51 protein-coding genes and 2 riboswitches (2 of these 53 cut by a window edge) are annotated in these 57671 nt (G+C 66.0%); of the genes, 38 read left to right on the top strand and 13 right to left on the bottom strand.

Features of this window, described 5'->3' with window-relative positions:
• The 5 genes in view from cobN to cobJ are tightly spaced (at most 2 nt apart) and all read left to right on the top strand, a layout consistent with a single transcriptional unit that may run on beyond the window.
• On the top strand, nt 1-799 hold the 3' portion of the coding sequence (gene cobN, locus AB7531_RS30625; RefSeq protein ID WP_063984435.1) for a cobaltochelatase subunit CobN. 2450 nt of this gene lie to the left of the window's left edge; the window shows 799 of its 3249 coding nt (coding positions 2451-3249); its start codon lies off the left edge, out of view; the stop codon is at nt 797-799.
• Complete coding sequence (gene cobG, locus AB7531_RS30620; RefSeq protein ID WP_063984434.1) at nt 796-1959, top strand: precorrin-3B synthase; 1164 nt, start codon at nt 796-798, stop codon at nt 1957-1959. Before cobN ends, cobG begins: the two co-directional genes overlap by 4 nt.
• Nucleotides 1959-2588 carry a precorrin-8X methylmutase gene (locus tag AB7531_RS30615; protein ID WP_441280216.1) on the top strand — a complete coding sequence of 210 codons (630 nt, stop codon included), beginning with the start codon at nt 1959-1961 and terminating at the stop codon, nt 2586-2588. Before cobG ends, AB7531_RS30615 begins: the two co-directional genes overlap by 1 nt.
• 2 nt (nt 2589-2590) lie before the next feature.
• The gene (locus tag AB7531_RS30610; protein WP_063984432.1) at nt 2591-3322 is read left to right on the top strand and encodes a precorrin-2 C(20)-methyltransferase; all 732 of its coding nucleotides are present in this window, start codon (nt 2591-2593) and stop codon (nt 3320-3322) included.
• On the top strand, nt 3319-4053 hold the full coding sequence (cobJ, locus tag AB7531_RS30605; protein ID WP_063984431.1) for a precorrin-3B C(17)-methyltransferase: 735 nt from the start codon (nt 3319-3321) through the stop codon (nt 4051-4053). The genes AB7531_RS30610 and cobJ overlap by 4 nt, the downstream gene beginning before the upstream one ends.
• On the opposite strand, the gene AB7531_RS30600 is transcribed toward cobJ, so the two are convergent.
• The gene (locus AB7531_RS30600; protein ID WP_063984430.1) at nt 4029-4775 is read right to left on the bottom strand and encodes a cobalt-precorrin-6A reductase; all 747 of its coding nucleotides are present in this window, start codon (nt 4773-4775) and stop codon (nt 4029-4031) included. The genes cobJ and AB7531_RS30600 overlap by 25 nt on opposite strands.
• On the opposite strand from AB7531_RS30600, the gene AB7531_RS30595 reads away from it, so the two are divergent.
• The 8 genes from AB7531_RS30595 (at nt 4774) to cobT (ending at nt 11976) form a co-directional block, all read left to right on the top strand.
• Nucleotides 4774-5955, top strand: a complete 1182-nt coding sequence (locus AB7531_RS30595) for a bifunctional cobalt-precorrin-7 (C(5))-methyltransferase/cobalt-precorrin-6B (C(15))-methyltransferase (protein ID WP_063984429.1) — start codon at nt 4774-4776, stop codon at nt 5953-5955. The two genes, AB7531_RS30600 and AB7531_RS30595, sit on opposite strands and share 2 nt — an antisense overlap.
• On the top strand, nt 5952-6320 hold the full coding sequence (locus AB7531_RS30590) for a cobalamin biosynthesis protein (protein WP_063984428.1): 369 nt from the start codon (nt 5952-5954) through the stop codon (nt 6318-6320). The genes AB7531_RS30595 and AB7531_RS30590 overlap by 4 nt, the downstream gene beginning before the upstream one ends.
• Entirely contained in the window at nt 6317-7099 is a 783-nt protein-coding gene (gene cobM, locus AB7531_RS30585) for a precorrin-4 C(11)-methyltransferase (protein WP_063984427.1), read from the top strand. Before AB7531_RS30590 ends, cobM begins: the two co-directional genes overlap by 4 nt.
• Nucleotides 7099-8409, top strand: coding sequence for a cobyrinate a,c-diamide synthase (locus AB7531_RS30580; protein ID WP_063984426.1), 1311 nt, complete (start codon nt 7099-7101; stop codon nt 8407-8409). Before cobM ends, AB7531_RS30580 begins: the two co-directional genes overlap by 1 nt.
• Nucleotides 8406-9137, top strand: coding sequence for a uroporphyrinogen-III C-methyltransferase (gene cobA, locus AB7531_RS30575; RefSeq protein ID WP_063984425.1), 732 nt, complete (start codon nt 8406-8408; stop codon nt 9135-9137). The genes AB7531_RS30580 and cobA overlap by 4 nt, the downstream gene beginning before the upstream one ends.
• Before the next feature lie 45 nt (nt 9138-9182).
• Nucleotides 9183-9400, top strand: a riboswitch (cobalamin riboswitch).
• A gap of 37 nt (nt 9401-9437) precedes the next feature.
• Nucleotides 9438-10115: an energy-coupling factor ABC transporter permease gene (locus AB7531_RS30570; protein ID WP_063984424.1), complete on the top strand. Its 678-nt coding sequence runs from the start codon at nt 9438-9440 to the stop codon at nt 10113-10115.
• A 48-nt stretch (nt 10116-10163) separates the two neighbouring features.
• A complete protein-coding gene (cobF, locus tag AB7531_RS30565; protein ID WP_063984423.1) occupies nt 10164-10913 on the top strand; it encodes a precorrin-6A synthase (deacetylating) in 750 nt (249 codons plus the stop codon).
• Nucleotides 10914-10923: 10 nt separating this feature from the next.
• Nucleotides 10924-11976, top strand: a complete 1053-nt coding sequence (cobT, locus tag AB7531_RS30560; RefSeq protein WP_063984422.1) for a nicotinate-nucleotide--dimethylbenzimidazole phosphoribosyltransferase — start codon at nt 10924-10926, stop codon at nt 11974-11976.
• Between the two features lie 6 nt (nt 11977-11982).
• Here the strand turns inward: cobT and AB7531_RS30555 are convergent, their stop codons facing one another.
• Entirely contained in the window at nt 11983-12555 is a 573-nt protein-coding gene (locus AB7531_RS30555) for a histidine phosphatase family protein (protein WP_063984421.1), read from the bottom strand.
• 71 nt (nt 12556-12626) lie between these two features.
• A riboswitch (cobalamin riboswitch) is annotated at nt 12627-12828 on the top strand.
• 117 nt (nt 12829-12945) lie between these two features.
• On the opposite strand from AB7531_RS30555, the gene AB7531_RS30550 reads away from it, so the two are divergent.
• The 12 genes from AB7531_RS30550 to AB7531_RS30495 all read left to right on the top strand — a co-directional run bounded on the left by AB7531_RS30550 (nt 12946) and on the right by AB7531_RS30495 (nt 31059).
• On the top strand, nt 12946-15318 hold the full coding sequence (locus AB7531_RS30550; protein ID WP_231144489.1) for a TonB-dependent receptor: 2373 nt from the start codon (nt 12946-12948) through the stop codon (nt 15316-15318).
• A gap of 12 nt (nt 15319-15330) precedes the next feature.
• A complete protein-coding gene (locus tag AB7531_RS30545) occupies nt 15331-16752 on the top strand; it encodes a PepSY domain-containing protein (protein WP_231144490.1) in 1422 nt (473 codons plus the stop codon).
• A 121-nt stretch (nt 16753-16873) separates the two neighbouring features.
• Nucleotides 16874-17614 carry a maleate cis-trans isomerase family protein gene (locus AB7531_RS30540; protein ID WP_063984418.1) on the top strand — a complete coding sequence of 247 codons (741 nt, stop codon included), beginning with the start codon at nt 16874-16876 and terminating at the stop codon, nt 17612-17614.
• Between the two features lie 11 nt (nt 17615-17625).
• Nucleotides 17626-19035: a dihydropyrimidinase gene (gene hydA / locus AB7531_RS30535; RefSeq protein WP_063986533.1), complete on the top strand. Its 1410-nt coding sequence runs from the start codon at nt 17626-17628 to the stop codon at nt 19033-19035.
• A 179-nt stretch (nt 19036-19214) separates the two neighbouring features.
• Complete coding sequence (locus AB7531_RS30530) at nt 19215-20648, top strand: NAD-dependent succinate-semialdehyde dehydrogenase (protein ID WP_441280215.1); 1434 nt, start codon at nt 19215-19217, stop codon at nt 20646-20648.
• Between the two features lie 153 nt (nt 20649-20801).
• Nucleotides 20802-22349, top strand: a complete 1548-nt coding sequence (gene pdxR / locus AB7531_RS30525; protein ID WP_063984417.1) for a MocR-like pyridoxine biosynthesis transcription factor PdxR — start codon at nt 20802-20804, stop codon at nt 22347-22349.
• A gap of 425 nt (nt 22350-22774) precedes the next feature.
• Entirely contained in the window at nt 22775-24784 is a 2010-nt protein-coding gene (locus tag AB7531_RS30520) for a hydantoinase/oxoprolinase family protein (RefSeq protein ID WP_063984416.1), read from the top strand.
• Nucleotides 24781-26361, top strand: a complete 1581-nt coding sequence (locus AB7531_RS30515; protein ID WP_063984415.1) for a hydantoinase B/oxoprolinase family protein — start codon at nt 24781-24783, stop codon at nt 26359-26361. Before AB7531_RS30520 ends, AB7531_RS30515 begins: the two co-directional genes overlap by 4 nt.
• Before the next feature lie 10 nt (nt 26362-26371).
• Nucleotides 26372-27667 carry a class-III pyridoxal-phosphate-dependent aminotransferase gene (locus tag AB7531_RS30510; protein WP_063986532.1) on the top strand — a complete coding sequence of 432 codons (1296 nt, stop codon included), beginning with the start codon at nt 26372-26374 and terminating at the stop codon, nt 27665-27667.
• Nucleotides 27664-29346, top strand: coding sequence for a long-chain-fatty-acid--CoA ligase (locus AB7531_RS30505; protein WP_441280214.1), 1683 nt, complete (start codon nt 27664-27666; stop codon nt 29344-29346). The genes AB7531_RS30510 and AB7531_RS30505 overlap by 4 nt, the downstream gene beginning before the upstream one ends.
• A 106-nt stretch (nt 29347-29452) precedes the next feature.
• Nucleotides 29453-30385, top strand: coding sequence for an N-carbamoyl-D-amino-acid hydrolase (locus AB7531_RS30500; protein WP_063984413.1), 933 nt, complete (start codon nt 29453-29455; stop codon nt 30383-30385).
• 5 nt (nt 30386-30390) lie between these two features.
• Nucleotides 30391-31059 (top strand): flavin reductase family protein, encoded by a 669-nt coding sequence (locus AB7531_RS30495; protein ID WP_187387762.1) that lies wholly within the window; start codon nt 30391-30393, stop codon nt 31057-31059.
• On the opposite strand, the gene AB7531_RS30490 is transcribed toward AB7531_RS30495, so the two are convergent.
• A complete protein-coding gene (locus AB7531_RS30490; RefSeq protein WP_063984411.1) occupies nt 31056-31718 on the bottom strand; it encodes an aspartate/glutamate racemase family protein in 663 nt (220 codons plus the stop codon). The genes AB7531_RS30495 and AB7531_RS30490 overlap by 4 nt on opposite strands.
• Before the next feature lie 56 nt (nt 31719-31774).
• Between AB7531_RS30490 and hydA (AB7531_RS30485) the strand changes: the two genes are divergently transcribed.
• The 13 genes from hydA (AB7531_RS30485) (at nt 31775) to AB7531_RS30425 (ending at nt 47326) form a co-directional block, all read left to right on the top strand.
• Nucleotides 31775-33244, top strand: coding sequence for a dihydropyrimidinase (hydA, locus tag AB7531_RS30485; RefSeq protein ID WP_063984410.1), 1470 nt, complete (start codon nt 31775-31777; stop codon nt 33242-33244).
• A gap of 16 nt (nt 33245-33260) precedes the next feature.
• Nucleotides 33261-34235: an NAD-dependent epimerase/dehydratase family protein gene (locus AB7531_RS30480; RefSeq protein ID WP_063984409.1), complete on the top strand. Its 975-nt coding sequence runs from the start codon at nt 33261-33263 to the stop codon at nt 34233-34235.
• A 1-nt stretch (nt 34236) separates the two neighbouring features.
• Nucleotides 34237-34986: an SDR family oxidoreductase gene (locus AB7531_RS30475; protein WP_231144493.1), complete on the top strand. Its 750-nt coding sequence runs from the start codon at nt 34237-34239 to the stop codon at nt 34984-34986.
• Nucleotides 34983-36419, top strand: a complete 1437-nt coding sequence (locus tag AB7531_RS30470) for an NAD(P)-binding domain-containing protein (protein ID WP_063984408.1) — start codon at nt 34983-34985, stop codon at nt 36417-36419. Before AB7531_RS30475 ends, AB7531_RS30470 begins: the two co-directional genes overlap by 4 nt.
• A gap of 107 nt (nt 36420-36526) precedes the next feature.
• The gene (locus tag AB7531_RS30465; protein ID WP_063984407.1) at nt 36527-38146 is read left to right on the top strand and encodes an ABC transporter substrate-binding protein; all 1620 of its coding nucleotides are present in this window, start codon (nt 36527-36529) and stop codon (nt 38144-38146) included.
• 28 nt (nt 38147-38174) lie between these two features.
• Complete coding sequence (locus AB7531_RS30460) at nt 38175-39209, top strand: ABC transporter permease (RefSeq protein WP_063984406.1); 1035 nt, start codon at nt 38175-38177, stop codon at nt 39207-39209.
• Entirely contained in the window at nt 39206-40054 is an 849-nt protein-coding gene (locus tag AB7531_RS30455) for an ABC transporter permease (RefSeq protein WP_008131147.1), read from the top strand. The genes AB7531_RS30460 and AB7531_RS30455 overlap by 4 nt, the downstream gene beginning before the upstream one ends.
• On the top strand, nt 40051-41721 hold the full coding sequence (gene nikE, locus AB7531_RS30450) for a nickel ABC transporter ATP-binding protein NikE (RefSeq protein ID WP_063984405.1): 1671 nt from the start codon (nt 40051-40053) through the stop codon (nt 41719-41721). The genes AB7531_RS30455 and nikE overlap by 4 nt, the downstream gene beginning before the upstream one ends.
• A 141-nt stretch (nt 41722-41862) precedes the next feature.
• The gene (locus tag AB7531_RS30445) at nt 41863-43464 is read left to right on the top strand and encodes an ABC transporter substrate-binding protein (RefSeq protein WP_063984404.1); all 1602 of its coding nucleotides are present in this window, start codon (nt 41863-41865) and stop codon (nt 43462-43464) included.
• A 17-nt stretch (nt 43465-43481) separates the two neighbouring features.
• Nucleotides 43482-44423 (top strand): ABC transporter permease, encoded by a 942-nt coding sequence (locus tag AB7531_RS30440; protein ID WP_063984403.1) that lies wholly within the window; start codon nt 43482-43484, stop codon nt 44421-44423.
• A complete protein-coding gene (locus AB7531_RS30435) occupies nt 44420-45343 on the top strand; it encodes an ABC transporter permease (RefSeq protein WP_063984402.1) in 924 nt (307 codons plus the stop codon). Before AB7531_RS30440 ends, AB7531_RS30435 begins: the two co-directional genes overlap by 4 nt.
• Before the next feature lie 19 nt (nt 45344-45362).
• Nucleotides 45363-46352, top strand: coding sequence for an ABC transporter ATP-binding protein (locus AB7531_RS30430; protein WP_063984401.1), 990 nt, complete (start codon nt 45363-45365; stop codon nt 46350-46352).
• Nucleotides 46349-47326 (top strand): ABC transporter ATP-binding protein, encoded by a 978-nt coding sequence (locus AB7531_RS30425; protein WP_063984400.1) that lies wholly within the window; start codon nt 46349-46351, stop codon nt 47324-47326. The genes AB7531_RS30430 and AB7531_RS30425 overlap by 4 nt, the downstream gene beginning before the upstream one ends.
• A 4-nt stretch (nt 47327-47330) precedes the next feature.
• On the opposite strand, the gene AB7531_RS30420 is transcribed toward AB7531_RS30425, so the two are convergent.
• From AB7531_RS30420 to AB7531_RS30375, 10 genes are all read right to left on the bottom strand, one after another.
• On the bottom strand, nt 47331-47618 hold the full coding sequence (locus tag AB7531_RS30420) for a YciI family protein (RefSeq protein ID WP_063984399.1): 288 nt from the start codon (nt 47616-47618) through the stop codon (nt 47331-47333).
• Nucleotides 47619-47693: 75 nt separating this feature from the next.
• Nucleotides 47694-48668, bottom strand: coding sequence for a sugar ABC transporter substrate-binding protein (locus AB7531_RS30415; RefSeq protein WP_063984398.1), 975 nt, complete (start codon nt 48666-48668; stop codon nt 47694-47696).
• 42 nt (nt 48669-48710) lie between these two features.
• A complete protein-coding gene (locus AB7531_RS30410) occupies nt 48711-49688 on the bottom strand; it encodes an ABC transporter permease (protein WP_014496503.1) in 978 nt (325 codons plus the stop codon).
• Complete coding sequence (locus AB7531_RS30405; protein WP_063984397.1) at nt 49685-50635, bottom strand: ABC transporter permease; 951 nt, start codon at nt 50633-50635, stop codon at nt 49685-49687. Before AB7531_RS30405 ends, AB7531_RS30410 begins: the two co-directional genes overlap by 4 nt.
• The gene (locus AB7531_RS30400) at nt 50628-52154 is read right to left on the bottom strand and encodes a sugar ABC transporter ATP-binding protein (RefSeq protein ID WP_063984396.1); all 1527 of its coding nucleotides are present in this window, start codon (nt 52152-52154) and stop codon (nt 50628-50630) included. The genes AB7531_RS30405 and AB7531_RS30400 overlap by 8 nt, the downstream gene beginning before the upstream one ends.
• Complete coding sequence (locus AB7531_RS30395) at nt 52151-53545, bottom strand: FAD-linked oxidase C-terminal domain-containing protein (RefSeq protein ID WP_063984395.1); 1395 nt, start codon at nt 53543-53545, stop codon at nt 52151-52153. The genes AB7531_RS30400 and AB7531_RS30395 overlap by 4 nt, the downstream gene beginning before the upstream one ends.
• Before the next feature lie 58 nt (nt 53546-53603).
• On the bottom strand, nt 53604-54488 hold the full coding sequence (locus AB7531_RS30390) for an intradiol ring-cleavage dioxygenase (RefSeq protein WP_063984394.1): 885 nt from the start codon (nt 54486-54488) through the stop codon (nt 53604-53606).
• Between the two features lie 14 nt (nt 54489-54502).
• Nucleotides 54503-55405, bottom strand: a complete 903-nt coding sequence (locus AB7531_RS30385; RefSeq protein ID WP_063984393.1) for an NAD(P)-dependent oxidoreductase — start codon at nt 55403-55405, stop codon at nt 54503-54505.
• Nucleotides 55406-55426: 21 nt separating this feature from the next.
• Complete coding sequence (locus AB7531_RS30380) at nt 55427-56800, bottom strand: amidohydrolase family protein (RefSeq protein WP_063984392.1); 1374 nt, start codon at nt 56798-56800, stop codon at nt 55427-55429.
• 4 nt (nt 56801-56804) lie between these two features.
• A protein-coding gene (locus AB7531_RS30375; RefSeq protein ID WP_441280213.1) for a maleylacetate reductase crosses the window boundary here: on the bottom strand, nt 56805-57671 show its 3' portion. It continues 213 nt past the right edge of the window; only the last 867 of its 1080 coding nucleotides appear in the window; its start codon lies beyond the right edge, outside the window; it ends in the stop codon at nt 56805-56807.

The following is a 57671-nucleotide window of genomic DNA, read 5'->3' as shown; positions in this document are numbered from 1 at the left end:
CCTGTTCCGCGATGTCTTCTCCGGCCTTGCGCAATTGTTCGAGGCCGCCGCCGAGACGCTCGCAACGCGCGAGGATGAGGGCGACGAGAATCCCTATCGCCACCGCGCCTCGCGCGTGTTCGCGCCGCGTCCCGGACAATATGGCGTCGGCCTGTCCGCGATCCCCGATGCCTTCACGGCCGAGACGCGTGATGCCGCCGGCGAAGCCTGGCTTTCGGCATCGTCCTGGGCGTTCTCGGCGGACGGTGCGATGCAGCCGGATCGTGCCGGCATCGAGACGCGGCTCGCAGCCGCCGATGCTTTCGTGCACGTCCAGGACTTGCCGGAGACCGATCTTCTGCTCGCCGCGGATTACGCCGCGCATGAAGCAGGCATCGCGGCGGCCGCAGCGCATCTCGGTGCGGCAGGACCATCGCTCTATCACCTCGATACGACGCGGCCCGAGCAGCCGCACGCGCGGACGCTGACCGAGGAAATCTCCCGTGTCGTTCGCGCACGCGCGGCCAATCCGGCCTGGATCGCCGGCATGATGCGGCATGGTTTTCGCGGCGCCGCCGAGATTACCGCGACGCTGGAGCACATGGCCGCCTTCGCGCATCTGGCCGGCGCCGTACCGCCGCATCTGTTCGATCTCTACTACGATGCGACGCTCGGCGACGCCGATGTCCGCAGCTTCATGGCCCGCGAGAATCCGGCGGCGCTCGCCGCGATGGAGACCTGCTTCACACGCCTGCACGAAGCCTCGCTCTGGCGAACGCGCCGCAATTCGATCGCGGCTGCGCTGAAGGAGGCTTCATGAGTGCGGCCGCGATCAAGGGCTGGTGTCCCGGCGCGTTGCGCCCGATGCAATCGGGCGATGGGCTCGTGGTTCGCGTGCGCCCGTTCGGCGGAAGGCTTGAAGCCGCCCAAGTCGCCGGCCTTGCCGAGCTCGCCGAACGCTACGGCAATGGTCTCATCGATGTGACGAGCCGCGCCAACCTCCAGATCAGAGGCGTCAGCGAGCAGGGCCATCGCCGGCTGCTCGATGGACTCGCGTTGCTGCGGCTGCTCGACCCCGATTCCGACATCGAAGCCCGGCGCAACATTTTGGTGACGCCGTTCTGGAACAGCGGTGACGAGACACAGGCGCTCGCCGCGGAGCTTGAGGAAGCGCTCGCGGACAGCACGCTCGATCTTCCCACAAAGTTCGGCTTCGCCATCGACGATGGAAAGTCGCGCGTACTCGCCGGCGATTCCGCCGACGTGCGCATCGAACGCGATCGCGGCGGCCGGCTCGTGGTGCGGGCCGATGGCGCAAGGCTGGGCCGCTCCGTCGCGCGCGGTGAGGCCGTGAGTACGGCGCTCGCGCTCGCCAACTGGTTCATCACGTCCGGCGGCGCGAAGGGCGGGCGAGGGCGCATGGCAGCTCATGTCGCGGCCGGCGCGGAATTGCCGGAGTCGTTGAGCGGCGAAACCGAGCCTGCTCCGGTCATGGCGGCGTCACGACCCGGTCATTATCCGCATGGCGCCCTGGTCGGCGTCGCGTTCGGGCAGATGCTGCACACGACGCTCCATCAGTTTTCCGGGTGCGGACATGCGCTGCGCATGACGCCATGGCGGATGGTGTTGAGCGAGGGCAAGCGCGAGATGCCGAGTGGGGCAGGCCTCATCACCGAGCCGTATGATCCGGCGCTGCGCGTCATCGCTTGTAGCGGCGCTCCGCGCTGCCGCGAGGCGCATGCCGATACCCGCGCGCTCGCTTCCGCCCTTGCGCCGCGCATCGCCCTCGATACGCGGCTGCACGTCTCCGGCTGCGCCAAGGGCTGCGCGCGTTCCGGTGCGTCCGCGGTGACGCTGGTTGCGACCAGCGCCGGATTCGATCTCGTCCGCGACGGCTCGACTCGCGATGAGCCGGTTCTGCGCGGCCTCAATGGTGCCGACATCGTCAGCGATCCCTCCATCCTGGTCGGAGGCCACTGATGCCGCACACCTACGAGACCGACGGTGCGGCGATCTATCGGCAGTCTTTTGCTACCATCCGGGCTGAAGCGGACCTTGCGCGCTTTTCGCCGGACGAGGAGCAGGTCGTGGTGCGGATGATCCACGCCGCCGGCATGGTGGGCCTCGAGGCGCATATCCGCTTCACATCAGGCATGGTGACGGCCGCACGCGCGGCCTTGCAGAAGGGCGCGCCGATCCTGTGCGACGCGCGCATGGTCTCGGAAGGAATTACGCGCGCGAGATTGCCTGCGGCCAACGCCGTGATCTGCACGCTCGGCGACGAAGCCGTTCCCGCGCTCGCGCAGTCCATGCGCAACACGCGCTCGGCCGCGGCGCTGGAGTTGTGGCGACCGCATCTCGACGGCGCAATCGTTGCGATCGGTAACGCGCCGACCGCGCTGTTTCATCTCCTCAACATGCTCGAGGACCCGGGCTGCCCACGGCCTGCGGCGATCATCGGTTGTCCCGTCGGCTTCGTCGGCGCGGCCGAATCCAAGGGTGCGCTGATCGCCGATCCGCCGGTGCCGGCGCTGACAGTCGAGGGCCGCCTCGGGGGCTCCGCGATCGCGGTCGCCGCCGTGAATGCACTGGCGAGCCGGAGCGAATAGCCATGGGACGCATCATCTGCTGCGGTCTCGGCCCCGGCGATCCTGATATGATGAGCGTGCGCGCCGATCGGACGGTGCGGGCTGCGAAGCATGTCGCCTATTTTCGCAAGAAGGGCCGGCCCGGCCAGGCGCGGCGGATCGTCGAAGGCATGTTGGCTTCCGACGTCACCGAATACGCAATGGAATATCCTGTTACGACGGAGCTCGCTTTCGATAGCCCGGAATATGTGCAGCTCCTCGCCAGCTTCTACGACGAATGGGCGGAACGGCTGGCGCGGCTTTCGCGGGCGGTCGATGTCGTCGTGCTCTGCGAGGGCGATCCTTACTTTTACGGCTCCTTCATGCATCTGCACACGCGCCTGCAAGGCCGTGTCGAGATCGAGGTGATCGCGGGGATTCCCGGCATGGTCGGTTGCTGGAACGGCGTCGGACAGCCGATCGCGCTTGGCGACGACGTGACGACGGTGCTGATGGGGACGCTCGCCGAAGACGAACTCGAGCGGCGCATGCGCGATTCCGATGCGCTGGTCATCATGAAGACCGGCCGCAATCTCGCAAAGGTGCGTCGCGCGCTGGCTTCCGCCGGCCGGCTGGACGATGCCTGGCTGGTCGAGCGCGGCACCATGCCGGGCGAGCGCGTGGTGCGGCTCGCCGAGATCGATGCCGCCGACTGTCCATATTTTGCGATCGTGCTCGTGCACGGCAAGGGCCGGCATCTGGACGCCGCCGAATGACGGGCACGCTGACCATCGCGGGCCTCGGGCCGGGCAGCGATGCGCTGGTGACGCCCGAGGTCTCCGCCGCCCTTGCCGCCGCCACCGACATTCTGGGCTATGCGCCCTACGTTGCGCGCGTGCCGCCGCGGGCAGGGCTCACCTTGCACCCCTCTGACAATCGCGAAGAGCTGCAGCGCGCAAGCGAGGCCCTGCGGCTTGCGGCCGAAGGCGGGCAGGTCGTCGTCGTCTCCTCCGGCGACCCCGGCGTCTTCGCGATGGCGTCGGCCGTATTCGAGGCGCTCGAACAGGCGCCGCAATGGCGCGAGCTTCCCATTCGCGTTTTGCCTGGTATCACAGCGATGCTGGCGGCAGCCGCGCGCGCTGGTGCGCCGCTCGGCCATGATTTCTGCGCGATCAATCTCTCGGACAATCTCAAGCCGTGGGCGGTGATCGAGAAGCGCCTGCGGCTGGCCGCGGAAGCCGATTTTGCCATTGCGATGTACAATCCGCGCTCGGCAAGCCGGCCGGAGGGTTTTGGCCGCGCGCTTGCGTTGTTGAAGGACGCCGGCTGCGGCGAGCGCCTCGTGATCTTCGCGCGCGCGATCAGCGCCGCCGATGAAAGGATCGAGACCGTCACGCTGAACGAAGCGACGCCTGAGATGGCCGACATGCGCACGCTGGTGATCGTCGGCAATTCGCAGACGCGCCGCGTCGGCCGCTGGGTCTATGCCCCGAGGCAGGCGCGATGACCGAGCCACTGCATGATCTCGGCCACGCTCTCAACCCGCTGGCGATCGGGCAACTCGGGCCGCGCGATCACGATCACGGGCAGGCCGAGCATGCGGGCCGCGTCGATCTTGGCGCGTGCGCCGTCGCCGCCGGAATTGCGGGCGACAATCCATGCGATGCCGCGCGTGCGCATCAACTCGAGCTCGCCGTCGAACGTGAACGGCCCGCGCGACACGATCACGTCCGCAGCGAAAGGCAGCGGTGCTTCGGGCGGATCGACGAACCGCAGCGTGTAGGTGTGCTGCGGCTTGCTCGCGAATGGCGCGATGTGCTGCCGGCCGATGGCGAGGAACATTTTTGCCGGCGTCTCGGGCAGCGCAGCGACCGCGGCGGTGACGTCGGCGACTTCGATCCAGTTGTCGCCGGGCGCCTTCGTCCAAGGCGCGCGCTCGAGCGCGATCAGCGGCGTGCCCGTTTGCGCGCACGCCTGGACCGCGTGGCGGCTCATCTCGGCAGCGAAGGGATGTGTGGCGTCGATCACATGCGTGATGCGCTCACCGCGAATATAGTCCGCAAGCCCGCTCACGCCGCCGAAGCCGCCGATGCGGGTCGGCAGCGGCTGATCGGCGGGCGCGCGAGTGCGACCGCCATAGGAATACACGGCGTCGATGCGCGCGCGTGCGACTTCCGCGGCGAGCAAGCTCGCATCGGCGGTTCCGCCCAGAATGAGGGCGCGCGTCATGGCTGATCCCTGGCTGACCATCATCGGTATCGGCGAAGATGGCCTTGCCGGGCTGTCCGAGGCAAGCCGAAAGGCGCTTGCCAAGGCAGAAACTGTTTTTGGTGGCGAGCGTCATCTCGCGCTTGCTGATGTGGAGGGGCGCGGTCGCCCGTGGCCGGTGCCGTTCGACGCAGACATCGTGGTGAGCTGCCGCGGCCGGCCGACGGTGGTACTCGCCTCCGGCGATCCGTTCTGGCACGGTGCCGGTGCAAGTCTCGCCGAGAAGCTCGATGCCAACGAGTGGATCGCGCATTCGGCGCCATCGACCTTCTCGCTCGCCGCCGCGCGGCTCGGCTGGCGCCTCGAAGCCATTGCCTGTCTCGGGCTTCATGCCGCGCCGTTCGAGCGTCTCGTGCCGTATCTGGCGCCCGGTGCGCGCATCATTTGCCTCATGCGTGACGGCAAGGCGGCCGGTGATCTCGCCAAATGGCTGAGCGAGCGCGGGTGGGGCGCCTCGGCGTTCTGGACTCTCGCCGCGCTCGGCGGGGCGCGCGAAAGCATCGCTGAGCATCGTGCCGACGGCTTTGCGGGCGATCTCGCCGAAAACCTGGTCGCAGTGGCCGTCGAGGCGAGGGGCGGGCAAGGCATTCCCCGCAGCTCCGGCCTGTCCGACGATCTCTTTGCTCACGACGGCCAGATCACCAAACGGCCGGTGCGCGCGCTGGCGCTCTCGGCGCTGGCGCCGCGTCCCGGCGAGCGGCTGTGGGATATCGGCGCGGGTTCTGGCTCGATCTCGGTCGAATGGGCGCTGTGCGGCGGGACGGCGAGCGCCATCGAGGCGCGCGAGGATCGTGCCGCGAATATCCGCAGCAATGCAACAGCGTTCGGATTGGCGCATCGGATCACCGTCATCACGGGGAGCGCGCCCGAAGCTCTTGCCGGACTGGAAGCGCCGGACGCGGTCTTCATCGGTGGCGGTCTCGATATCGAGATGTTCGATGCCATCTGGTCACGGCTTGTGCCGGGTGCTCGGCTCGTCGCGCATGCGGTGACGCTGGAAACGGAAGCGCTGCTCGGCGAGCTGCACCAGCGCCATGGCGGCGAGTTGATGCGGGTCGAGATTGCCCATGCCGCGCCGCTCGGCCGCTACCGGTCCTGGGAAGCGTCGCGGCCCGTGGTGCAATGGAGTGCGGTTCGATGAAAGTCGCCGGACTCGGATTCAAGAAGGATGTCACGCTGGCTTCGCTGCGCGAGGCGCTGCTGGCGGCCGGTGGTCCCGAGGGCCTTGCGGCGGTCGCGACTGTTAGCGACAAGGCGGAAGCGGAGCCGCTCAAACAGCTCGCGCGCGAATGCGGCGTGCCGATCAAGGCAGTCTCGGCTGAAGCGTTGGCTAACATCCACACGCCGACGCAGTCAAAACTCGTCGCGGAAAAGTTCGGCACGGGCTCGGTCGCTGAAGCCGCTGCGCTCGTTGCGGCTGGCCCTCGCGCGCGATTGATTGCGACGCGGGCGGTCTCGCGGGATCGCACCGCGACCGCCGCGATCGCGGAAGGAGACGGCGCATGACGGTGCACTTCATCGGTGCCGGGCCGGGCGCTCCGGATTTGCTGACGTTGCGCGGACGCGACTTGATCGCGGCCTGTCCGGTCTGCCTCTATGCGGGCTCGCTGGTGCCCGAGGGCGTGCTGGCGCATTGCCCGCCCGGCGCCCGCATCGTCAACACCGCACCGCTGTCGCTCGACGAGATCATCGCGGAGATCGCTGCCGCGCATTCGGACGGCAAGGATGTTGCCCGCTTGCATTCGGGCGATCTCGCGATCTGGTCGGCGATGGGCGAGCAGCTTCGCCGCCTGCGCGCGCTCGGTATTCCCTACACGGTCACGCCGGGCGTGCCGTCCTTCTCGGCTGCAGCAGCTGCACTAGAGGCTGAGCTGACGCTGCCCGGTCTTGCCCAGTCAGTGGTGCTGACGCGCACGCCGGGCCGCGCCAGCGCGATGCCTGAGGGCGAAAAGCTCGCAGCGTTCGCCGCCACCGGAGCGGTGCTCGCGATCCATCTGTCGATCCATCTGCTCGACAAGGTCGTCGCAGAGCTCACGCCGCATTACGGCGCGGATTGCCCCGTCGCGATCGTCTGGCGTGCGAGCTGGCCGGACCAGCGCATCGTTCGCGCCACGCTGGCGACGCTCGATGCCGCCGTCGGCACCGAGATGGAGCGCACGGCGCTGATCCTAGTCGGCAAGACGCTTGGTGCTGCGGATTTTGACGAGAGCCGTCTCTATGCCGTCGACTACGACCGCCGCTATCGGCCGGTCGGTGCCGATCCGCGCTTTCCGGAGGCATCGTGATGCCGGCAGGGCTCGTCATCTCCGCGCCGGCCTCCGGCGTCGGCAAGACCACGCTGACGCTGGCGCTGGCGCGCGCCTGGCGCAATCGCGGATTGAACGTGCAGTGCTTCAAGAGCGGGCCCGATTATATCGATCCCGCCTTCCATGCCGCTGCGACGGGGCGCGCTTCCGTCAACGTCGATAGCTGGGCGATGGATCGCGGGGCGATAGCTCATCTCGTCGGTCGCGGCACTGATGCCGATGTCGTGCTCGCGGAGGGCTCGATGGGCCTGTTCGACGGCGTCGCCGCGCGCGGCGTCTCCGGCACCGGCGCCACCGCCGACATTGCTGAGATGCTGGGCTGGCCGGTGCTGCTGGTGATCGATCCCTCCGGACAGGCGCAGACGGCGGCGGCGATCGCCGCAGGCCTTCGTGACTATCGCGCCGGTGTGCGCCTTGCCGGCGTGGTGCTCAACCGCGTCGCCAGCCCACGTCATGAAGATCTCGTGCGGCGTGCACTCAACGACGCCGGCATCGCCGTGTTCGGCGCGCTGCCGCGCCATGCCGAGATCAGCCTGCCGAAACGGCATCTCGGCCTGGTGCAGGCCGAGGAGCAGGCCGAGATCGGCAAGCTGATCGACGAAGCCGCGCGCTTCGTCGCCGAGCATGTCGATCTCGATGCGGTGCTGCGATCGGCAGCGAGCTGGTCGCCGCAACCGGCGGCAAACGGCATGAATGTGACGCCGCCCGGGCAGCGCATTGCGTTGGCCCGCGATGCCGCGTTCTCCTTCATCTATCCGCACATGCTGGAAGCCTGGCGCGCGGCGGGCGCCGAGATATCGACCTTCTCGCCGCTTGCCGATGAAGCGCCTGACGCGAGTGCCGATGTCTGCTGGCTGCCCGGCGGCTACCCTGAGCTGCACGCGGGGAAGATCGCGGCCAATGCTCGCTTTCGCGACGGTCTGCGTGCCTTCGCTGACAAACGGCCGGTGCACGGCGAATGCGGGGGCTACATGGTGCTGGGAACCGCTCTGACCGACGCCGACGGCGTCCGTCATGAGATGACGGGCCTGCTCGGACTGGAGACGAGCTTTGCCAAGCGCCGCATGCATCTCGGCTATCGTCTCGCTGCGCTCGCCGCGCCGATGCCGGGCCATCAGGCCGGCGCGCGCCTGCGCGGTCATGAGTTCCACTATTCGACGATTATCGCGCAGCCGGATACGCCGCTGGCGGTCGTGCACGATGCAACAGGCGCGGTCATCGCCGAGACCGGCTCGCGCCGCGGTCATGCCACCGGCACGTTCTTCCATCTGATCGCGGAGGATCGGTGAGCGGTTTTGTCACTTTCATCTCGGCCGGCCCCGGCGACCCGGAGCTCCTCACGCTCAAAGGTGCCGCGCGGCTGCGCGATGCCGACGTCGTGCTCTATGACGACCTCGCCTCCGGTGCGATCCTCGATCTGGCCCGGCCCGGCGCCAATCTCGTCGCGGTCGGGAAGCGGGCAGGGCGGCCCTCGACCAAGCAGCACCACGTCAACCGCCTGCTGGTCGACTATGCCGCGGCTGGTGTCCGTGTGGTGCGGCTGAAATCGGGCGATGCGGGTATCTTTGGCCGGCTCGAGGAGGAGCTGGAGGCGCTGCGCGAAGCTGGCATCGGCTACGAGATCATTCCCGGAATCACCTCGGCCTGTGTCGCCGCTGCGCAAGCCGGCATTCCCCTGACCCGGCGCCACACCTCGCGCCGGGTGCAGTTCGTGACCGGGGCCGATGTCACCGGCGAGCTGCCGCAGAATTTGAACTGGGCGGCGCTGGCTGATCCCGAAGCGACCACCGTGGTCTATATGGGCCGGCGCACCTTTCCGGCGCTTGTCGCAAAATTGATCGAGCACGGCCTCGCGCCTGATACCCCGGCGCTGTTCGCCGAATCCCTCGGTCGTCCCGACGAGCGGCTGGTCCGCACCACCATTGCCGAGCTGGCCGAGCAACTTGCGCGGGGCGGCGCTGCCTCGACGGCCGCCGTGATCCTGTTCGGCGCACTGGCCGGGGATTATCCGTCATGACCGTCCCGGCCGCCCTTCGCCCCTTGACGCCCGGCTGGCGAAAGGGGCACACAGGAGATGCATGGTGCTCGAGGCGGCGCAAACCGCCGGAGCATAATCGGGAATGGGGGTGGGCGGACAGTTGCGCCGCCCAAAACCCCAGCCGCCCCCGCGACTGTAAGCGGTGAGGGACTCCGATCAGCCACTGGGCCGCAAGGCCCGGGAAGGCCGGAGAACCCCAGTGAACCGCGAGCCAGGAGACCGGCCGTGCATGTCTTGTGGCCAAGGCCGTCGGGTGTGACGGCAGGAAGGAACTGAACCATGCATATCGAACCCGGAGTCGTATCGGGCGCCAAGCTCGTGTTGAGTTACGCAACCGGCATCGCCGTCGGCGGCGTTGCGCTGAAGCTCGCGGTCGAGACCGTGCGCGAGCAGGGCATCACGTCGTTCGCGGCGCGGACGCTCGCCACCACGGGCCTCGTGTTCGTCTTCTTCGAGATCCTGCCGCACTTCCCGGTCGGCGTCTCCGAGGTGCACTTCATCCTCGGCTCGACCCTGTTCCTGCTGTTTGGGGCAGCGCCCGCGGCCTTCGGCCTTGCGTTCGGACTGTTGTTCCAGGGCATCTTCTTCGAGCCGCCCGATCTGCCGCAATTCGGCATGAACGTCACCACGCTGCTGGTGCCGCTGTTCGGGATCCAGGCGATCGCCGCGCGGATCATTGCCCGCAACACCGCCTATGTCGATCTCAGGTATCGCCAGGCGCTGGCGCTTTCGACCACGTATCAGGCCGGCGTCATCGCCTGGGTCGCGTTCTGGGCGCTCTATGGCTCGGGCTTCGGTGCGACCAACCTCGTCAACATCGCGACCTTCGCGGCCTCCTACGCGCTCGTCATCGTGATCGAGCCGCTGGCCGACCTCGGTGTGCTGGCGCTGGCGAAGTCGCTGCGCGGCGTCACCGCGCCCGGCCTCGTTACCCCGCGTTTGCATAACGCGGCTTGAGAGAGACAAGCGAACGGGCGGCCGTGATGGCCGCCCTTCGCACTCACGATGCTCACGCTCTCCCTGATAGGCATCGGTTGCGGCGATCCCGAGCAGCTCACGCGCGCCGCCGTTCAAGCCATCAACGCGGCCGATCTCATCCTGATCCCGCGCAAGGGGACGGCGAAGTCCGATCTCGCAGATCTCAGGCGGACGATCTGCGCGGATGTGCTCACCAATCAAACGACGCGCATTGCCGAGTTCGATCTTCCCGTGCGCGATGCCGGTGAAGCGGATTATCACAAGGGCGTGGACGATTGGCACGAGGCCGTGGCCGCGGCCTGGTCGCAGACGATCGCCAGCCATCTCGGTGATGATGGCAAGGTCGCGCTGCTGATCTGGGGCGATCCTTCGCTCTACGATTCCTCGCTGCGCATTGCGCGGCGGCTCGATCCCTTGCCTGATATCGAAGTTGTGCCCGGCATCACCTCGATCCAGGCGCTGTGCGCGGCGCATGCGCTGCCGCTCAACGACATCGGCGAACCCTTCCTCGTCACGACGGGGCGCCGCTTGCGCGAGGGCGGCTGGCCGCAAGGCGTCGATACCGTGGTGGTGATGCTCGACGGCGGCACGGCGTTCCAGTCGCTCGATCCTGCGGGGCTGCACATCTGGTGGGGCGCTTATCTCGGCATGCCCGATCAGATCGTCATGTCGGGCGTTCTGGCCGAGATCGGCCCGCACATCATCGCCGCGCGACAGGATGCGCGCGAGCGGCACGGCTGGATCATGGACAGCTACATTCTCAAGCGCAGGCCGTAAGCGAGGCAGCATGCTCCCTGAATGGGTCACCCGGAAATGCCCCGATGTCTCCGCTGTCCATCGCGAGGCGGCGCTCGCGCGTCAGGCGCAACTGACGAAGCCGGCTGGCGCGCTCGGCCGGCTGGAGCAGCTTGCGGTCGAGCTTGCGGGCCTGCAGGCGACCGAGCAGCCGCGTGCCGCGCGGGTGCCGATCATCGTCTTCGCCGGCGATCACGGCATCGTCGCGCAGGGCGTGTCGGCCTATCCGCAAGGAGTGACCATCGCGATGATGGCGAATTTTGCCTCGGGCGGTGCCGCGATCTCGGTGCTGGCGCGTGAGCTTGGCTCAAACCTTGAGGTCGTCGACGCCGGTACGCTGGCACAGGAGGAGATGGCAGGAATCGTCACCGACAAGCCGCGCAGCGGCACGCGCGACTTCAGCGTGGAAGCCGCGCTCACCCCCACGGAGCTGGCATTCGCCTTCGAAGCCGGTCAGCGCGCAGTCGCGCGCGCAGACGCCGGCAGGCCCGATCTCCTGATCTTCGGCGAGATGGGCATCGGCAATACCACGACGTCGGCGGCGATTGCGGCGAGCCTGCTTGGCATCAGTGCCGAGGAGATCGCGGGCAGCGGTACCGGCGTCGATGCGGCCGGCCGTGCGCACAAGGCGCGCGTGATCGACGCTGCGATCGTGCGGCATGGCGTTGCAGGTGCTTCGCCGGAAAAGATCCTGTGCGCCGTCGGCGGCCTCGAAATCTCGGCGATCTGCGGCGCCATCATTGCGGCTGCACAAGCCCGCATTCCCGTGTTGATCGATGGCTTCATCGTATCCGTGGCCGCGTTGGCGGCGGTGCGGCTGAACCCGTCGTGCCAGCCATTCCTGCTGCCGTCGCATCAATCGGCGGAGCAGGGGCATCGGCTGGTGCTGCGCGCGCTGAACGTGCAGCCGTTGATCAGCCTCGATCTCAGGCTCGGCGAAGGATCGGGTGCCGCCATCGCGCTGCCGCTGGTGCGGCTCGCGTGCAGCCTTCACAACGGCATGGCGACCTTCGCGCAGGCCAACGTGCCGGATCGCCCGGCCTGATCCAGCTCAAGCCGCGCGCTGATTGACCGCGACGACGCGCCAGCCGGTGGCGAGCCGGTCGATCCGGGTCAGTGACAACGGATCGATCACGAAGCGCAGGGCCGCTTGTGGTGTCAGATCCAGAGCAATGCAGAGTGCGGCGCGGATCGTGCCGGAGTGCACGACGAGCGTTGCTGAGCCGGCGCCGATTTGCGCGAGACCCAGCCGGACGCGCGCGACCTGATCCTCAAAACTTTCGCCGCCCGGCGGCCGGCCGCGCGCCGGATTGCTCCAGAACTGCGCATAGGCCTCGCCGCCGGTCGCCGCGAGCTCGTCATGCCGCAGGCCGGTCCAGTCGCCAAAATCCTGCTCACTGAATTCGGGCACCAACGCGGGTTCGAGTCCCAGCGCGCGCGCCGTCTCAACCGTACGTCGCGCCGGGCTCGCCAAGCTCGCAGCATCTGGCGGAAGCCTCTGCCGCAACGCCTCCAGCTGCACGCGATCGCCGAGATCGGCGGGCGCGTCGGCTGCGTGGATCGTCCCTTTGGCGCCGTCGACGGGCGCATGCCGTATCAGCCAGAGGAAGGTCTCGCCTTCCATGCCTATCTCCAGGGAAGTTGGTCGCTGTGGTAATAACGTCGCACCGGCACATTGACTCTGTCTTGTCGGTAATCCTAGATGGCTTTGACGGTTTCCCCGAGTGGGGATGAAAAGGGAATGCGGTGCGGGGATTTTGTCCCCAATGCCGCGGCTGCCCCCGCAACTGTAAGCGGCGAATCTTGCGTCACGAGCCACTGGGTATCTCGGTCCCGGGAAGGCGATGCAAGGTACTGACCCGCGAGCCAGGAGACCTGCCGTCAGCCGTGGTCACACGCGAAGATGTCGGTCGGGGAGTACAGACATTCGGCTTCATCGGAAGGCTCATAAGCCGGAAGATGGGACCTTGGTTCGCGGTGACGTGCCACTGACGTCACACCGAGGTCCCGAACTGTGTCTTCCATTCGTCTTGTACGACCGCGTTGCTTCCTGCTCGCTTCCGCCGCGCTTACGTCATTTGCCACCCTCGATCTGCCTGCCGCCGTGGCGCAGCAGGCCCGCGAGCCGCTGCCGCCGGTCGAGGTGTCGCCCGCCCAATCCCGCAAACCGGCAAAGCCGGCGGCCCGGGACGCGCAGAGCCCACGCCGCGCAGCATCGCGCAGGCCAGCGGCCGCATCGGCCGCGGCCAAGCCCGTCGTGCCGACCGCGGCGGCGCAGACGCCGCTCAACACCAATGTGGTTGCCGAGAGCGCCTCGCGCCTCGGCCTGACCGTGCAGGAGACACCCGCGACCGTCGAAGTCATCTCGGCCGCGACCATGCGGGAGCAGGGCTATCGCACCGTGTCGGAGGTTGCGCAGGGCGCGGTCGGTGTCACCTCCGGCGACAATCCGGCCGAGCCCGCGGCTTTCTCCATGCGTGGCTTCACCAACAGCCAGATCAACATGCTCTACAACGGCATCAAGATCGGTCCGCAGAACATGACCTCGCGGATCACGGATACGGCCAATCTCGCAGCCGTGGAATTTTTGAAAGGTCCGGCCTCGCTGATGTCGGGCGAAGGTGCCGCCGGTGGCGCAATCAACTTGATCACGAAGCAGCCACACACCGGGCCGATCCGGAATGAAGCTGACTTTTCCTGGGATTCGCTCAACTCGTTCGGCGTCCATTACGGCTCGGGCGGCAGCACTAACGTGCAGGGGCTCGACTACCGCTTCGACATCAGCCGCGCCTCGCTCAATGGCTTTGCCGACGACACCAATACCAAGACGTTGGATGTGTCTGGCCAGCTCAATTACCGCATCTCCGACAGCCTCAAGATCTGGGGCGCGATCGAGTACCGGGAAGATCGCTCGAAGGCCTATTGGGGCGCACCGCTGGTACCGATCGCCTTCAGCGGCTCGCATGCGACGAGCGGCATTGTTTCGGGCAATTACGTCTCGAACTTCAACAAAACGAAGCTCGGTGCGATCACGATCGACGATCGTACCTTCAACACCAATTACAACGTTCTCGACAACCGCAACGTGGCACAAGAGGTGTGGCTGCGCGGCGGCTTCGAACTGAAGCTGGCGCCTGACCTGACGCTGAAAAGCCAAGCCTATGCCTATGGCGCGGAGCGTACCTGGTTCAACAACGAGATCGAGGCTTTCAATGCCAGTACGGGCCTGCCCAACTCGAACATGGTCGATCGCGAGCGCTTCTATGTTGCACATAGCCAACGCCTTGTCGGCAACATTACCGACCTGATTTGGGACGCTAATATCGCAGGCTTCGACAACCGCCTGGTCACGACACTTTCGTCCAGCTATCTCGATTTCGTCAGGCCAGGCGCGGCCAACTTCCCGGACGATTACGTCTCGCTCGTCAATCCCGACCGTGGCCTTTACGGCCTGCTCACGACGCAGCAACAGACCGCGCGCATCGACAACGAAGCGCTGTCGTTCGAGGACCGGCTGAAGCTCACGCGAACCTTCGCGCTGGTCGGCGGCCTGCGCGTCGAGCATATCGGGCTTGACCGCAACTCGACCGACTCCGCCGGGCTGGAAAAGGCGAACTTCCCGTTCTCGACGTCCTGGGTCCCGACGACGGGGCGTATCGGCTACACTTGGGAGGCCGTTCCGGGCCTGACCTTCTTCAGCCAGTATGCGACCGGCGCCGATATCTCGGCCAACAACATCTTCCTGCTCGGCCCGACCCAGCCGCTCGACCTGACCACCGCGCGCACCTATGAGACCGGCGTCAAGCACCTGTTCTGGGACAACAGGGCGGAGTGGTCGTTCTCGGCCTACGACATCCTGCGCAAGAACGTCTATGCAGCGGCCGGCGGCATGCAGCTCAACATCGCAGGCCGGCAGGAGTCGAAGGGCGTCGAGCTCGCCGCGGCCGTACGCCCGATCGATCCCCTGCGGCTCTGGGGCAACATCGCTTATGTCGATGCACGCTATGCCGACTACAATTTTGCCGGTGGTTCGTTCTCCGGCAACACGCCGCCGAACGTGCCGCGTGTCGTGGCCAATGCCGGTGCGTCGTACCGGTTCTTCACGCCCTGGCCGGTGGAGCTCGGCATCACGGGCCGCTATGTCGGCGACCGCTACAACACCGATGCCAACGTCGTGACGATGAAGGCCTACACCGTCGCCGACGTCTACGCCTTCGTCGACATCCCGAAGACGGTGTTCAACGCGGTCGACCAGGCCCGTCTGGGCTTCCGCGTGCGCAACATCACCGACAAGCGCTACGCGATCTGGGGCGATCCGTTCTATCCCGACCAGATCCTGCTCGGTGCGCCCAGGACCTATGAGCTCTCGGCCGCGTTCAAATGGTAGGGCGCTGACCACATGATGAACGCGATCGTGCTGCTACATCGCTGGCTCGGGATCGCGTTCTGCCTGCTGTTCGCGATGTGGTTCGCGAGCGGAATCGTGATGCACTTTGTCCCGTTTCCGTCATTGACGGAGGCGGAGCGCTTTTCCGGACTTACGCCGGTTGATCGCGGAGAGGTGAGGATTACGGTCGCGGATGCCGTCGCCGCGAGCGAGATCGCGGACGCCACGCGCGTTCGCCTGGTCCAGCGGAGCGACGGGCCGGTCTATGTCGTGTCGGACCGGTCGCGTGTGGGCGCGGTCCATGCCTCCGACGGACGGGATGCATCGGTGACGTCCGCCGACGTCGCGGTCGGTATCGCGCGGGATCATGCCCGGCAACGCGGGCTCGATGCCGCGCGGGCGGCGATGATTTCGGGCGCGGATTATGATCAATGGAGCGTACCCAACGGCTTTGATCGACACCGGCCTCTGTTGCGCGTCGCTCTTGGCGATGCGGCCGGAACCGAGGCCTATGTCTCCTCGCGCACCGGCGAAGTCGTGCTGGATACGACCCGCAGCGAGCGCGGGTGGAATTGGGCCGGCAGCGTCCTGCACTGGATCTATCCGACGGTCCTGAGGAGCAACTGGTCCCTTTGGGATCAGGTGGTCTCGACATTGTCGCTGGTGGCTTTTATCGCCGCGACGCTCGGCGCGGTGCTCGGAATTACCAGGATCAGGATTCGAGGGCGTCGGGTCTCGTCGCCTTATCGCGGGTGGCACGCACTGCATCACATCATTGGTCTCGTCGCGACCGTTTTCGTGCTGACCTGGAGTTTCAGTGGCTGGCTCTCGATGGATCACGGCCGGCTGTTCTCGCGTGGGGAGCTGACCCCGACCGAAGCGGGCGTGGTGTATGCCACGCCTGACTGGACGACGGCCTCTCCGGTCGGTCAGCCGTCGGCTCGCGAAGTCGAATGGTTCGCCGTCAGCGGTGTCGTCTACCGGCGCGACCGGATCGGCCTCGCCAGTCAGACCTTGACCAAAACGGCGGAGGCGAGCCGCAGCGGGCCGGTGGCATTCCTCGGCGAGAAGGATGTCCATGACCTGACGACGCGCCTTGCGCCGGACTGTGGCGCCCCGTCCGTTCTTGCCGACAATGACGACTATCCCGCGCACTCGGCTGTCCCCGGAGCGCCCGTCTATCGCTCCCGATGCGGCGACCTCTGGTTCGACATCGACGGTGCCGACGGCCGCGTGCTGCAAAGACTGGATGCCTCGCGGCGGGCCTATCGCTGGTTCTATGGCGCGCTTCACACGCTCGATTTTCCCGTTCTCATGGCGCATCCGCGTCTGCGCGATATCATGGTCGTCGGGCTCTGCTTGCTCGGGCTGGCATTTTCCGTCACCGGCATCGTGATCGGCTGGCGGCGCTTGCGGTCGACGTTCGCGGCTTGAGCTGCGTATCGAGCAAATCATATGCGCCATGCAAATTGCGGGTTGCGCGGGCGATGGCAGGCGCGGATGATCGTCCGAGGGGGCGCAGCGGTGCGCTCTCTCAATGGGGCGATCGTGATCGATGTCAATTCAGCGCAAGCGCCTCGGCATGATGACCCCGTCGTCAAACTCGGTGCTGGAGCCCGTCACCAATTCCATGCTGCATGGCGTGGCCGGCGTCACCGCTCATTTTTCGCGCTTCCGCGTTACCGAGATCGCGCTCGATGCCGCGGCGCTGAACCAGTTCGATGCCTCGGTGATGCTGCCGGTGGCGGATCTGTTGGCGGACGCCAAGGTCGATGCCATTGCCTGGAACGGCACATCGGCAAGCTGGCTCGGTATCGACCGCGATCGGAGCCTGTGCGAAGCGATCGCGGCGCGGACCCATGTCCCGGCGACGACCTCCACGCTCGCCTGCATCGACGCGGTCCGCGCGCTCGGCGCCGGACGTGTCGGCCTGGTCTCACCCTATACGGACGACGTGCAACGGCGGATCGGCGATGGCTGGGCCGAGGAGGGGATCGCCCCTCACGCCGAGCGGCATCTCGGCCTGCGCGATAATTTTTCCTTCGGTGAGGTCACGCCCGCGACGATCGCCGACATGATCCGCGCGGTCGCGGCGGACGGTGCCGATGCCGTCGTCATTCTCTGCACCAATCTCGACGGCGCCGCGCTGGCTGCCGCACTCGAACGGGAGTTGGGCATCGCCGTGCTGGACTCGGTCGCGGTCACGCTGTGGCGGACGCTCGAGCTCGCCGGTGGCGACATCGCGGCCCTTGCGGCGTGGGGCCGGATCTTCCAGACATCAGCGATCATCAAGTGACGGAGACACCTGTGACGCAGCTCGATCTCGCCATTCGCGGCGGCACCATCGTGACGGCCAGCGACGAGTTTCGCGCCGATATCGGCATTCGCGACGGGCGCATCGTCAGCATCGCCGACCGCATTGAAGGTGCGGCGCGCGAGATCGACGCGACGGGTCTGCTGGCGCTGCCGGGCGGGATCGACAGCCACGTCCACATCTCCCAGGCCTCCGGACCCGACGTCGTGATGGCCGACGATTTTGCTTCGGCAACGCGCGCGGCGGCGGCCGGCGGCAACACCATGGTGCTGCCCTTCGCGCTCCAGGAGAAGGGGACGTCGCTGCGCACCTGCGTCGAGAACTACCGCAAGCTCGCCGAGGGCGAATGCTACATCGATACCGCCTTCCACCTCATCATCTCCGACCCCACCGCAGTCGTACTCGGGCAGGAGCTGCCGGCTCTCGTCAAGGATGGCTACACCTCGTTCAAGGTGTTCATGACTTATGACGACCTCGTGCTCAGCGACAAGCAGCTGCTGGAAGTGTTCGACGTCGCGCGCCGCGAGGAGGCGCTGGTCATGGTCCATTGCGAGGGTTACGACGCGATCCGCTTCCTCACCGCGAAGCTCGAACGCGAGGGCCATATCGCGCCCTATTATCACGGCACCTCGCGGCCGCAGGCCGTCGAGCGCGAGGCGACGCATCGCGCCATCAGCCATGCCGAGGTGATCGGCGTCCCCATCATGATCGTGCACGTCTCCGGGCGCGAGGCGATGGAGCAGGTGCGCTGGGCCCAGCAGCGCGGACTGCCGGTGCATGCCGAGACCTGCCCGCAATACATCACGCTGACGGCCGACGACATGAAAGGCCTGAACATGGACATGTCAGGCGCAAAGTATGTCTGCTCGCCGCCGCCGCGCGATGCCGAAAGCCAGCAGGCGATCTGGGAAGGCATCACCACCGGCGTGTTCCAGACCTTCTCGTCCGATCACTGCCCGTTCCGCTACGACGACCCCAAGGGTAAGCTGACGCCGAATTCCCGCACCTCGTTCCGCTGGGTGCCGAACGGCATCCCCGGCGTCGAGACCCGGCTGCCGATCCTGTTCTCGGAGGGCGTGTCGAAGGGGCGTATCAGCTTGCAGAAATTCGTCGAGCTGACCGCGACCAATCATGCGCGGATCTACGGGCTCTATCCGCGCAAGGGCTCGATCGGCGTCGGCTTCGATGCCGATATCGCGCTGTGGGATCCGAAGCTGACAAAGACGATTCAGCAGGCCGACCTGCACCACGGCGCGGACTATACGCCGTGGGAGGGCTTTGACGTCACCGGCTGGCCTGTCACCACCATCGCGCGGGGCCGCGTGGTGTACGAGCAGGGCAGGATCGTCGGCGACAAGGGTGCGGGCGAGGTGCTCAGCCGCGGCAAGTCGAGCCTGGTGTGACGGAAAAATAACCGCATCGGGACGACGCCATGTCGTCTGTTGCGCATACCATCCTCGCGCTGCTGCGGCATCATTGATCTCTTTTCGCCGGCCGCCTTTCGGTGTAGCTCTGCGCTCACTTATGAGGCGGCCGGGCGCCAATGCTGATCGCCGCCGAAATCATGCAGGAGACACCAGGGATGTACCCGAAAGTTCAGATGTTCATCGCCGGCGAGTGGACCGACGGCACTTCCGGCAAGTCGGAGGACATCCTCAACCCCGCCACCGGCCAGCCGATCGGCAAGACCCCTCACGCCTCGCGCCAGGACCTCGACCGCGCGCTGGAGGCCGCCAAGGCCGGCTTCGAGATCTGGCGCAAGACCTCGCCGTTCGACCGCTACAAGCTGATGCGCAAGGCCGCCGACATCATCCGCTCGCGCGCCGCCGAGATCGCACCCGTGATGACCATGGAGCAGGGCAAGCCGGTCGTGGAAGCCCAGGGCGAGACCATGCTCGCCGGCGACCTGATCGACTGGTTCTCCGAGGAAGCCCGCCGCGCCTATGGCCGCATCGTGCCGCCGCGGATGGGCAACGTCTCCCAGCTCGTGACCAAGGAGCCGGTCGGCCCGGTCGCCGCATTCACGCCCTGGAATTTCCCGATCAACCAGGCGGTCCGCAAGATCTCGGCCGCGCTTGCCGCCGGCTGCTCGATCATCGTCAAGGGCCCGGAAGAAACCCCGGCAAGCTGCATGGAGCTGGTGCGCGCCTATGCCGACGCGGGCATTCCGGCCGGCGTCGTCCAGCTGGTGTTCGGCGTGCCGTCGGAAGTGTCGGAATATCTCATTCCGCACCCGATCATCCGCAAGATCAGTTTTACGGGCTCGACCGCGGTCGGCAAGCATCTGGCCGCACTCGCCGGCCTGCACATGAAGCGTGTCACCATGGAGCTCGGCGGCCACGCGCCGGCAATCGTGTTCGCGGACGCGGACCTCGACAACGCCGCCAAGATTCTCTCGGCCAACAAGTTCCGCAATGCCGGCCAGGTCTGCGTCTCGCCGACGCGCTTCCTGGTGCATGAGAGCGTGTATCAGCCCTTCGTCGACAAGTTCGTCGCCGCCGCCAAGAGCCTGGAGGTCGGCAACGGCCTCGACAAGGACACCCGCATGGGTCCGCTGGCGAACCCGCGACGCGTCGACGCGATGGAGGGTCTGGTCTCCGACGCTGTGCAGCGCGGGGCCAAGGTGCAGGCCGGCGGCAAGCGCATCGGCAACGAAGGCTTCTTCTTCGAGCCGACTGTCATCACCGACGTGCCGCGCGATGCCCGCATTATGAACGAGGAGCCGTTCGGACCGCTTGCCCCGATCACCTCGTTCCGCAGCTATGACGAGGTGGTGGCCGAGGCGAACCGCCTGCCGTACGGCCTTGCGGCCTATGCCTATACGACCTCGACCAAGACGATGCAGGCGATCGGCTCCGATATCGAGAGCGGCATGGTCTCGATCAACCACCATGGCCTCGCGCTGCCGGAAGTGCCGTTCGGCGGCATCAAGGATTCCGGTTACGGCTCCGAAGGCGGCCTCGAGGCGATCGAGGGTTATCTCAACACGAAGTTCGTGACGCAGGCGAGCGCGTAAAGAAAAGTCGCGTTGTCATTCCGGGGCGCGCGAAGCGCGAACCCGGAATCCATCGCGCCGCGCGTAAAGAGGGAAAATGGATTCCGGGCTCGCGCCAAGCGGCGCGCCCCGGAATGACGGTGGATAGGACCTGCGTTGCCTGACGGGCGAGACATGGACAACAGCCGTCACCCGAGCAAGCGCGTGTCCCTTGCCGGGATGCATATCGACCGGAATTCGGCGGTGCCGCTGCATCTGCAGATCGCGGCGCACATCCGCGACGGCATTTTGCGCGGCGTCTTTCCGGCTGGAACGCAATTTTTGGGATCCCGCGAGATCGCGCGCGAATTGGGCTGCTCGCGCACGGTGGTGTTGACCGCCTGGGATCTGCTCTACGCCGAGGGCTATCTTGAATCGATGCCGCGCGGAAGTGTCATGGTGGCGTCCGTGGCGACCCCACATGCCGAGCCTGCGTCCGCGACCTCGTCTACGGCCAAGCCCGCCCACATGTCGGAGCGCTGGCGCTCGCTGCTTGCCTTCGACTACGAGACCAACTGGCCGTCGGAATTCAGCCCGGGCGCGCCTGATATCTCGACCTTCCCATTCAAGGACTGGTCGCGCCTGCTGCGCCAGTCCTGGCAAAATCCAAGGGAGCAGGAGTGTCTCGATCTTCCCTCGGAAGGCCATCCGCGCTTGCGGAGCGAGATCGCGAATTTCCTCGGCTCGGTGCGCGGGCTCGTTTGCTCGCCGGAAGAGGTCGTCGTCACCTCGGGCACATCGGGCGCGCTTGATTTCTGCAGCCGGATGATCCTCGATCCCGGCGACGAGGTCTGGGTCGAGGAGCCCGGCTTCGTCGAGGCCCGGTGGGCGCTGACGGCCGCTGGCGCGAAGCTCGTTCCCATTCCGGTCGATGACAAGGGCCTCGTCGTCTCAGAAGGGATCCGGCGCGCGCCGGGCGCGAAGCTGATCGTGGTCACGCCGTCGCATCAATATCCGCTCGGCGTCAGCATGGGGCTGGAGCGGCGGCTCGAGCTGCTCGATTGGGCCAACAAGAACGACGTCTGGGTGATTGAGGACGATTACAATTCGGAGTTCAGGCACCAGGACAGCATGATCGCCTCGTTGCGCTCGCTCGATCGCGAGGGGCGGGTGATCTATTTCGGCACCTTCTCGAAGATCATGATGCCGAATTTGCGGCTTGGCTACATCGTCGCCAACAGGCATTTCATCGAAGGCTTTTCCAGGGGCCGCGCGCGTATCGATGTGCACACCTCCGGCATCGGTCAGCTCGCGCTGGCCGAGTTCATGCGGGAAGGGCACCTGCTGCGGCATCTGCGCGGGATGCGGCGGATCTACGCCGCACGCCGGAAGGCACTGATCGATGCGATCACAGCGCTGATGCCTGACGATCTCACCGTATCCTCCGCCGTCACCGGATTGCATCTGGTGGCGCTGTTCACTGAAGCAATGCAGGCACGCATGAGCGACCGCGAGGCGGCCGCGGTCCTGAAGCAGGCCAGCATCCACGTCCAGCCGCTCTCGCAAAACTTTCTGGAGCAGCCGACGCGGCAGGGCCTGGTGTTCGGCTACGGGCGGCTGCGGGTCGAAGATGCCTCGCCGCTGCTTGCGAGAATCGCGGCTTGTATCGGCAGCGGCTGCCGCAGTGCATCATCGGACCCGCCAATATCCTCCCTTACTGTTCGTACAATAAAGAGAAGCTGAGCCGACCGTCGTGCATAGCTCGTAGGCATGCGACTATCCCGCATCGCCGTTCAACCGCCTGGAAATTAGACAGACGTTTTTGAGTGCTCCGATTGCAGTGCAGCGGGCGTCACGATTTGCACGGAGAAATCCGTGGTGCACTGCACGTTTGTCGCGCGGAACGGTTGGCGTTCGTGTGCTCTCTGCGCGGGCATGGCTGCACCAAAACGTGCAGCCGGTGTTGCACCGCGTGATGCCGGTCCTGCGCTGGTCTAGTGGTTTGCGACAACTCTGGCCCTATCCCGAGCCCATCGCTCTGTCGCACGCTCGCAGGCGGTGGCATGACAGGGGATGATGATGAGCGCTCTCGGTTTGGCATTGGACGTTGCGATGGACGGCAAGCACCCGGCGTCCGGTTCGGACGTCATCCGTAACTGACCCCGCACATGAGTTCCTCCGAAAATCACTGGGAAGTCGGCACCGATATCGGCGGCACCTTCACCGACATCATCGCCATCAGGCGCGACTCCGCGGAGGCGCGGATCGCAAAGGTGCCGTCGCGCCCCGACGCGCCGGTTCAGGCGATGCTGGAAGCGATCGAGGCGGTGGGCCTGCGCAAGAGCGAGGTCAAGCGCTTCGTGCACGGCACAACGCGCGTCACCAACGCCATCGTCGAGAACCGGCTGCCGAAGGTCGCGCTGGTCGCGACCGAAGGGTTCGCCGATGTGCTCGAGATCGCGCGCTATCGCCGCCGCGATCTCTATCGTCTCGACATTCCGCCGAAATCACCGCCTTTGGTGCCGCCCGAACGATGCTTTGGGCTCGCCGAGCGCCTCGATCACGAAGGCCGGGTGCTGAAGGCGCTGGATGAGACCGAGATCGAGCGCCTGGTGGCCTGGCTGAAGCAGACCGGCGTGCAGAGCGTCGCCGTGGCGCTGCTTCACGCGTATGCCAATCCCGTCCACGAAAAGATGCTCGGCGAACGGCTCAAGGGCGTCGTCGCCCACGTCTCGCTGTCGCACGAGGTCAATCCCGAGGCGCGCGAATACGAACGGACGTCGGCGACTGTGTTCAACGCGGCCGCGATGCCGATCGCGGTGGAGTATCTCAGCGAGCTGGAGCAGCGGTTGCCGATCGGCGCCGGCTTGCAGGTGTTTCATTCGGCCGGAGCCATGGTCCCGATCTCAGCCGTGAAGCGGCGGCCGCTGGTGATGGCGATGTCGGGGCCGGCGGCCGGCGTCTCCGCATCGGTCAGCATCGCGCGCCAGCTCGGTACATCGCGCATGCTCACCTTCGACATGGGTGGCACCACGACGGACGTCTGCCTGATCGTCGACGGCCAGGCCGAGATGACCGACGGCCGCATGCTAGGCGACAAGCCGCTGCGTCAGCCGATGCTTGCGGTCCATTCCATCGGGGCCGGCGGCGGATCGATCGTGCGAAACGGTCCCGGCGGCCTGACGGTCGGGCCGGAGAGCGCCGGCTCCGAGCCGGGGCCGGCCTGCTACGGCCGCGGCGGCACCGAGCCGACCATTACCGACGCCAACGCCGTGCTCGGCTATCTCAATCCCGAGACCAAGCTTGGCGACCGCATCGGCATCGACATCAAGGCAGCGGAACGCGTCATCGAGCCGATTGCGCGCGCCTTGGGGCTGAGCCTGACCGAAACCGCGCTCGGCATCATCAAGGTCGCCAACGCGACCATGGCCCGCGCGCTTCGCCGCGTCACGGTCGAACGCGGCATCGACGGACGCGACTGCACGCTGCTCGCCTTCGGCGGCGGCGGCCCGATGCATGCCGCAGGCCTTGCCGATCTCTACGGGATTGCAGAGGTCGTGGTGCCGAGCGCATCCAGCGCCTTTTCGGCGCTGGGCTGTCTCACCGCTGATTTCAGCTTTCTCCAGCAGCAGACGCTACGCGCCGCCCTAGATGGCATCGATCTCGCGCGCGTGTCGGAGCGGATCGGGACGCTGATGGACGATGCTTCGGCGCCGCTGATCGCCAACGGCGTTGCGAGGGCCGAGATCCAGGTCGAGCTTGTGGCGCTGATGCGCTACGCGGCGCAGAATGACGCCATTCCGGTGCCCTTCACGTTGCCGCTCGACGTGACCAAGCTGAAGAAGGACTTTCTGGCGCGGCATCACGAACTGTTCGGCTATGCGACCAGCGAGCCCTGCGTCATCGAATCCGTGCGCGTGCAAGCGCGGCGCCCGTCGACGACGGTGGTGAGCCGGCCGGCGACTGCGGTGAGGGCGGTGTCGTCAGGCAAGCGCGCCTGCTCATTCGACGGCCTCCACGATATCCCAACCGCCATCATTGATCGCGCCAAATTGACCGATGTCGTCAGCGGCCCCGCGATCATCGAGGACGCGTGGTCAACGGTGGTGGTCCCGCCGGGCTGGCAAGCTAAACCCGATGTATCAGGCAATCTGTTCCTGACGCGGAGGACGGCATGAAGCTCGATCCGTTCGTTGTCGAGGTTATCAGGCACGGGCTCTCGGCCGCGGCCGAGGAAATGAGCCTGGTGATGACGCGCTCGGCGCGCTCGCCGCTGCTGCGCGAGGCCGGCGACCTGTCATCCGCGATCACGGATGGCCGCGGCGGCCTGGTCGGGCAGGGCCGCGACATCCCGATCCATCTCGGCGCGATGGCCTACACCATCCCCGAGTTGCTGAAGGTGATGCCGCGCGACAGCCTGAACGACGGTGACGTCGTGATCTATAATGTCGGCGCGCTTGGAGGCAATCACCTCAACGACGTCAAGGTCGTGCGTCCCGTCTTCGTCGACGGCGAGATCGTGGCGTTTGCGGTGAGCCTCGCGCACTGGCCCGACATCGGCGGCACCTGGCCGGGCAGCTATTTTGCCAAGGCGATCGACACTTTCCAGGAGGCGATGCGGATTCCGCCGGTGCTGATCGCCACGTCAGCCGGCGTCAACACGCCGATCGTACAGCTGCTCAAGGCCAACGTCCGCGATCCCGAGTCCTGCGAGGGCGATCTGCTCGCCCAGATAGCCGCGACCAAGGCCGGCGAGAAGCGCATCGTCGAGCTTTGCCGCGAGCACGGCAAGGCGGTGTTCACGGCGACGCAGTCGCGGCTGCACGATCTCTCCGAAATCGAGATGCGGGAGGCGCTCCGCGACCTGCCTGATGGCGTCTACGAGGGCGAGGATTATCTCGACGACGGCAGCGTCAACAATGCACCTGCGCGCATCCATGTGAAAATCACCATTCGCGGCGACGAGGCGACCTTCGACCTCTCCGGAAGCTGCGATCGCGTCTCCAATTTCTGCAACACGACGCCGTTCATGGCACGCTCAGCTGTCGCCTATGCCGCACGCATCATGAGCGGGCGCGACATGCACCAGAACGCGGGCGCGCTCCGGCCTTTGACCATCATCACGCGCCCGGGCTCGATCCTGGAGCCGGGCTGGATGGCGTCCGTGGCCGCCGGCAACCACGAGACGTCCATGCGCATCGTCGATGCGATTTTTCGCGCGATGCAGGACACCATCCCTGAGCGTCTGTCGGCGGGCGGAGCGACCACGGCGGGCGTGCTGTTTTTTGCCGAGCCGCGGCAGAACGGCTCGTGGAAGATGCTCTACGAGGTTCACGGCGGTGGTGAGGGCGCGCGGCATGATCGGGCCGGCATGTCGGCGACGCGCGTGCATCTCTCCAATACGTCGAACACGCCGGTCGAGGTGATCGAGGCGAGCTACGCGATCCGCCTGGAGCAGCAGGCCATTCGCCGGCAGTCCGGCGGCGCGGGCGCCCATCGCGGCGGTGACGGCTCCGTTCGCACCTATCGCATCCTCGCGCCTTCGATGCACCTGACCACCTGCATCGAGCGCATGGTGATTGCGCCGTTCGGCATGCAGGGCGGCGAAGCTGGCAAGGCCTGCCGCATCTCGCTGGTGCGGAAGGGCGAAAACGTTGCGATCGACGGCAAGTCGAACCTGGTGTTGCAGCAAGACGATCTCGTCACGATCGAGATGTGCGGCGGCGGCGGCTATGGCGCCGCGGCCGCGGAGTGAGGGGATTGCGATGAGCAGATTGTTGCGAACCGGGCTGAACGCGGGCGAAGCCGCGCCGATGGCCGTCGTCGGCGGCGAGGGCGTCTACTTTCACCTGTCCGATGGCCGCAAGCTGATTGACGGCAGCAACACCGGCGGCGGCCTCGGCCATCGTCACCCGGCGATGGTGGAGGCGATCCGCCGCGCGGCCGATACGCCCGTCGTGAACGAAGGCTGGACCTGGGTCGGCCGTGAGCAGGCGGCCGACGATCTGATGGCCACCGCATTTAAAGGCGAAGACGACTGGGTCGGCGCGGTGCGCTTCTGCATCAGCGGCAGCGAGGCCAACGATATGGCGCTGTCGCTCTGCCAGGCGCTGACACAGCGGTCTGCGCTGGCGACGCGCGAGCGCGCCTATCACGGCATCACTGGCCTCTCCCGTGCCATGACGGTGCAGCCGCAATGGCACGGCGGCCTCGCGGTGCACGCGGGCGGCTCGAAGCTGCCGGCGCCGATGGCACCGGTGAGGGTCCTGCCCGCGCCGGATGGCGCCATCTACGGCGCGCCGGCCAACAACACCCCGCCCAGCGAATATCTGGCTGATGCCACGCGGCTGCTCTCGGACACGGCGGCGACCATCATCGACTACACCCAGGGTGGCATCTACTACGATGGTGCCTATCAGGACGAGGTGGCGCGCTGCGCGCGGGAGGCTGGCTCGTACTGGATCGCGGACGAGGTCGTCACCGGCGCTGGCCGCGCAGGCCGCTGGTTCGCCTTCCAGGGCGCGGAGAGCCACCCCGATATCGTGACGCTCGGAAAATCGCTCGGCGGCGGTGCGGCGGCAGTCGCGGCGGTCGTGGTGTCGAAAGATATCGTCGAGCGGCTCAAGGGCACGAGCTGGCAGAATTACGGCACGCTGCGCGGCCATCCCATCAGCATGGCTGCCGTCAGCGCGTACCTGAAAGTCGTCAGCGACGACAAGATTCTGGAGCACGTCCGGAAGCTCGAAAAGCTGTTCACCCGCCGCCTGCTCGCGATCGCGCAGAAGCATCCGAGCGTGCAGCGCGTGGCGGGGCAGGGGCTGCACTGGACGGTGGAGCTGCACGGCCCGGATTGGCGCGCCTGGCATGCCGACACCACCGAGGTCCCGATCGCCTCGCGTGTCGCAGAGCGGGCGTTGGAGGCGGGTGCCGTGATCGGCACCAGCGGTGAGCAGACTTCGCTGTTCCTGGCACCGCCGCTGGTGATCTCGGAGCAGGAAGCCGAGCGGCTGCTGGATGCGCTCGACCACGGCCTCGATATCGCAGACGAGGAGCACGGGTGAGCGCAGACCCCGCAACACCTCAACGCTCGCCGGCCTGGCCGGCGGACGAGCCCTGGCATCTCGCGATGCCGGAGGGGACGCTTTACGACGCGCTGGCGCGTGCGGCGACGGATCGCCCATCGCATCCGGCGACGGTGTTTTATGGTGCGAGCCTGAGCTATGCCGAGCTACGCGCGCGGGTCGATGCCTTAGCCGGATTCCTGCAGAACGCTTGCGGCGTGAAGCGCGGCGACCGCGTCATGATCGCACTGCAGAACTCGCCGCAATATGTCATCGCCTACTACGCGGTGATGCGGGCGGACGCCGTGATCGTGCCGGTCAATCCGATGAACAAGACGGCCGAGATCGCGTATCTCGCCGAAGACAGTGGGGCCCGGGTCGCGATCATCGGAAGCGAATTGAGCGAAATATTCGCGCCGCTGGTGGGCGAAGCCATCTCCCATACGATCGTCGCACAGTATCGCGACGAAGTGCCGGCCGCCACGCCCTATACGCTGCCTTCATGCATCACCGAGGCGCCGTCGGAGATACCGTCGTCGCTAGGCTGGCGTTCCTGGTCGCAGGCGATCGCGCAAGGTTTGCAGCCCGGCGCAATGACCGCGGGGCCGGACGATCTCATGATCCTGCCCTACACCTCGGGCACAACAGGCAAGCCCAAGGCCTGCATGCATACGCATCGCAGCGCGCTGTTCACGGCCGTCTTGCAGGCACGCTGGTATGGGCTCGACGGCGACGATGTGATGACCGGCTTCATGCCCCTGTTCCATGTCGCGGGCATGCAGGGCTCGATGAATGCCGCTGTGGTGACAGGCGCCACGCTGCTGTTGATGGCGCGCTGGGACAAGGATCTGCTGCCGGATCTGTTCGAGACCTACGGCGTCACGTTCTGGAACGCGGCGCCGACAATGATCGTCGACGTGCTCGCAAGCGTCCGGTTCCGCGACCGGTGCTTTGCAAAACTCAGGGTGCTGACCGGAGGTGCTGCGGCAATGCCGACCGCGGTGGCCGAACGGCTCAAAGGCCGCTTTGGCCTCGATTTCGTCGAAGGCTATGGCATGACCGAGACGATGTCGCCGACGCATCTCAATCCGATGACTGCGCCGAAGCGCCAGTGTCTCGGCATTGCCGTGCACGAGACCGATGCGAGGGTCGTCGATCCCGAGACCTTGATCGAGCTCGACGACAATGTCGTCGGCGAGATCGTCGTCCACGGACCACAAGTGCTGCAAGGCTACTGGAACAGGCCGCAGGCCAACGCCGAGTCCTTCATCGAGCTCTCGGGAAAGCGGTTCCTGCGCACGGGCGATCTCGGCTATCGCGATGCCCAAGGCTATTTCTTCGCGGTCGACCGCCTCAAGCGGATGATCAATGTCAGCGGCTTCAAGGTGTGGCCGGCCGAGGTGGAAGCGGCGATGTACCAGAACCGCGCCATCCGGGAATGCTGCATCGTCTCGACCCCCGACGACTACCGCGGTGAGACCGTCAAGGCGCTGGTGGTGCTCGACGAAGCCGCGCGCGCGACGACGTCTGCGCACGACATCGTCGGTTGGGCCCGTGGTGCGATGGCCAGCTACAAGGCGCCGCGCGCCGTCGTCTTCGTCGATGAGCTGCCGCGCACCGCCAGCAACAAGATCAACTGGCGGCTTTTGCAGGATGCAGAATGGGGGCGGACGGCATGAAAGCTGCTTGGCTGGAAAAACGGCGCAAGACCGCGTTATGCTGCGCGCGCCGGCACGCCCCTCAAGCTACGATCCCCAGCCTCACCAGGAAATCAGGAACTCGCTGATGCGTATCGTCACCGTTGCCGCCGCCCAGATGGGCCCGATCCAGAAGGTCGACAGCCGCGAGGCCGTGGTCAAGCGCATGATCGCGCTGATGGATGAGGCGAAAGCAAAAGGCGCCGATCTGATCGTCTATCCGGAACTGGCGCTGACGACGTTCTTCCCGCGCTGGTATGCGGAGGACCGGGCCGAGTTCGATACCTGGTTCGAGCGTGAGATGCCGAATGCGGCGACCAAGCCGCTGTTCGAGCGTGCGGCGCAGCATCAGATGGCGATGAACTTCGGCTACGCCGAGCTGACGCCGGACGGGCATCACTTCAACACCGCGATCCTGACCGACAAGTCCGGCAAGATCGTCGGCAAATATCGCAAGGTCCATTTGCCGGGCCATGTGGACTACGACACCAAGCGGTCGCACCAGCATCTGGAGAAGCGTTATTTCGAGCCGGGCGATCTCGGCTTCAACGTCTGGCGCGAGCTGGGCGGCATCATCGGCATGGCCATCTGCAACGACCGGCGCTGGCCCGAGACCTATCGCGTCATGGGCCTGCAGGGCGTCGAGATGGTTCTGATCGGCTACAACACGCCGTCGGTGAATGCGGAGAAGAGCGAGGAGGGCATCGAGAAGCGGCTGTTCCACAACCGTCTCTCGGTGCAGGCCGGCGCCTATCAGAACGCGACCTGGGTGGTCGCGGTGGCCAAGGCGGGTGTCGAGGACGGCCATCCGCTGTTCGGCGGCAGCCTGATCGTCGATCCCGATGGCGAGATCGTCGCTGAGGCCAAGACGGAGGGCGACGAGGTCCTGGTTCACGCCTGCGACCTCGACGCCACGACGTTCGGCAAGACCACGATCTTCAATTTTGCCCAGCATCGCCGCATCGAGCATTACGGCCTGATTACCAGCCAGACCGGCGCGGTGCCGCCGCCGGAGAAGTGACGCCGATGGCAGGCAACAGCACATCCGGCATTTCCTTGCGCGAGCTCGATCCGCGCGACCGCTACAAGCTGCTCTGCGGCGTGGTCGTGCCGCGGCCGATCGCGCTGGTGACGACGCTGGACGCGAACGGAGCGGTGAATGCCGCGCCCTTCAGCTTCTTCAATGTCTTCTCCGAAAGCCCTGCACTGATCGTGCTCGGGCTCCAGCACAAGCCGGATCACGGCCCGAAGGACACCACCCGCAACATCCATCGCGATGGCGAGTTCGTGGTTCACATGGTGGACGAGGCGCTGTCTGCCGCGATGAATGATTGCGCGGTCGATTTTCCCTCTGGCGACAGCGAGGTCGCGGCGACCGGGCTTGCCACGCTTCCCTCGGTCGATGTGAAAGTTCCGCGCTTGGCCGCGGCACCCTTTGCGCTGGAATGCCGGCGTCATGTCGTGCTGAATTTCTCGCCCGATCGCGAGCTGTTGGTCGGCGAGGTGCTCAGGGTTCACGCCCGAGAGGGCCTCGTCGACGAGGCCAACATGTATGTCGATCTCGAGGCCTACCGGCCGATCGGCCGCATGTTCGGCAATCTCTATACCACGCAGCGGGATACGTTTGCGCTTGCGCGCGAGAGCCACGCGCAATGGCTCGCGCGGCAGGACGCCAACGAGCTGAAGGACGCCTAGTGAGCCGAGAACTGCACCGTACCCAGTGCCATGGTGACGGCCGCCTGTGTCGGGTCGATCACGGGAATGCCAAGCGCTTCTTCCAGCGGACGGCGATGGCGCGCCATTCCGGCGCAGCCCATCACAATGGCGCGGGCGCCGTCCTCGTCGCGCAGCGCGCGGCCGATTTCGATCATCTTCGCCAGCGTGCCTTCGCCCGAGGCGGTTTCGGCGACGCTCATGTTGAGCGGCCGCTCGCCGGCGAGGCGATCGGTCAATCCCATCTGCCGGAGATAGCGCATGTGGCGCGGGATCGAGCGCTGGGCGATCGCGATGACGCCGAAGGTTTCGGCGCGGGCCAGCGCCGTCAGCACGCCGCACTCAGCGATGCCGAACACGGGACGGTCGGTGCCTTCGCGGCAGACCTGAAGCCCGGGATCGCTGTAGCAGGCGATGACAAACGCAGCCGAGCTGTTGTCGCCTTCGACCAGCCGGCGCAGCGGCATCGCAACGCCGTCGACATCGGCCTGGCTTTCAATGCCGAACGGACCCTCGGCCAGCGACTGGCAGACCAGTTCCGGGCCACCCTCGAAACCGAGCGGCTTCAGCGCCTCCTCCAGCCCTTGCGTGACCGCAGGGTTGGAATTCGGATTGATGACGAGAATGCGCGGCCGGGGCATGTTGGTCTTCCCTTGAGATGGCGATCACGTAGCTCAGGCATATCATGGAGTGCCTCATGACTGAACCCACATACGACCTGATCATCCGCGGCGGCCGCGTCGCCACCACGACCGACGTGTTCGAGGCCGATGTCGCGATCTCCGGCGAGGCCATCGCAGCAATCGGCCGCGGGCTTCCGGCGGCGAAACGCGAGATCGATGCGCGCGGCAAGCTGGTGCTGCCCGGCGGCGTCGACAGCCATGCGCATATCGAGCAGTTGTCCGCGGCCGGCATCATGAATGCCGACACGTTCGAGAGCGCGACCGTCTCTGCCGCTTTCGGCGGCACGACCACGGTAATTCCGTTCGCCGCCCAGCATGTCGGCATGAAGCTGCCGCAGGTGGTCGAGGATTATCACGCGCTGGCCAAGAAGGGCGCCGTGATCGACTACGCCTTTCACATGATCATTGCGGATGCGACCAAGGAGACCGTCGAGGAGCACATTCCGGCGTTGGTGAAGCAGGGCCATGGCTCGATCAAGATCTTCATGACCTATGACCGGCTCAAGGTCGATGACGAGCCGTTGCTCGACATCCTCTTGGCCGCACGCCAGTCCGGCGCGATGTTGTGCGCCCATGCCGAAAATCACGGCATCATCGCCTGGATGGTGAAGCGCCTGCTCGCGCGCGGCTACACGATGCCGAAATATCACGCCGTCAGCCACGCCCGCGTGTCGGAGGCGGAAGCCTTCACCCGGCTGATCGGCATGGCCGCCCTGATCGACCAGCCCATCATGATCTTCCATGTCTCGACCGCCGAAGGCGCGAAGGTCATCCGCGATTCGCGCGGGCAGGGGTTGAAGGTCTTCGCCGAGACATGTCCGCAATATCTGTTCCTCACCGCAAACGATCTCGACAAGCCTGGCGCGGAAGGCGCCAAGTGGATGTGCAGCCCGCCGCCACGTACGCATTCCGACCAGGAGGCGTTGTGGCAGGCGCTGTCGCTTGGCGATCTCCAGACCATCTCGTCGGATCATGCGCCCTATCGCTACGACGAGACCGGCAAGCTGCGCGCCGGACCCAATCCGAACTTCAAGCAGGTGGCCAACGGCCTGCCGGGCCTGGAACTGCGGCTGCCGCTGCTGTTCGACGCGATGGTGTCGAAGGGGCGGCTCGGCCTTGAAAAGTTCGTCGAATTGACTTCGACCGCGCCGGCAAAAATCTACAATCTGCATCCGCGCAAGGGCTCGATCGCGGTCGGCGCCGATGCCGATATCGCGATCTGGGACCCCAATCGCGAGACTGTGATCGCCGACGAGATGATGCACGACCTCGCCGGCTACACGCCGTTCGCGGGCCGCAAGCTGAAGGGCTGGCCGGTTAGCGTTCTCTCGCGCGGCCGGGTGATCATCGACGGCAACAAGTGCCTCGCGGAGGCCGGCAGCGGCAAATTCCTGGCGCGCAGCGGCGGCGAGGCGGCAAAGCCGACGGGGCGGCTCGTCGCCGACATGGATCCCGAGCGGAATTTTGGGGCAAAGCTGCTGTGATGGTGGATCGCGCGCGATGAAGATCGTCATCTTCGGCGGCACGGGCTTTGTCGGCCTCAATCTTGCCGAGGTGCTGCTCGCGCGCGGGCATGACGTCACGCTGTATGACCGCGCAGAGTTGCCGCCATCCGCGCGGCGATCGCTTGCTGACTACGGCGCACGGCTCAAAGCCGTGCAGGGCGATATCACCGACGCAGACGCCATCGACGCCCTCATTGCCGCGGGCTGCGATGCGATCGTGCTGGGCGCCGCGGTGACGGCCGGCGATGAACTCGAGCGAGCGTCGACCGCGCGCGTTCTCGAGATCAATGTGATGGCGCAAATCCCGATCCTGCTCGCGGCGATCCGACATGGCGTTCGCCGTGTCGTCAATCTGTCGTCGGCCTCGGCCTATGGCGCCGCGGGCGCGCGGGTCGAGGTTCTGGACGAGGAAACGCCTTGCGATCCGGTCTCGTTTTACGCCATCAGCAAGTTCACCTCCGAGCGATCGGTGGCGCGCCATGCCGAGCTCTTTGGCGGCGACTTCCTCAGTGTGCGCTTAAGCGCCTTGTTCGGTCCGTGGGAGCGACCCAGCTCGGTACGCGACACGCCGAGCCTCCAGTACCAGATCCTAGCTGCGTTTGCCCGTGGCGAGCCGGCGATCATGCCCGACACGGGCATGAAGGACTGGATCTACGCTCCGGATGCCGCCGAAGCCGTGGCAATGCTGATCGAAGCCGAGCGGCCGCGCCATCGGCTCTACAACATCTCCAGCGGCGGGCTATGGCCGGCGTTGGAATGGGGCAAGACCTTTGCGGCGCTAAATCCCGGCCTGCAATGCAGGCTCGCGGCGGCCGGAGAGACGACCGCCATCAAGCTGCATGGGCGCCATCGCGCACCGCTCTCGGTCGCGCGGATGGCGGATGAGTTCGGCTGGCGTGCGCGGTTCGGCTGTGCCGAGTCCGCCGCCGCGATGAGCGGCTGGCTGAAGCAGCACAAGGAGTGGATCTGAGATGCGGCTGCAGGCGCGCACGGCCATCATCACGGGAGCAGCTTCGGGCATTGGCCGCGCCAGCGCAAAGCTGTTTGCGGAGGAAGGTGCGCATCTCGCCCTTGTCGATCGCGATGCCGCGGCCCTTCAGGAGACGTTGAGCCTGATCGGAGAGGCGACGACGCATGTCGGCGATGTCGGCGATGCCGATTTCGCCGAGACCGTTGTGAACGACGTCATCGTGCGCCACGGCCGTCTCGATATTCTGATGACCGCTGCGGGCTTCTCCTGCGGCGGCACGGTGCTGACGACGAGGCTGGAAGACTGGGACGCGGTGTTCCGCGCCAATGTCGGCGGCACCTGGTTGTGGGCGCGGGCGGCGGTGCCGCAGATGCAGCAGCAGAAGAGCGGTTCGATCATCACGCTGGCGTCGCAGCTCGCCATCGCCGGCGGCAAGGGCAACAGTGCCTATATCGCCGCCAAGGGTGCGATCGTCAGCCTGACGCGCACCATGGCGGTCGATTTCGCGACCGACGGCATCCGTGTCAACGCGATTGCGCCCGGCGCAATCGACACGCCGATGCTTCGCCGCAGCTTTGCCCGCCACGCCAATTCGGACGAGGTGCGCGAAGCCTCCCGCAACCGCCACGCCATGAAGCGCTTCGGTCAGGCGGAAGAAATCGCTCAGACCGCGCTGCATCTCGCCAGTGATGCGTCTTCGTTCACGACCGGCACCGTGATGGTGGTTGACGGAGGCTGGCTCGCGGCATGAGCGACGCGCTGGCAAAGCTTGAAGCGACCGTGCGCGCCGATCTCGCGATGATCGCGCATCCCGGCGCCGCCTGGCTCGAGCCGAAGACGGGGCCGGATGGCAAGCCCGCGCTCGATGTTCTCATTATCGGCGCCGGCCAGTCCGGTATCGCCATCGGCTTCGGCCTGATGCGCTCGCGCGTCAGCAACATCCTGCTGCTCGACAAGGCCGAGGAGGGGAAGGAGGGCCCGTGGCTCAGCTATGCCCGCATGCCGACGCTGCGCAGCCCGAAGGACTATACGGGACCTGACCTCGATATCCCGAGCCTCACCTATCAGTCCTGGCACGAGGCCCGCTTCGGCAAGGAGAGCTGGCAGACACTCGACCTGATCCCGCGCGGGCATTGGGCGGACTATCTGCTCTGGCTGCGACGCACGATCGGTCTGCCCGTGCGCAACGGCTGCGAGCTTCTGGAGATTGCGCCTGCATCAGACAGTCTGCTCGCCGCGCGCGTGAGACGCGCCGATGGCGTCGAGACGCTCCATGCCCGCAAGATCGTGTTGGCGACGGGGCAGGAGGGCATGGGCGACTGGGTCATTCCGGAGCCGCTTCGTCAGTTGTCAGCGAGTTCGGTCGCAACTGTTGCCGACGACATCGACTTCGAAAGCCTGCGCGGCAAGCGCGTCGCGGTGATCGGCGCCGGCGCGTCCGCCTTCGACAATGCGGCGACCGCGCTGGAGGCAGGCGCGGCGGAGGTGCATCTGCTCTGCCGCCGCGCTCAGATCCAGGTGATCCAGCCCTATCGCTGGCTGACCTTCCGCGGCTTTCTGCGCCATCTCAGCGATCTCGACGATGCCTGGCGCTGGCGCTTCATGCGCAAGATCCTCGAGATGCGCGAAGGCTTTCCGCAGCCGACTTATGATCGCTGCGCGCGTCACGCCAATTTCACGCTGCACGAGGGTGCGCCGGTCGAGGGCACCAGGCAGACCGATGGCGGTGTCGAATTGCACACGCCACGCAGCACGATCACGGCGGATTTCGTCATTTGCGGCACCGGCATCGACATGAACTTTGCCGGCCGCGGCGAGCTGCGCCGCTTCGCCGGCAATATCGCGACCTGGGCCGATCGCTACCAGCCGCCTGCGAGCGAGCGCAACGCGCGGCTCGGCCGCTTTCCCTATCTCGCTGACGATTACGCCTTCACCGAGCGTGTGTCTGGCGAGACGCCGTGGATCTCCGACATCCATCTTTTCGCCATCGCCTCCACCATGAGTTTTGGTCCGTCGGGATCGTCGATCAACGCGATGACGACGGCCATTCCCAAGCTGGTCAATGGCCTGACGCGCGGCCTGTTTCGCGGCGATGTCGAACGTCACTGGGCTTCGCTCAGCGCCTACGACGTGCCGCAGGCCGTGGTTGCGCGGCCCGCGCGAACAATGGAGGAATCGCGATGATCATCCATGCACCGCCGCGACGAAGCGCCTCTGCGGGATTGGCGCGCAACTTGCTTCTTTCTTGACCTGCCTTGCTGGCGTTCTTGCCGAAATTTTGGGGAAAACGAATGCGTTTTGTGTCTTTCAGGCCCGCGGCCTCAGTCCTCGCTACCACTGCGCTGTTGCTCATTGCCACCGCGCCGTCGCAGGCACAGACCAGGGCGGAGACGTTGCGCTATGTCACGGGATCAGCGGTGAACACGCTCGATCCCAACATCCCCGGCTCGACGCGCGAGTCCTTCGCGCTGAGCATGAGCACGTATGACCGGCTGGTGGCGTTCGGCCGCAAGCAGCTCAACGGCAAATGGGTGTTCGATCTCGACACGATCACCGGCGAGCTCGCTGAATCCTACGACGTCAGCTCCGATGGCCTGAAGCTGACCTTCCGCCTGCGCAAGGACGCCAAGTTCCAGGACGGTTCGCCTGTCACGGCCGACGACGTGAAATGGTCGCTCGATCGCTGCGTCACCGCGCCGATCCTCGGCAAGGCCCAGTTGCTGACGGGTTCGTTGACGTCGGCGGACCAGTTCAAGGTGATCGATCCCCTCACCATCGAGGTGACGCTGCCGAAACCCGACAAGCTCGCGCTGCCCAATCTCGCCACCGTCTATCCCCTGATCATCAACTCGAAGGTGGCAAAAGAGCACGCGACGCCGGATGATCCCTGGGCCACCGCATGGCTGAAGGAGCACACCGCCGGCAGCGGTGCTTATGTGGTCGAGACCTTCAAGCCGGGCGAGCAGGTCATCCTCAAGCGCGACGAGACCTGGAACCGCGGTTCGGCCAACAAGCCCGCATTCTTCAAGCGCGTGATCATTCAGTCCGTGCCGGAGCCGGCGACCCGCGCCAACCTGGTCGAGCGCGGCGATGCCGACCTCGTCGTCGATCTCCAGGCCAGCGACGTGCAGTCGCTCGAGGCCAAGGGCAAGCTCAAGGTGGTCTCGACCCCGCAGTACAATGCGATCACCTATGTCTCGATGAACAACCAGATGCCGCCCTTCGACAACGTCAATGTCCGCCGTGCCATCGCTTACGCGCTGCCCTACGACGACATGTTCAAGGCCGCCCTGTTCGGCCGCGGCGCGCCGCTGTTCGGCGCGACCTGGCCGGACGGCAAGCCGCTGAACGGCATCTATCCGTTCCAGCAGCCCGTGAAGGTCGACCTCGACAAGGCCAGGGAATACCTCAGGGCCGCCGGGCTCCCCGAGGGTTTCTCGACTACCTTCAGCTTCAACGTCGGCCAGTCCTCGACCGCGGAGCCGATGGCCGCGCTGGTGAAGGAGTCACTCGGCAAGATCGGGATCAAGGTCGACATCCAGAAGCTGCCGGACGCACAGATGTCCACGCAGATCAACGAGAAGAAGCTTCCCTTCTACACCGAGGGCATCGTAGCGTGGTTGCCGTCGACTGATTACTTCTACCGCAACTTCTACACCGGCAATCAGCGCTGGAATTACAGCTCGATCAACAACCCGGATCTTGCCGCAATCGCGCAGGAGGCGCGTTTCGAGCCGGACAAGGCCAAGTATGAGGAAGCCGGCCGCAAGCTCAACGCGATGCATGTCGATCTGATGCCGCAGATCATGCTGTGGCAGCCGAACCAGGATGCGGTAATGGCGTCGTCGGTCGAAGGCTACACCTACGAGTTCCACCGCCAGGTCGACTATCGCGACGTCAGCCGCAAGTGACGTCGGACAACGAGAGGAGCTCTCAGAGGTGACGACCGGTCTTGGTGCAACCATGGTACGGGCGGGCAGGCGGCTTCTGTCATCACTGCCGGCGCTGTTCGGTGTGCTGGTCTTCACCTTTCTGCTGATGCGCGTGTTGCCCGGCGACCCCGCGGTGTTCTTCGCCTCGGGGCCCAATGCCGGCAAGGAGGAGATCGAGCAGATCCGCAAGCAGATGGGGCTCGACAGGTCGGTGCCGGAGCAGCTCGTGTTCTATCTCTCCGACATCGGCCACGGCAATCTCGGCCGCTCCATGATGACGGGACAGCCGGTGCTGAAGGACCTGCGCGAACGGCTGCCGGCTTCGCTGGAGCTCACCTTCACGGCGCTGCTGATCGCGCTGATCGCGGCGGTGCCGCTCGGCGTGGTCGCGGCCTTGAAGCCTGGCTCGATCGTCGATCACGGCGTGCGGCTGTTCTGCGCGCTCGGCGTCTGCGTGCCGACCTTCGTCTCGGGCCTGCTGCTGATCTACGTCTTCTACTACCTGCTCGGGCTGGCGCCTGATCCGACCGGGCGGATCGACGTCTTCACCTCGCTGCCGCCGCAGCGCACCGGCTTCCTGTCGATCGATTTCCTGCTCGCGGGTGATATCGAGGGCTGGTGGGCCGCCTGCAAGCAGCTGATCCTGCCGGCGGTGAGCATGGCCCTGTTCGTGATCGCGCCGCTGGCGCGGATCACGCGGGCCTCGATGCTGGTCTCGCTCGGCAGCGATTTCGTCCGCACTGCGCGCTCGGTCGGATTGTCCTGGCACAAGGTGGTCGTCACTTATGCGCTGCGGAACGCGATCCTGCCCGTCATCACCATCGCCGGCATCGTGTTCTCGACCATGCTGGGCGCCAATGTCCTGGTGGAGAAAGTGTTCTCCTGGCCGGGCGTCGCTTCCTACGCGCTCGATGCGCTCCTATCCTCCGACTATGCGCCCGTGCAGGGTTTCGTGCTGCTGATGGCCAGCCTGTTCGTGCTGGTCAATCTCGTGGTCGACATCTGCTACGGCATCGCCGATCCCAGGGTGTCGATCGAATGACCAGCGCAACTCTCCGCCATTCGGTCTGGATCCTGCGCGGCAACCCGCTCACCGCCGTTGCCGCGGCCGGCGTTGCGCTGTTCGTCCTGATTGCGATCTTCGGGCCCTGGATCGTGCCCTATGATCCCGTGGTCTCCAATGTCTCGGAGGCTCTTTTGCCGCCGAGCGCGGCCCATCTGGCCGGCACCGACCAGCTCGGACGCGATGTGTTCAGCCGCCTCATCATCGCCGCGCGCCTCGATCTCGCCATTGCCGTCTCCGCCGTCGGCATCTCCTTCGTGATCGGCGCCGTCGTCGGCGCGTTCTGCGGCTATGCCGGCGGTAAGCTCGATCGCGGTGTCGGCCGCTTCGTCGATGTGATGATGGCCTTTCCGCTGTTCGTGCTGGCGATGGCGATGGTTGCCGCCTTGGGCAACCGGATCGAGAACATCGTGATCGCGACCGCGATCATCAATCTTCCGTTCTACATCCGCTTCGCGCGCGCCGAGGTCAACGTTCGCCGCAATGTCGGCTGGGTGGAGGCCGCGCGTGCCTGCGGGGAGAGCCATTTCTCGGTGGTGCTGCGCTTCCTGCTGCCGAATATCCTGCCGGCGATGGCGGTGCAGATCTCGCTCAATCTCGGCTGGGCCATTCTCAACGCGGCCGGCCTGTCCTTCATCGGCCTCGGCGTCAAGCCGCCGACGCCGGAATGGGGCATCATGGTCGCGGAGGGCGCGCGCTTCATCTCGACCGGGCGATGGTGGCTGGTGGCCTTTCCGGGCCTCGCGCTGATGATGGCGGTGCTGTGCTTCAATCTCCTCGGTGACGGGATGCGGGACATTCTCGACCCGCGGATGCGCACATGAGCGAGGAGCTGCTAGGGATCAACGACCTCCACGTCTCGTTCTCGACGCGGCGTGGCATGGTCGAGGCCGTGCGCGGCGTGACGCTCACGGTCGAGAAGGGCGAGATGCTCGGCCTCGTCGGCGAGAGCGGCTCGGGCAAGTCGGTCACCGGCTTTGCAACGACGCGGCTGCTCGATGCGGCCGGGCGCGTCACCGGCGGCAAGATCCTGTTTCGCGGGCAGGACGTCACAAAACTCAGAGGCGAAGACCTCCGTCAGCTCCAGGGCGCCGCGATGTCCATGATCTTCCAGAATCCGCGCGCGGCGCTCAACCCGATCCGCGCGATCGGCCTGCAGATCGCGGATGCGATCCTCACGCATAAGAAGATATCGAAGGACGCCGCGCGCGCCGAGGCGCTGGAGCTGCTGCGCGCGGTCCAGATCCGCGACCCCGAGACGCGGATGAACGCCTATCCGCACGAGCTCTCCGGCGGCATGTGCCAGCGCGTGATGATCGCGATCGCGATTTCCTGCAATCCTGCACTGCTGATCGCCGACGAGCCGACCACCGGCCTCGACGTCACGACCCAGAAGGTGGTGATGGATCTGCTCGCAGACATTGCCGCCGCGCGTGGCATGGCGACGATCCTGATCACGCACGACCTCGGTCTCGCGGCGCGCTATTGCCGCCGCATCGCCGTGATGGAGCGCGGCCGCATCGTCGAGGAAGCGAGCCCCAAAAAGCTCTTCAGCGCACCGCAGCACGCCTATACTCGCCGCCTCGTTGCGGCATCGCCGACCGCGACGTCGCGGATCGAGGATCTCGTGACGGAGGAGGAGCGGGAACGGCATGCGACGATCGTCAGCAAGCCAAGGCAGGAGCTCCCGCACGGGACGCCACCGCTCCTCGAGGTGCGCAAGCTCGCCAAGCGTTTTGACCAGGGCTCCGCTGCGGTCGCGGATTTCTCGATGACGATGGCCGGCGGCGAGAGCGTCGGGCTCGTTGGCGAGTCCGGCTCCGGCAAGAGCACGACGTCGCGGATGATCTGCCGCCTGATCGACCCGAGCGAAGGCGATATCGTGTTCGACGGCCAGTCGATCGGCCATGTCGCCTCGCGTGACTTCCATCGCTCGCCGCTGCGCAAAGACATCCAGATGGTCTTTCAGGACCCGAACGAGAGCCTCAACCCACGCTTCACGGCGTTCGACTGCGTTGCCCATCCCCTGATGCGGCTCGACGGCATGCGTGCGGGTGATGCACTGCGCAAGCGGGTGGAAGAGTGTGCGGAGCGGGTGGGCTTGCCGCTCGATCTGCTGCCGCGCTTTCCGCACCAGCTCTCCGGCGGCCAGAAGGCCCGCGTCGGCATTGCCCGCGCCATCGCCTGCCGGCCGCGGCTGCTGGTGCTGGACGAGCCGACCGCCGCGCTCGACGTTTCGGTGCAGGCGGTGGTGCTGCAACTGCTCGACCGTCTCAGGCGCGAGAACGACATCGCGCTGCTGTTCGTCAGCCACGATCTCAATGTCGTGCGTATGCTCTGCGACCGCACCATCGTGCTGCGCAATGGCGGCATCGTGGAGCAGGGGGAGAGCCGGGCGCTGTTCGACAATCCCAAGACCGACTACACGCGCAAGCTGGTCGAGGCGATTCCGCATATCGAGACCGGACCGGCACTGGCGGCCGCGCTTTGACGCCTGAACCGGTCGTAATCCCGATGAGATCCCGCTGGCGAAGGCCTGGTTAGTGGCATACCATTTGCACGCCAATGGGTTCTGGTTTCACCTGCCTTTGGCCAACGATGGCCGGCATCACGGCACTACTGGGAGGATTTCATGGATCGCAGGACCGTTTTGAAGGGACTGGCCGGCGCGGGCGGTCTGGCATTGACCGGCCTCTCGGCCCCGGCGATCGCACAAGGCGCCTCTGCGCGCACCCTGCGCTTCGTGCCGCAAGCCAACCTCGCCAATTTCGATCCCATCTGGGGCACGCAATATGTCGTGCGCAACGCGGCGGCGCTGGTCTGGGACACGCTCTACGGCGTCGATGCCAAGCTTCAGCCGCAGCGTCAGATGGTCGAGTCCGAGGAGACCACCGACGACGGCAAGACCTGGACCTTCAAGCTGCGCCCGGGTCTCAAGTTCCATGACGGCGAGCCGGTGCTGAGCAAGGACGTCGTCGCGAGCCTGTCGCGCTGGGCCGCGCGCGATCCAATGGGTCTGATGATCCTCGCGATCCAGCAGGAATTGACTCCGGTCGACGACCGCACCTTCAAATGGGTCCTGAAGCAGCCTTTCCCGAAAATGCTGTACGCGCTGGCCAAGAACAACGCGCCGTGCTCCTTCATCATGCCCGAGCGCATCGCGAAGACGGATCCGTTCAAGCAGATCACCGAATATGTCGGCTCGGGTCCGATGAAGTTCGCCAAGAGCGAATGGGTGCCCGGCGCCAAGTCGGTGTTCGAGAAGTTCACCGATTACGTGCCGCGGCAGGAGAAGGCGTCGTGGCTTGCCGGCGGCAAGAACATCCTGGTCGATCGCGTCGAGTGGCTGGTGATGCCGGATCCGGCCACCGCTGCCGCCGCCTTGCAGAACGGTGAGGTCGACTGGTGGGAGAACCCGATCTCCGATCTCGTGCCCGTGCTGAAGAAGAACAAGAACATCAGCGTCGATATCGGCGATCCCCTCGGCAATATCGGCTCCTTCCGGATGAACCATCTGCACCCACCCTTCAACAATGTGAAGGCGCGGCGCGCGGTGCTGATGGCGTTGAGCCAGGAAGACTATATGCGTGCGCTGGTCGGCGACGACGATACGTTGTGGAAGCCGCTGCCCGGCTTTTTTACGCCGGACACACCGCTCTACACCGAGTTGGGCGGCGAGATCCTGAAAGGAAAGCGCGATTTGGATGCGGCCAAGAAGCTGCTCGCCGAGAGCGGCTATTCCGGCCAGCCGGTCACATGCGTGGTCGCGCAGGACCAGTCGATCACGAAGGCGCAGGGCGACGTCACCGCGGATCTGCTCAAGAAGCTCGGCATGAATGTCGATTTCGTCGCGACCGATTGGGGCACGGTGGGCGCGCGCCGCGCGATGAAGACACCGCCGGGGCAGGGCGGCTGGAATATGTTCCACAGCTGGCACGCCGGCGCCGATTGCATCAATCCGGCCGCCTACACCGCCATCCGCGCCAATGGCGACAAGGCCTGGTTCGGCTGGCCCAACAGCCCGAATACCGAGAAGGAGATCACGGCCTGGTTCGACGCCAAGAATCTCGATGAAGAGAAGGCCGCGATCGGGCAGGTCAACAAGGCGGCGCTCGAGGATGTCGTCTACGCGCCGACCGGCTTCTTCCTGACCTACACGGCATGGCGCAAGAACGTCTCCGGCATCACCAAGGGGCCGCTGCCGTTCTTCTGGAACGTGTCGAAATCCGCATGATGGTACGCTGAAGCCAGATGCTCTCTTACATCCTCCGTCGCATCGTCTCGACCTTGCCGGTGATGGCAATCGTCGCGCTGTTCGTGTTCAGCCTGCTCTACATCGCGCCGGGTGACCCCGCCGTGGTGATCGCGGGCGACCAGGCGAGCCCGGAGGATGTGGAGCGCATTCGCCAGAGTCTGGGTCTCGACCGTCCTTTCCTGATCCAGTTCGGAAGCTGGGTCTGGCGCATTCTGCACGGCGATCTCGGCACCTCGATCTTCACCAACCTTCCGGTCTCGACGATGATCGGACAGCGTCTCGGGCCGACACTGTCGCTGATGATGGTCACGCTGCTACTCACCATCGTGGTCGCGGTGCCGCTTGGCGTCGTGGCCGCGTGGAAGGCGGGGAGCCTGATCGACCGCGTCATCATGGCATTCGCCGTGTTCGGCTTCTCGCTGCCCGTCTTCGTCGTCGGCTATATCCTCGCCTATGTCTTCGCACTCGAGCTCGAATGGCTTCCGGTGCAGGGCTATACGCCGCTCACGGAAGGCTTCTGGCCGTGGCTGCAAAACCTGATCCTGCCGTCGATCGCGCTGGGCTGCGTCTACATCGCGCTGATCGCGCGCATCACGCGTGCCACCATGCTTGAAGTCTTGCAGCAGGACTATATCCGCACCGCGCGCGCCAAGGGCCTCGGGCAGGGCGGCATCCTCTTCGTTCACGCGCTGAAGAATGCCGCGGTCCCGATCGTGACCGTGATCGGGATCGGCATCGCGCTCCTGATCGGCGGGGCGGTCGTCACGGAAAGCGTGTTCGCGATCCCCGGCCTCGGCCGACTCACGATCGACGCGATCCTGCGCCGCGACTATCCCGTCATCCAGGGCATCGTGCTTCTCTTCAGCTTCGTCTACGTCCTCGTCAATCTGATGATCGACGTCATCTATACGCTCGTTGACCCGAGGATCCGCTATTGACCGATACGACCGTCAATCCGCAAGCGCTGCCGGCCGGCTTCGTTCTCGCGCCGCAACTGCCTGAAATCCTGCGGCCGGTCACGATCCGGCGCGGCTTCCTGGGATTCTTGCGCGGCCATCCGACCGTCGCGATCGGCGGCGCACTGCTGCTGGCACTCGTCTTCATCGCGATCTTCGCGCCGTACCTCTGGACAGTCGACCCGACTGCGCTCGCGCCCGCCAAGCGCACGCGGGCTCCGTCGGCACTCTACTGGTTCGGCACCGATGTGCTTGGCCGCGACATCTATTCGCGCGTGCTATTCGGTGCGCGGGTCTCGCTCACGGTCGGCCTGTCAGTTGCGATCTTCGCCTCCGTGGCGGGTCTCGCCATCGGCATGGTCTCCGGTTTCGTCCGCTGGGCCGACGGCATTTTGATGCGCTTCATGGACGGTTTGATGTCGATCCCGCCAATTCTGCTCGCAATCGCGCTGATGGCGCTGACGCGCGGCAGTGTCGGCAACGTCATCCTGGCCATCACCATCGCCGAGATCCCGCGGGTTTCCCGTCTTGTCCGTAGTGTGGTGCTGTCGCTGCGCGAGCAGCCCTATGTGGACGCCGCGGTCGCCTGCGGCACGCGCACGCCGATGATCATCCTGCGCCACATCCTGCCCAATACGCTGGCGCCGATGCTGGTCCAGGCGACTTACATCTGCGCCAGCGCCATGATCACCGAGGCGATCCTGTCCTTCATCGGGGCGGGCACGCCGCCGACCATTCCGTCCTGGGGCAACATCATGGCCGAGGGCCGCGCGCTGTGGCAGGTCAAGCCCTACATCGTGTTCTTCCCGGCGGCGTTCCTCTCCGTCACCGTCCTCGCCGTGAACCTGCTCGGCGACGGCCTTCGCGATGCGCTCGATCCGCGCATGGCCAAGAGCCTCTGATGTCGAGGGGTTGATCGCGATGGCCTTGCTCGAAGTCGAGAACCTCCAGACCCACTTTCGCACGCCCGGCGGCATCAACCGTGCGGTCGACGGCGTCTCCTTTCATGTCAACGAAGGCGAGACGCTCGCCATCGTCGGCGAATCCGGCTGCGGCAAGTCGGTGACCTCGATGTCGCTGATGCGGCTCATTCCAGAGCCGCCGGGCAGGATCGCAGGCGCCGTCCGCTTCGCGGGCAGGGACCTGCTGCAACTGTCCGATCGCGAGATGCGCGCCATCCGCGGCAACGATATCTCGATGATCTTTCAGGAGCCGATGACGAGCCTCAACCCGGTTCTGACGGTCGGCCGCCAGATCCGCGAGACGCTGATGATCCATCAGGGCCTGGACAAGCAGGCGGCCGAGGCGCATGCGATCGAGATGCTGACGCTGGTCGGCATTCCCGAGCCGAAGCGGCGCGTGCGCGAATACCCGCACCAGCTTTCCGGCGGCATGCGCCAGCGCGTGATGATCGCGATTGCGCTGGCCTGCAATCCAAAGCTCCTGATCGCCGACGAGCCGACCACCGCGCTCGACGTGACGATCCAGGCGCAGATCCTGAAATTGATGCTCGATCTCAAGCGCCGGGTCGGCGCGGCGATCATCCTGATCACTCACGACCTCGGTGTCGTCGCCGAGATCGCCGAACGCGTCATGGTCATGTATGCCGGCCGCAAGGTCGAGGAGGCGCCGGTGGCCGAGCTGTTCCGCTCGCCGCGTCATCCCTATACGCAGGGCCTGCTCGGCGCCGTGCCGCGGCTCGGCTCGTCACTAACAGGCACCGCGCGGCGTCTCGCCGAAATCCCGGGGCAGGTGCCTGATCTGCGCAAGCCTATCATCGGCTGCGTCTTCGCCGGCCGCTGCGCGCTCGCGACCGATCTCTGCCGCCAATATGCGCCTGGGCTCGAAGAGAAGGCGCCTCGCCACGTCGCCGCCTGCCACTATTCCGCCAAGGGGGCCATCGCGGCATGAGTCCTCCGCTGCTCCAGGTCAACGACCTCAAGAAGCATTTTCCGGTCAAAAAGGGCCTGTTCGGCCGCAAGTCCGAATATGTCTATGCCGTCGACGGTGTCTCGTTCGAAATCGCGAAGGGCGAGACGCTGTCGCTGGTCGGCGAGTCCGGCTGCGGCAAGTCCACGGTCGGCCGTGCCATCCTGCGGCTGTTCGACATCACGGCGGGCCAGGTGATCCTCGACGGCCAGCGCATCGACGACGCACATCCGAGCACGATGCGCCAGATGCGCCGCCGCGTGCAGGTGGTGTTCCAGGATCCGTTCTCGAGCCTCAATCCGCGCATGCGCGTGCGCGACATCCTGGCCGAGCCGATCCGAAATTTCGGCCTCGCCAAATCCGCCACCGATCTCGAAACCCGCGTGACGGCGCTGATGGATACCGTGCGGCTGCCGCGCGAGGCGCTCAACCGCCGGCCGCACGAATTCTCCGGCGGCCAGCGTCAGCGCATCGGCATTGCGCGGGCGCTCGCAGCCGAGCCCGAGCTGATCGTCTGCGACGAGGCGGTCTCCGCGCTCGACGTCTCGGTCAAGGCGCAGATCGTCAATCTCTTGCAGGATCTCCAGCGCGAGTTCGGCCTGGCGCTGCTGTTCATCAGCCATGACCTCGCCATCGTCGAGCACATGACTCACCGCGTCGCGGTGATGTATCTCGGCAAGATCGTCGAGGTGGCGCCGCGCCGCGAGATCTTTGCCGCGCCAAGGCATCCCTATACCAAGGCGCTGCTCTCCGCGGTGCCGCTGCCCGAGCCCGGCGCCCAGCGCAATCCCATCATCCTCAAGGGGGACGTGCCGAGCCCGATCAACCCGCCGAGCGGGTGCCGCTTCCACACCCGTTGCCCATACGTCTTCGACCGTTGCCGGACGGAGGAGCCGATGCTGCGTTCGACCGGACCCGAGCAATGGGTGGCCTGTCACCTCGAAGAGGCGCCGTAGGCCTTCAGCCCTGGCGGCGCAGGAAGCCCGTGATGGTGACTTTCTCCCAGATGCCGGCTGCCGCAAACGGATCGGCGCGGTTGAAGGCTTCGACCTCGGCGCGGCCGGGCGCCTCGATCAGGAACAGGCTGCCGATCATGCTCGCGCCGTCGTCGGAGACCAGCGGCCCAGACATCACGATCTTGACGCCGAAGCGCGATGTGTCGCTCAGGAAGGCCTTGTGGGCGTCGTAATTGGCGAGCCGGGTCGGCAGCGCGCTGGCGCGGTCGAGGGCGTGAATGGCGAACAGCATGATGTCTCCGTTGACGTGTCGGTGTTCTTGGACGGCCGCGGAGGCGGCCGTCCATGCTTGTGATGATCGGTTGGGCTACTTGGCGCCGAGCTTGCCGGCGTCCTCGAAGGTCGGGCAGGTCCGTTGCTCCAGCGGCACGTCGAACGGCTGGTAATTGTCCTTGGTGATGACGGTCGGCTTCAGCACGATCTCGGAAATGACAGGCTGGTTGCGCAAGCTGCGGATCGCCATCATGGCGCCGAGACACCCTTGCGCAAATCCGTTGTAGTCGCCGCTGGCGAGCAGCTTGCCGGACTTGATCGCGTCGATCGCCTCCTTGGTGCCGTTGATGCCGATCACCTGGGCCTTGCGGTTGGCGCCGTCGAGCGCCTCGATCGCGCCGACCGCCATGGCGTCGTTGGCCGCCAGCACGCCGTCGATCTGCGCGTTCGACTGCATCAGGTTTTCCATGACCTGGAGCGCCTGCAGCCGCTGGTAGTTGCCGGGCTGCGAGGCCAGCAGCTTGGCGCCCGAATTCTCCTTCAGCGCGTCGTTGAAGCCGCGGACGCGATCGACATTGGTCAGCGAGCCCTTGACGCCCTCGATGATGACGATGTTGCCCTTGCCGCCCAAAGTCTTGAGCAGGAAACGCGCGGTTTCCAGTCCGAGGCTGTAATCGTCGGCGCCGACGAAGGAGAGGAACTTGCCGCCGGCGGAGCGGTCGGTGATGTTGACGACGGGGATTTTCGCCTCGTTGATCTTCTCGACGCCCGGCACCATCGCCTTGTAGTCGACCGGCGTGAAGACGATCGCGCTCGGCTTCTTCACCACGACGTCCTCGATCTGGCTGAGCTGCTCGGGGATCGAGTCCGGCTTGGTCGGGATGTACTGCAGCGTCTTCGCATTCAGCGCTTTCGCCATGTTGTCGGCACCGACCCGCACCGTCTGGAAGAACGGATTGGTCTGGTTCTTGGTGAACACGGCGATGGTCTCGCCGTCGGCGCGCGCCTGTGTCGTGAACGCGGCCGCCATCAGCAGCGGCAGCGCCAAATAACCCATTTTCTGTTTCATGTAGCCTCCATCCCTCATTTTGCTTGTTGGATTTCTAAGAGCTCATTGCGCGCGGCGGCGGGTCTTCATGTCGAGCCAGACCGCGAGAATGACGATGATGCCGGTGACGAGCGGCTGCCAGTTGGCGCTGACCGACAACAGGTTCATGCCGTTCAGCACTAGCGTCAGGATCAGCGCGCCGATGAAGGTGCCGAACACGGTGCCGACACCGCCGAACAGCGAGGTGCCGCCGATCAGCACGGCTGCGATCGCGGGCAGCGTCAGGCTTTCGCCGATGTCGGCTTCGGCCGAATTGAGCCGCGACAGGAAGATGATCGAGGCCAGTCCCGCCATGGTGCCTGATACCGCGTAGACCAGCAGCAGGCGCCGCGCGACCGGAATGCCGGAGAGGCGGGCGGCGACCGGATTGGCGCCGATCGCATAGATCTCCTGGCCCCAGATCGTGCGCTGCGCAAACAGCGTTCCGATCCCGAGGAACACCAGCAGCAGATAGACCGGGATCGGCAGGCCGAACAGATAGCCGCTGCCGATCTGGCGGAAGCCTGCCGGGAAGCCGTGAAGGGTTTCGCCCGCCATGTACCAGTAGGTGAGGCCGTTCAGCACCCAGAGCATGCCGTAGGTGGCGATGAAGGAGGGGATGCGGAGCGCGGTGACCATGATGCCGTTGAGCAGGCCAACGATGCCGCCGCAGGCGAGCCCGGTGAGGATGCCGAGCGCCGGCGAGCCGGTCTTGTGGATCACGGTGCCGGCGATGCAGGCCGACAGCGCGACATTGGCGCCGACGGAGAGATCGAGGCCGGCGGTGAGCACCACCAGCGTCAGGCCGGAGGCGATGAAGAAGGTCAGGCTCGCTTGTCTCAGCACGTTGAGGATGTTGCCGAGGCTCAGGAAGGAGTCGCTGAGCACGGCGAGCACCGCGCAGATCAGCAGCGCTGCGAGCAGGCGATAGAACACCTGGATCGCGTCCTGCGACAGGAACGAGCGGGGCGGCGAGAGGGCCTCTTTGGAGATGTCGGTCATGCGCGGCTCCGGAGGCCGTCGAGGAAGAGAGCGACGATGACGAGGACGCCGACGCTTGCGACCTGCACCGAGGAGGGCATCGAGATCAGGTTGAGCCCATTGCGAAGCACGCCGACCGCGATCACGCCGAGCAACGTGCCGAGCAGCCAGCCATTGCCGCGCTCGAACGAGGTACCGCCGACCGCGACCGCGGCGATGGCGTCGAATTCCAGGCCGAGGCCCGCGGTCGGGTGGCCGGAATTCATGCGCGCGGTCATCAGCAGGCCGGCAATGCCGGCCATGGCGCCGCCGATCGCGTAGACCGCGATCAGCAGCTTGTTCGGCGAGAGGCCGGCATAGCGCAGCGCCTCGCGGTTGCCGCCGAGTGCGAAGATGTAGGTGCCGAAGCGGGTGTGGTAGAGCAGTCCGTGGAAGGCCGCATAGGTCACCAGCGCCATCACGATCGGCACGGGCACGCCCAGAAGCGTCGCCGAATAGATGTCGCGCACGCTGTGGGGGATGCCGACCACGCTCTGGCCGTCGCTGACGATCAGCGACAGGCCCTGCGCCATGCCGAGCGTGCCCAGCGTCGCGACGAAGGGCGGAATGCCGACGATGGCGACCAGCCAGCCGTTGGCGAAGCCGAAGGCTGCGCCGACGAGAAGCCCGGCGCCGAGGCCCAGCAGCATCGACTTGGTCGCGAGCGACACGATGGCGACGCAGAGCGAGGTCAGCGTCAGCACCGCGCCCATCGATAGGTCCAGCCCCTCGGTCATGATGATCAAGGTCATCGGCAGCGCCAGCATGGTCAGGATGGTCGACTGCACCAGCACGTTGGAGAGGTTGGCGACCGACAGGAAGCCGGGCGCGATCGCGCTGAACAGGGCGATCAGCAGCACCAAGACGATGGCAACGCCGGGAATGCGTTGCAGCGGATTGGGTTGAGAGACGACCGCGGCTTCACGCATGATGCATCCCCAGTCGCACGATGTTCTCCTCGGTCAGTTCGCTGCGGGTCAGGTGTCCGGCGATGCGGCCCTCGCGCATCACATAGGCGCGGTCGCAGACATGGCAGATCTCGACCTGCTCGGACGAGATCATCAAGGCCGCCGCGCCTTCGGCGACCAGCCGGTCGATCAGCGCAAAGATCTCGGACTTGGCGCCGATGTCGATGCCGCGCGTCGGCTCGTCGAAGATGAAGAGCTTCGAGCCGGCCGCCAGCCACTTGCCGATCACGACCTTCTGCTGGTTGCCGCCCGAGAGCAGGCCGACAATCTGGCGCGCGCTCGGGGTTGCGATGCGCAGCTGCCGGATCAAGCCGTCGGACGTCCGCTGGGCGCTACGCTGGTCGAACAGGCCGCTCGGGAACAGCTTTCGCAGCGCCGACACCACCAGATTGTCGCTCACCGACCGCAGCAGCGCGAGGCCCTCGCTCTTGCGGCTCTCCGGGATCAGCGCGATGCCGCGGCGGGCGGCAAGGTCAGGCTCGCCGGAGATGGCCTTGCCGTCGAAAATAATCTCGCCTGACGTCACGGCATCGGCGCCGAAGATGGCGCGGGCGACCTCGCTGCGGCCGGAACCGACCAGGCCGCACAGGCCGACGATCTCGCCCCGGCGTACCTCGATGTTGATATCGGAGATGCCGGTCGACGAGCTCAAGCCCTTGACCTCGAGCAGCAGCTCGCCGGGCTTGTCGGCAAAGTTGCGCGGATAGGTCATGTCCACGTTGCGGCCGACCATCATGCGGACGAGCTGGTCCGGCGTGACGTCTGCGGGGCGAACGCCGTCGATGCGGCGGCCGTCGCGCAGCACCGTGATGCGGTCTCCGAGCGCGAACACCTCGGCCATGCGGTGGGAGATGTAGACGATGGAGACGCCGTCGGCCTTCAGCCGCGCGATAAGCGCGAACAGCAGCTCGGTCTCGCGGTCGGACAGCGCCGCCGTCGGCTCGTCCATGACCAGGATGCGCGCGTTCTGGCTGATCGCTTTCGCGATCTCGACCATCTGCTGCTGCGCCACCCCTAACTTGTCGACGGTGGTGGAGGGATCGATCTCGAACCCGATCGTGCCGAGCACGCGCCTGGCGTCGGCCAGGATCTTGCGGCGGTCGATGGTGCCGGGAATGCGGCCCTTCGGCTCGCGGCCGAGGAAGATGTTCTGGGCGATATCGAGATGGGGGACCAGCGAGAATTCCTGGAAGATCACGGCAATGCCGAGCCTCTGCGCATCCGCGGTCGAGGAGATCGCGACCTTGTCGCCCTTGTAGTAGAACTCGCCGGCATCGGCGCGGTAGGCGCCGCACAGTACCTTCATCAGGCTCGACTTGCCGGCGCCGTTCTCCCCCAACAGCATATGGACTTCGCCGGGGAAGACGGCAAAGGAAACATCATCCAGCGCCTTGACGCCGGGAAACTCCTTGCTGATGCCGCGCAGCTCCAGCAGAGGCGCGGGTGAGGCGGGCTCGATAGCCAATGCGGCGCTGCTCATGCGTGCACTCCGCTCGCGAAGATCTTTCCGGGATTCATCAGTCCATCAGGATCGAGCGCGGTCTTGATCGACCGCATCACATCGACGGCCTCGCCGAGTTCATCGGCGAGATAATCGATCTTGCCGAGCCCGATGCCGTGCTCGCCGGTGCAGGTGCCGTCCATCGCGATCGCGCGGGCGACCATGCGGGCCTGAAGCGCCTTGGCGCCTTCGGCCTCGTCCGGCTTTGCCGGGTCGATCAGGATCAGCATATGGAAATTGCCGTCGCCAACATGGCCGACGATCGGGGCGGTGAAACCGTGCTCGTCCGCGTCGCGCCTGGTTTCGGTCAGGCATTCCGCCAGCCGCGAGATCGGCACGCAGACATCGGTGATCACGGCGCGCGCGCCGGGCCGCAAGCCCAGGCCCGCATAAAGCGTGTTGTCGCGGGCGTGCCAGAGCCGGCTGCGGTCTTCCTGCGCTTTGGCCCAGGCAAAACCATGGCCGCCATGGTCGGCGGCGATCGCCTGCGCGGCTTCGGCCTGCTCGGCAACGGAGGTCTCGGAGCCGTGGAATTCGAAGAACAAGGTGGGGGCCTCGCGATAGCCGAGCTTCGCGTAGGCGTTGATGCCGCGCATCATGACGTCGTCGAGCAGCTCGATGCGTGCCACGGGGATCGCGGACTGGATCACGGAGATCGCGGTGTCGACGGCATCGTGCAGGGTGTCGAAGCTGCAGACAGCGGCCGAGATCGCCTGCGGCACCGGGTGCACCTTCAATGTGACTTCGGTGATGACGCCAAGCGTGCCTTCGGCGCCGACGAACATCCGCGTCAGGTCATAACCGGCGGCCGATTTGCGTGCGCGCCTTGCGGTGCGGATCACGCGCCCGTCGGCCAGCACCACCTCGAGCGCCATGACATTGTCCTTCATGGTGCCGTAGCGCACCGCCATGGTGCCGGACGCGCGTGTGGAGGTCATGCCGCCGATCGAGGCGTCGGCGCCGGGGTCGATCGGAAAGAAAAGTCCGGTGCCGCGCAGCTCCGCATTGAGCTGTTTGCGCGTGATGCCGGGCTGCACCACGACATCCATGTCGCTGTCGTGCACGGTCAGCACCTTGTTCATCCGGGCGAAGTCGAAGCAGACGCCGCCGGCGACCGCGGCCGCGTTGCCTTCGAGCGAGGTGCCGGCGCCGAACGGGACCATCGGCATGCCCGCGCTAGCGCACAGCTTGACGATCTCCGCGACTTCCTGCGTGGTTTCAGGGAAGACGACGATGTCCGGCGGCAAATTGCGATAATGCGATTCGCTCTGCCCGTGCTGATCGAGCACGCCGCGCGCGACGCTCGCGCGCGGGCCGATCATGCCGGTGAGGCGATCGGCCAATATGCTCGTGCTGACCCGCGGTCCCATCCTCAGCTCCCGTCTGCTCCCTGTTGCCGGACTCTTGTTGGTCCGCCGTCGCTCAAGCCTAGGCGGCTCGCGCGTTGCTCGCGACCTGCTTCAGGCCGAAATCGTAATTGAGGTGGAAATAGTCGCGCTCCACCATGCGACCATCCGGCGCACGGCCGGCAGGGTGGCCAGTGAATTCGCGGATCAGGCTGTCCTTGACGCCGAACACCACGTCAGAGTCGAGATATTTGTCACCGGCGACGAACACATGGGTTACGAGCTGCTCGAAACCGGGCGCCGAGATCATGAAATGCACATGCGCCGGACGCCAGGGATGGCGGCCCTGCACCTCCAGCATCTCGCCGACAGGGCCGTCATGCGGGATCGGATACGCCGCCGGCTTGATCGACCAGAAATGGAAACGGCCATTGGCGTCGGTATGGAAGCGCGCGCGCATCGCGAGATCGCCGATGTCGTCGAGCTGCTGCACGTCGTAATAGCCGTCATCGTCGGAATGCCAGACATCCACGATGGCGCCCGCAAGCGGTTGTCCGTCGACGGTCGAGACCGAGCCTGTGACCAGCATCGGATCGCCTTCCATCGGGCCGGAGATATCGGCGCCGCTGTCCTTCTCCGGCGCGGCCTGGACGAAGAACGGGCCGAGCACCGTCGTCTCGGTCGCGCCTTCCGGCACGGGATGGTTGATCGCGTCGACCAGCATGGAGACGCCGAGCGTGTCGGACAGCAGGATGAACTCCTGGCGCTTGTCGTCGCACATGTGCCCGGTGCGGGTCAGGAAATCTATGCCGTATTCCCATTCCTTCTGGGTCGGCCGGACCTCGCGGACGAAGGCGTGGAGGTGGTGCACCAGCGCTTCGCTGACCTCCTTGATGCGTGGATCGGTTGCGTCCTTGATCCGCTCCAGCACCGCGTCCGTGATCGTAGTCTCGTTGAAGTTGCGCATAGGTGTCTCCGCGATCAGAGTTTGGGTTCGCCAAGCCCGGACAGACGTTCCAGGTGCTTGACGGTCGCGATGAAGTCGGTGTCGCCGTCGCCCTGCGCGATCAGCGAGCCATAGGTCTCGCGCACCTGCGCCGCGAGCTGCAGCGGCACGCCCACGGCGTGGCCGGCGCCGAGGATGAGATCGAGATCCTTGGCCATCTGCTTGCAGGAGAAGGTGGACTCGAAATCGCGCGTCCGCAGCGGCGCGGTCTTGTACTTCACCATCGGCGAGGCCGCCGCGCTATCGTCGAGCACCTTCAAAATGTCCTGCCAGGCGATGCCGCCCTTGCGCGCCAGGGCCAGGCTCTCGGCCATCATTGCCGCCGAGACTGCGATCATCAGATTGACCGAGAGCTTTGCGTAGCGGGCTTCCTCGGCCGGCCCGAGATAGGTCTGGGCGCGGGTGAAGGCGGCGAACAGAGGCTTGGCGTTGTCGAAGGCATCCTTCGGCCCGGAGACGAAGCAGGTCAGCGCACCCGTATGAACGATGCTGGCATTGCCGGAAACCGGCGAACGCAGATAGGCAATGCCGCGCGCCTGTGCGGCGGTCGCAACTTCAGTTGAGGCCTCGACGCTCACGGTGCTGGTCTCGATCAGAACAGATCCAGCCGCCATCGCGGCGATCAGACCAGCGGGGCCGAGCAGCGCGCCGCGCAAGGCTGCGTCATCGGGCAGGGACGTGATGATCGCGGCCTTGCCGCTCACGGCCTCGGCCGGCGAAGCGGCAATCGAGATGCCTTGTGCACGCGCCTCGTTGATCCGGGCTGCGCTCTGATCGAATGCGGTCACGGCGTAGCCGGCCTTGGCGACGAGCGCCGACATCGGCAGGCCCATCTTGCCGATCCCGATGAAAGCGACATTCCTTGAAGCGTCGGTCATTGATCTCATCCATTGGCGCCTTCAGGCGGCGCGTCCCTGTCGTTCGATGTCCTGCACCAGCCGCCGGCCGGATTGGGCCAGCAATTCTTTCTTCGCGTCCAACCCGTCAACCAAAAGCCGGCCATCCCGCTTCTTCCAGGCGCCGCCGATCATCACAGCCTCGATATTGGCGAGGCTCGTCTGCATCACGACGGTCGCGACGGGATCGTGCACCGGGACAAGGTTGAGATCGGATGCGTTGATGATGACGAGGTCAGCGAGCTTGCCCGGCGTCAGCGAGCCGATCTGGCCTTCGCGGCCGAGCATGCGGGCGCCTTCGGTCGTGATCCAGCGCAGCGCCTCGCGGACGGGGATCGTGGTGGTCGCCGGAATGGTGCCGCTCACTTGACGCGACTCCGCATTGTCCAGCGCCCGCTGCATCGACAGCGCGACGCGGGCGACGGAGAAGAGATCGCCGGCCAGCACGGATTCCAGGTCGATCCCGATGGTCGGGCGCACGCCGCGCTTGAGCAGCCGTCCGGTGATCGGGAAGCCGTGGCCCTGGATCATCTCGTTCTCCGGCGTCACCGAGAAGGACACGCCGAGGTCGACCATCTTGTCGAGGAGATCGTCGGGCAGATCGTTGCCATGGACGATGTTGATGCCGGCGCCGACGAGGCCGGCCTCGACCAGCTTCTCCCAGCCGCCGGGCGTCTTGGCCGGACCGCCGCCTTGATGCATGGATGCGATCAGGTTGAGCTCGCGCGCCAGGCGGAAGTCGTGCATGGCGACATCGAGCGTCGAATAATGCGGGCCGAGAATGGCAAGCCCGAGCGTGACGAGGCCGTCGCGGTCGGCGAGGGGACCCGCCAGCAGCCGCTCGACCTCGCGGCGCGGATGCGGGATCTCGGAGAAATGCGGCTCGCCCGGTTTCGGCTCGGGCTTCGGCGAGCCATGGAAGAAGGCGGCGCGGATGCCGCTCTCGATCAGGCCGCGCACGGCGGCATCGGTATGATCAGGCGTTGGATTGTTGTGGCACCAATCGACCAGCGTGGTGGTGCCGCAATTGATCTGGTTCAGCGCACCGACGAGGGTCGCAATGTAGATGTCGTCGGGCCGGAATACGGTCGCGAGCCCGGCATGCATGCGGCGGAAATATTCCAGCAGCGTCCAGTTCGCGGCATAGCCGCGCAACGCGGTTTGCCAGGTGTGCATGTGCGCGTTGATCAGGCCGGGGATGACGATCCGGCCGTTGCCGTCCACGATCTCGGTCTCGGCTGCAGCGCTGCCGAGGTCGATCGATGGGCGCACGTCGACGATGCGGCTGCCCTCGACCAGCACATCGCCGGTGTTGAGGTCGCCAATCGCGTCATCCATGCTGATGATGACAGCTGATTTGATCAGCGTGCGCCGCATCGCTTCAGGCCGCCGCTTTGATGGTAACAGGCGGCTCGCCGGCCCAGGCGCGGGCGATCAGCTCGCGGATGGCGTTGCGCTCGAGCGGGCGCGGGTTCCAGTAGGCGTTGGTGACGGCGAGATCGGCGGCCTTGTCGATGCCGCTTTCGGGCATGCCGATGTCGCGCAATGCCAGCTTCGCACCCAGCCGCTTCGCGAGGTCGTAGAGCCCCAGGGACGCGTCGGCCGCGCCGATCGCGCGCGATATCCGCGCCATGGCATCGGGCACCGCCGGTGCGTTGTAGGCCAGCGCATGCGGCAGCACGATGGTGTGGGTCTCTGCGTGCGGCAGATCGAAGGTGCCGCCGAGCGTGTGGCAGAGCTTGTGATGCAGCGCCATGCCGACCGTGCCGAGGCAGACGCCGCAGAGCCAGGCGCCGTAGAGTGCTTCGGTGCGAGCCTCGCGGTCATCGCTTTTGGCCGCAATGGCGGGGAGGGCGCGCGCGATCGCGCGGATGCCTTCTTCCGCCATCAGCGATGTCACGGGATTGGTGTCGCGCGCATAGAGCGCCTCCACGGCATGTGCGATCGCGTTGATGCCGGATGTTGCGGCGAGGCTCGCCGGCAGCGTCAGGGTGAGGTCGACATCGTAGATCACGGTCCCCGGCAGCACGGCTGCGTCGCGCACCGTGGTCTTCAGGCCGTTCTCGGTCTGGCCGACGATCGGCGTCATCTCCGAGCCGGCATAGGTGGTGGGAATGCAGAGCTGGTTGACGCCGGTGCGCAAGGCCAGCGCCTTGCCAAGGCCGGTGGTCGATCCGCCGCCGAGCGAGACGACGCAATCGGCCTCGCATGCCTTCATCGCCGCGAGCGCGCGCTCCGTGACCTCGAC

This window comes from Bradyrhizobium sp. 63_E2_N1_3 (assembly GCF_052076005.1).
GTDB classification, from domain to species: Bacteria; Pseudomonadota; Alphaproteobacteria; order Rhizobiales; family Xanthobacteraceae; genus Bradyrhizobium; species Bradyrhizobium barranii.
This window is presented reverse-complemented; position numbering and strand designations above follow the sequence as displayed.

Coding starts and splice junctions, on each gene's coding strand:
- cobG (WP_063984434.1), top strand. CDS start 796: ATGAGTGCGGCCGCGATCAAGGGCTGGTGTCCCGGCGCGTTGCGCCCG.
- AB7531_RS30615 (WP_441280216.1), top strand. CDS start 1,959: ATGCCGCACACCTACGAGACCGACGGTGCGGCGATCTATCGGCAGTCT.
- AB7531_RS30610 (WP_063984432.1), top strand. CDS start 2,591: ATGGGACGCATCATCTGCTGCGGTCTCGGCCCCGGCGATCCTGATATG.
- cobJ (WP_063984431.1), top strand. CDS start 3,319: ATGACGGGCACGCTGACCATCGCGGGCCTCGGGCCGGGCAGCGATGCG.
- AB7531_RS30595 (WP_063984429.1), top strand. CDS start 4,774: ATGGCTGATCCCTGGCTGACCATCATCGGTATCGGCGAAGATGGCCTT.
- AB7531_RS30600 (WP_063984430.1), bottom strand. CDS start 4,775: ATGACGCGCGCCCTCATTCTGGGCGGAACCGCCGATGCGAGCTTGCTC.
- AB7531_RS30590 (WP_063984428.1), top strand. CDS start 5,952: ATGAAAGTCGCCGGACTCGGATTCAAGAAGGATGTCACGCTGGCTTCG.
- cobM (WP_063984427.1), top strand. CDS start 6,317: ATGACGGTGCACTTCATCGGTGCCGGGCCGGGCGCTCCGGATTTGCTG.
- AB7531_RS30580 (WP_063984426.1), top strand. CDS start 7,099: ATGCCGGCAGGGCTCGTCATCTCCGCGCCGGCCTCCGGCGTCGGCAAG.
- AB7531_RS30570 (WP_063984424.1), top strand. CDS start 9,438: ATGCATATCGAACCCGGAGTCGTATCGGGCGCCAAGCTCGTGTTGAGT.
- cobF (WP_063984423.1), top strand. CDS start 10,164: ATGCTCACGCTCTCCCTGATAGGCATCGGTTGCGGCGATCCCGAGCAG.
- cobT (WP_063984422.1), top strand. CDS start 10,924: ATGCTCCCTGAATGGGTCACCCGGAAATGCCCCGATGTCTCCGCTGTC.
- AB7531_RS30555 (WP_063984421.1), bottom strand. CDS start 12,555: ATGGAAGGCGAGACCTTCCTCTGGCTGATACGGCATGCGCCCGTCGAC.
- AB7531_RS30545 (WP_231144490.1), top strand. CDS start 15,331: ATGATGAACGCGATCGTGCTGCTACATCGCTGGCTCGGGATCGCGTTC.
- AB7531_RS30540 (WP_063984418.1), top strand. CDS start 16,874: ATGTCAATTCAGCGCAAGCGCCTCGGCATGATGACCCCGTCGTCAAAC.
- AB7531_RS30530 (WP_441280215.1), top strand. CDS start 19,215: ATGTACCCGAAAGTTCAGATGTTCATCGCCGGCGAGTGGACCGACGGC.
- pdxR (WP_063984417.1), top strand. CDS start 20,802: ATGGACAACAGCCGTCACCCGAGCAAGCGCGTGTCCCTTGCCGGGATG.
- AB7531_RS30520 (WP_063984416.1), top strand. CDS start 22,775: ATGAGTTCCTCCGAAAATCACTGGGAAGTCGGCACCGATATCGGCGGC.
- AB7531_RS30515 (WP_063984415.1), top strand. CDS start 24,781: ATGAAGCTCGATCCGTTCGTTGTCGAGGTTATCAGGCACGGGCTCTCG.
- AB7531_RS30510 (WP_063986532.1), top strand. CDS start 26,372: ATGAGCAGATTGTTGCGAACCGGGCTGAACGCGGGCGAAGCCGCGCCG.
- AB7531_RS30500 (WP_063984413.1), top strand. CDS start 29,453: ATGCGTATCGTCACCGTTGCCGCCGCCCAGATGGGCCCGATCCAGAAG.
- AB7531_RS30495 (WP_187387762.1), top strand. CDS start 30,391: ATGGCAGGCAACAGCACATCCGGCATTTCCTTGCGCGAGCTCGATCCG.
- AB7531_RS30490 (WP_063984411.1), bottom strand. CDS start 31,718: ATGCCCCGGCCGCGCATTCTCGTCATCAATCCGAATTCCAACCCTGCG.
- hydA (WP_063984410.1), top strand. CDS start 31,775: ATGACTGAACCCACATACGACCTGATCATCCGCGGCGGCCGCGTCGCC.
- AB7531_RS30480 (WP_063984409.1), top strand. CDS start 33,261: ATGAAGATCGTCATCTTCGGCGGCACGGGCTTTGTCGGCCTCAATCTT.
- AB7531_RS30475 (WP_231144493.1), top strand. CDS start 34,237: ATGCGGCTGCAGGCGCGCACGGCCATCATCACGGGAGCAGCTTCGGGC.
- AB7531_RS30470 (WP_063984408.1), top strand. CDS start 34,983: ATGAGCGACGCGCTGGCAAAGCTTGAAGCGACCGTGCGCGCCGATCTC.
- AB7531_RS30465 (WP_063984407.1), top strand. CDS start 36,527: ATGCGTTTTGTGTCTTTCAGGCCCGCGGCCTCAGTCCTCGCTACCACT.
- AB7531_RS30455 (WP_008131147.1), top strand. CDS start 39,206: ATGACCAGCGCAACTCTCCGCCATTCGGTCTGGATCCTGCGCGGCAAC.
- nikE (WP_063984405.1), top strand. CDS start 40,051: ATGAGCGAGGAGCTGCTAGGGATCAACGACCTCCACGTCTCGTTCTCG.
- AB7531_RS30445 (WP_063984404.1), top strand. CDS start 41,863: ATGGATCGCAGGACCGTTTTGAAGGGACTGGCCGGCGCGGGCGGTCTG.
- AB7531_RS30440 (WP_063984403.1), top strand. CDS start 43,482: ATGCTCTCTTACATCCTCCGTCGCATCGTCTCGACCTTGCCGGTGATG.
- AB7531_RS30430 (WP_063984401.1), top strand. CDS start 45,363: ATGGCCTTGCTCGAAGTCGAGAACCTCCAGACCCACTTTCGCACGCCC.
- AB7531_RS30425 (WP_063984400.1), top strand. CDS start 46,349: ATGAGTCCTCCGCTGCTCCAGGTCAACGACCTCAAGAAGCATTTTCCG.
- AB7531_RS30420 (WP_063984399.1), bottom strand. CDS start 47,618: ATGCTGTTCGCCATTCACGCCCTCGACCGCGCCAGCGCGCTGCCGACC.
- AB7531_RS30415 (WP_063984398.1), bottom strand. CDS start 48,668: ATGAAACAGAAAATGGGTTATTTGGCGCTGCCGCTGCTGATGGCGGCC.
- AB7531_RS30410 (WP_014496503.1), bottom strand. CDS start 49,688: ATGACCGACATCTCCAAAGAGGCCCTCTCGCCGCCCCGCTCGTTCCTG.
- AB7531_RS30405 (WP_063984397.1), bottom strand. CDS start 50,635: ATGCGTGAAGCCGCGGTCGTCTCTCAACCCAATCCGCTGCAACGCATT.
- AB7531_RS30400 (WP_063984396.1), bottom strand. CDS start 52,154: ATGAGCAGCGCCGCATTGGCTATCGAGCCCGCCTCACCCGCGCCTCTG.
- AB7531_RS30395 (WP_063984395.1), bottom strand. CDS start 53,545: ATGGGACCGCGGGTCAGCACGAGCATATTGGCCGATCGCCTCACCGGC.
- AB7531_RS30390 (WP_063984394.1), bottom strand. CDS start 54,488: ATGCGCAACTTCAACGAGACTACGATCACGGACGCGGTGCTGGAGCGG.
- AB7531_RS30385 (WP_063984393.1), bottom strand. CDS start 55,405: ATGACCGACGCTTCAAGGAATGTCGCTTTCATCGGGATCGGCAAGATG.
- AB7531_RS30380 (WP_063984392.1), bottom strand. CDS start 56,800: ATGCGGCGCACGCTGATCAAATCAGCTGTCATCATCAGCATGGATGAC.